The 57,394-nt window shown below is 69.9% G+C and carries 55 protein-coding genes (2 of these 55 running past the window's edge); 44 read left to right on the top strand and 11 right to left on the bottom strand.

Features of this window, described 5'->3' with window-relative positions; translation table 11 throughout:
* Positions 1–546, top strand: partial view of a threonine--tRNA ligase gene (gene thrS / locus ACI2L1_RS17510; protein ID WP_404740199.1) — the final stretch only. Its footprint begins 1,431 nt before the window's first position; only the last 546 of its 1,977 coding nucleotides appear in the window; the start codon falls outside the window, past its left edge; its stop codon occupies positions 544–546.
* Positions 547–576: 30 nt separating this feature from the next.
* Here the strand turns inward: thrS and ACI2L1_RS17505 are convergent, their stop codons facing one another.
* Positions 577–1,158, bottom strand: coding sequence for a potassium channel family protein (locus tag ACI2L1_RS17505; protein ID WP_404740226.1), 582 nt, complete (start codon positions 1,156–1,158; stop codon positions 577–579).
* A gap of 424 nt (positions 1,159–1,582) precedes the next feature.
* On the opposite strand from ACI2L1_RS17505, the gene ACI2L1_RS17500 reads away from it, so the two are divergent.
* On the top strand, positions 1,583–2,143 hold the full coding sequence (locus ACI2L1_RS17500; protein WP_404740198.1) for an HIT family protein: 561 nt from the start codon (positions 1,583–1,585) through the stop codon (positions 2,141–2,143).
* 139 nt (positions 2,144–2,282) lie between these two features.
* Here ACI2L1_RS17500 and ACI2L1_RS17495 read toward each other — a convergent pair whose 3' ends face one another.
* Both ACI2L1_RS17495 and ACI2L1_RS17490 read right to left on the bottom strand, forming a co-directional pair.
* Positions 2,283–3,944 (bottom strand): hypothetical protein, encoded by a 1,662-nt coding sequence (locus ACI2L1_RS17495; RefSeq protein ID WP_404740197.1) that lies wholly within the window; start codon positions 3,942–3,944, stop codon positions 2,283–2,285.
* Positions 3,945–4,171: 227 nt separating this feature from the next.
* Positions 4,172–6,370: an elongation factor G-like protein EF-G2 gene (locus tag ACI2L1_RS17490; RefSeq protein WP_404740196.1), complete on the bottom strand. Its 2,199-nt coding sequence runs from the start codon at positions 6,368–6,370 to the stop codon at positions 4,172–4,174.
* 272 nt (positions 6,371–6,642) lie between these two features.
* Between ACI2L1_RS17490 and pgsA the strand changes: the two genes are divergently transcribed.
* The 16 genes from pgsA to ACI2L1_RS17410 all read left to right on the top strand — a co-directional run bounded on the left by pgsA (position 6,643) and on the right by ACI2L1_RS17410 (position 22,781).
* Positions 6,643–7,347, top strand: coding sequence for a phosphatidylinositol phosphate synthase (gene pgsA / locus ACI2L1_RS17485; RefSeq protein ID WP_404740195.1), 705 nt, complete (start codon positions 6,643–6,645; stop codon positions 7,345–7,347).
* The gene (locus ACI2L1_RS17480; RefSeq protein ID WP_404740194.1) at positions 7,344–8,252 is read left to right on the top strand and encodes a phosphatidylinositol mannoside acyltransferase; all 909 of its coding nucleotides are present in this window, start codon (positions 7,344–7,346) and stop codon (positions 8,250–8,252) included. The genes pgsA and ACI2L1_RS17480 overlap by 4 nt, the downstream gene beginning before the upstream one ends.
* Positions 8,249–9,418, top strand: a complete 1,170-nt coding sequence (locus ACI2L1_RS17475; protein WP_404740193.1) for a glycosyltransferase family 4 protein — start codon at positions 8,249–8,251, stop codon at positions 9,416–9,418. The genes ACI2L1_RS17480 and ACI2L1_RS17475 overlap by 4 nt, the downstream gene beginning before the upstream one ends.
* 598 nt (positions 9,419–10,016) lie before the next feature.
* The gene (locus ACI2L1_RS17470; protein ID WP_404740192.1) at positions 10,017–10,559 is read left to right on the top strand and encodes a hypothetical protein; all 543 of its coding nucleotides are present in this window, start codon (positions 10,017–10,019) and stop codon (positions 10,557–10,559) included.
* Between the two features lie 67 nt (positions 10,560–10,626).
* A complete protein-coding gene (locus tag ACI2L1_RS17465) occupies positions 10,627–10,770 on the top strand; it encodes a DUF6210 family protein (RefSeq protein ID WP_404740191.1) in 144 nt (47 codons plus the stop codon).
* A gap of 119 nt (positions 10,771–10,889) precedes the next feature.
* Positions 10,890–11,795, top strand: a complete 906-nt coding sequence (pdxS, locus tag ACI2L1_RS17460; RefSeq protein ID WP_368399189.1) for a pyridoxal 5'-phosphate synthase lyase subunit PdxS — start codon at positions 10,890–10,892, stop codon at positions 11,793–11,795.
* Positions 11,796–11,803: 8 nt separating this feature from the next.
* A complete protein-coding gene (pdxT, locus tag ACI2L1_RS17455) occupies positions 11,804–12,415 on the top strand; it encodes a pyridoxal 5'-phosphate synthase glutaminase subunit PdxT (protein ID WP_404740190.1) in 612 nt (203 codons plus the stop codon).
* 49 nt (positions 12,416–12,464) lie between these two features.
* Positions 12,465–13,217: a YebC/PmpR family DNA-binding transcriptional regulator gene (locus ACI2L1_RS17450; RefSeq protein WP_404740189.1), complete on the top strand. Its 753-nt coding sequence runs from the start codon at positions 12,465–12,467 to the stop codon at positions 13,215–13,217.
* Positions 13,218–13,418: 201 nt separating this feature from the next.
* Positions 13,419–13,958, top strand: a complete 540-nt coding sequence (ruvC, locus tag ACI2L1_RS17445) for a crossover junction endodeoxyribonuclease RuvC (RefSeq protein ID WP_404740188.1) — start codon at positions 13,419–13,421, stop codon at positions 13,956–13,958.
* A complete protein-coding gene (gene ruvA, locus ACI2L1_RS17440; protein WP_404740187.1) occupies positions 13,955–14,560 on the top strand; it encodes a Holliday junction branch migration protein RuvA in 606 nt (201 codons plus the stop codon). Before ruvC ends, ruvA begins: the two co-directional genes overlap by 4 nt.
* Before the next feature lie 10 nt (positions 14,561–14,570).
* A complete protein-coding gene (ruvB, locus tag ACI2L1_RS17435; RefSeq protein ID WP_404740186.1) occupies positions 14,571–15,647 on the top strand; it encodes a Holliday junction branch migration DNA helicase RuvB in 1,077 nt (358 codons plus the stop codon).
* 174 nt (positions 15,648–15,821) lie between these two features.
* On the top strand, positions 15,822–16,352 hold the full coding sequence (gene yajC, locus ACI2L1_RS17430; RefSeq protein ID WP_404740185.1) for a preprotein translocase subunit YajC: 531 nt from the start codon (positions 15,822–15,824) through the stop codon (positions 16,350–16,352).
* 132 nt (positions 16,353–16,484) lie between these two features.
* Positions 16,485–18,251, top strand: coding sequence for a protein translocase subunit SecD (gene secD / locus ACI2L1_RS17425; protein WP_404740184.1), 1,767 nt, complete (start codon positions 16,485–16,487; stop codon positions 18,249–18,251).
* A 2-nt stretch (positions 18,252–18,253) separates the two neighbouring features.
* Positions 18,254–19,360 (top strand): protein translocase subunit SecF, encoded by a 1,107-nt coding sequence (gene secF, locus ACI2L1_RS17420; protein WP_404740225.1) that lies wholly within the window; start codon positions 18,254–18,256, stop codon positions 19,358–19,360.
* Entirely contained in the window at positions 19,357–19,905 is a 549-nt protein-coding gene (locus ACI2L1_RS17415; protein ID WP_404740183.1) for an adenine phosphoribosyltransferase, read from the top strand. Before secF ends, ACI2L1_RS17415 begins: the two co-directional genes overlap by 4 nt.
* A gap of 305 nt (positions 19,906–20,210) precedes the next feature.
* Positions 20,211–22,781, top strand: a complete 2,571-nt coding sequence (locus tag ACI2L1_RS17410) for a RelA/SpoT family protein (protein ID WP_404740182.1) — start codon at positions 20,211–20,213, stop codon at positions 22,779–22,781.
* A 61-nt stretch (positions 22,782–22,842) separates the two neighbouring features.
* Here the strand turns inward: ACI2L1_RS17410 and ACI2L1_RS17405 are convergent, their stop codons facing one another.
* Together ACI2L1_RS17405 and ACI2L1_RS17400 are read right to left on the bottom strand one after the other, a co-directional pair.
* Positions 22,843–24,072, bottom strand: coding sequence for a DUF349 domain-containing protein (locus tag ACI2L1_RS17405; protein ID WP_404740181.1), 1,230 nt, complete (start codon positions 24,070–24,072; stop codon positions 22,843–22,845).
* 135 nt (positions 24,073–24,207) lie between these two features.
* Entirely contained in the window at positions 24,208–25,026 is an 819-nt protein-coding gene (locus tag ACI2L1_RS17400) for a peptidylprolyl isomerase (RefSeq protein WP_404740180.1), read from the bottom strand.
* 180 nt (positions 25,027–25,206) lie between these two features.
* On the opposite strand from ACI2L1_RS17400, the gene ACI2L1_RS17395 reads away from it, so the two are divergent.
* The 4 genes from ACI2L1_RS17395 to ACI2L1_RS17380 all read left to right on the top strand — a co-directional run bounded on the left by ACI2L1_RS17395 (position 25,207) and on the right by ACI2L1_RS17380 (position 28,169).
* Positions 25,207–25,917 (top strand): MBL fold metallo-hydrolase, encoded by a 711-nt coding sequence (locus tag ACI2L1_RS17395; RefSeq protein WP_404740179.1) that lies wholly within the window; start codon positions 25,207–25,209, stop codon positions 25,915–25,917.
* 13 nt (positions 25,918–25,930) lie between these two features.
* Positions 25,931–27,193, top strand: coding sequence for a histidine--tRNA ligase (hisS, locus tag ACI2L1_RS17390; protein WP_404740178.1), 1,263 nt, complete (start codon positions 25,931–25,933; stop codon positions 27,191–27,193).
* A gap of 217 nt (positions 27,194–27,410) precedes the next feature.
* Positions 27,411–27,836, top strand: a complete 426-nt coding sequence (locus ACI2L1_RS17385) for a tetratricopeptide repeat protein (RefSeq protein ID WP_404740177.1) — start codon at positions 27,411–27,413, stop codon at positions 27,834–27,836.
* 183 nt (positions 27,837–28,019) lie between these two features.
* Complete coding sequence (locus ACI2L1_RS17380; protein ID WP_404740176.1) at positions 28,020–28,169, top strand: hypothetical protein; 150 nt, start codon at positions 28,020–28,022, stop codon at positions 28,167–28,169.
* 9 nt (positions 28,170–28,178) lie between these two features.
* Here ACI2L1_RS17380 and ACI2L1_RS17375 read toward each other — a convergent pair whose 3' ends face one another.
* The 4 genes from ACI2L1_RS17375 to ACI2L1_RS17360 are packed head-to-tail and all read right to left on the bottom strand — an operon-like array spanning position 28,179 to position 31,706.
* Positions 28,179–28,805, bottom strand: a complete 627-nt coding sequence (locus ACI2L1_RS17375; RefSeq protein ID WP_404740175.1) for a response regulator — start codon at positions 28,803–28,805, stop codon at positions 28,179–28,181.
* On the bottom strand, positions 28,802–30,001 hold the full coding sequence (locus ACI2L1_RS17370; RefSeq protein WP_404740224.1) for a sensor histidine kinase: 1,200 nt from the start codon (positions 29,999–30,001) through the stop codon (positions 28,802–28,804). Before ACI2L1_RS17370 ends, ACI2L1_RS17375 begins: the two co-directional genes overlap by 4 nt.
* On the bottom strand, positions 29,998–30,843 hold the full coding sequence (locus ACI2L1_RS17365; protein WP_404740174.1) for an ABC transporter permease: 846 nt from the start codon (positions 30,841–30,843) through the stop codon (positions 29,998–30,000). Before ACI2L1_RS17365 ends, ACI2L1_RS17370 begins: the two co-directional genes overlap by 4 nt.
* A complete protein-coding gene (locus ACI2L1_RS17360) occupies positions 30,840–31,706 on the bottom strand; it encodes an ABC transporter ATP-binding protein (protein ID WP_404740173.1) in 867 nt (288 codons plus the stop codon). Before ACI2L1_RS17360 ends, ACI2L1_RS17365 begins: the two co-directional genes overlap by 4 nt.
* A 146-nt stretch (positions 31,707–31,852) precedes the next feature.
* On the opposite strand from ACI2L1_RS17360, the gene ACI2L1_RS17355 reads away from it, so the two are divergent.
* The 3 genes from ACI2L1_RS17355 to rpsD all read left to right on the top strand — a co-directional run bounded on the left by ACI2L1_RS17355 (position 31,853) and on the right by rpsD (position 34,826).
* Positions 31,853–32,515, top strand: coding sequence for a vitamin K epoxide reductase family protein (locus ACI2L1_RS17355; RefSeq protein ID WP_404740172.1), 663 nt, complete (start codon positions 31,853–31,855; stop codon positions 32,513–32,515).
* Positions 32,516–32,561: 46 nt separating this feature from the next.
* Positions 32,562–33,917: a replication-associated recombination protein A gene (locus ACI2L1_RS17350; protein WP_404740171.1), complete on the top strand. Its 1,356-nt coding sequence runs from the start codon at positions 32,562–32,564 to the stop codon at positions 33,915–33,917.
* A gap of 294 nt (positions 33,918–34,211) precedes the next feature.
* Complete coding sequence (gene rpsD / locus ACI2L1_RS17345; protein ID WP_404740170.1) at positions 34,212–34,826, top strand: 30S ribosomal protein S4; 615 nt, start codon at positions 34,212–34,214, stop codon at positions 34,824–34,826.
* Between the two features lie 31 nt (positions 34,827–34,857).
* Here the strand turns inward: rpsD and ACI2L1_RS17340 are convergent, their stop codons facing one another.
* Positions 34,858–37,065, bottom strand: a complete 2,208-nt coding sequence (locus tag ACI2L1_RS17340; RefSeq protein ID WP_404740169.1) for an ATP-binding protein — start codon at positions 37,063–37,065, stop codon at positions 34,858–34,860.
* Between the two features lie 151 nt (positions 37,066–37,216).
* On the opposite strand from ACI2L1_RS17340, the gene ACI2L1_RS17335 reads away from it, so the two are divergent.
* The 13 genes from ACI2L1_RS17335 to nusB all read left to right on the top strand — a co-directional run bounded on the left by ACI2L1_RS17335 (position 37,217) and on the right by nusB (position 50,325).
* Entirely contained in the window at positions 37,217–37,642 is a 426-nt protein-coding gene (locus tag ACI2L1_RS17335) for a DUF948 domain-containing protein (RefSeq protein ID WP_404740168.1), read from the top strand.
* Between the two features lie 10 nt (positions 37,643–37,652).
* Positions 37,653–37,979: a hypothetical protein gene (locus ACI2L1_RS17330; RefSeq protein ID WP_404740167.1), complete on the top strand. Its 327-nt coding sequence runs from the start codon at positions 37,653–37,655 to the stop codon at positions 37,977–37,979.
* Complete coding sequence (gene alaS / locus ACI2L1_RS17325) at positions 37,979–40,651, top strand: alanine--tRNA ligase (RefSeq protein WP_404740166.1); 2,673 nt, start codon at positions 37,979–37,981, stop codon at positions 40,649–40,651. The genes ACI2L1_RS17330 and alaS overlap by 1 nt, the downstream gene beginning before the upstream one ends.
* Entirely contained in the window at positions 40,651–41,115 is a 465-nt protein-coding gene (gene ruvX / locus ACI2L1_RS17320; protein ID WP_404740165.1) for a Holliday junction resolvase RuvX, read from the top strand. Before alaS ends, ruvX begins: the two co-directional genes overlap by 1 nt.
* 122 nt (positions 41,116–41,237) lie before the next feature.
* Positions 41,238–42,995: an endolytic transglycosylase MltG gene (gene mltG, locus ACI2L1_RS17315; RefSeq protein ID WP_404740164.1), complete on the top strand. Its 1,758-nt coding sequence runs from the start codon at positions 41,238–41,240 to the stop codon at positions 42,993–42,995.
* Positions 42,976–43,815: a shikimate dehydrogenase gene (locus ACI2L1_RS17310; RefSeq protein ID WP_404740163.1), complete on the top strand. Its 840-nt coding sequence runs from the start codon at positions 42,976–42,978 to the stop codon at positions 43,813–43,815. Before mltG ends, ACI2L1_RS17310 begins: the two co-directional genes overlap by 20 nt.
* 254 nt (positions 43,816–44,069) lie before the next feature.
* Positions 44,070–45,254: a chorismate synthase gene (aroC, locus tag ACI2L1_RS17305; protein ID WP_404740162.1), complete on the top strand. Its 1,185-nt coding sequence runs from the start codon at positions 44,070–44,072 to the stop codon at positions 45,252–45,254.
* A complete protein-coding gene (locus tag ACI2L1_RS17300; RefSeq protein ID WP_404740161.1) occupies positions 45,251–45,763 on the top strand; it encodes a shikimate kinase in 513 nt (170 codons plus the stop codon). The genes aroC and ACI2L1_RS17300 overlap by 4 nt, the downstream gene beginning before the upstream one ends.
* Entirely contained in the window at positions 45,760–46,851 is a 1,092-nt protein-coding gene (gene aroB / locus ACI2L1_RS17295) for a 3-dehydroquinate synthase (protein WP_404740160.1), read from the top strand. The genes ACI2L1_RS17300 and aroB overlap by 4 nt, the downstream gene beginning before the upstream one ends.
* A 262-nt stretch (positions 46,852–47,113) precedes the next feature.
* The gene (locus tag ACI2L1_RS17290) at positions 47,114–47,992 is read left to right on the top strand and encodes a Pro-rich N-terminal domain-containing protein (protein ID WP_404740159.1); all 879 of its coding nucleotides are present in this window, start codon (positions 47,114–47,116) and stop codon (positions 47,990–47,992) included.
* A 171-nt stretch (positions 47,993–48,163) separates the two neighbouring features.
* On the top strand, positions 48,164–49,270 hold the full coding sequence (locus ACI2L1_RS17285) for an aminopeptidase P family protein (RefSeq protein WP_404740158.1): 1,107 nt from the start codon (positions 48,164–48,166) through the stop codon (positions 49,268–49,270).
* A gap of 51 nt (positions 49,271–49,321) precedes the next feature.
* Positions 49,322–49,888: an elongation factor P gene (gene efp, locus ACI2L1_RS17280; RefSeq protein WP_404740157.1), complete on the top strand. Its 567-nt coding sequence runs from the start codon at positions 49,322–49,324 to the stop codon at positions 49,886–49,888.
* Positions 49,889–49,890: 2 nt separating this feature from the next.
* Entirely contained in the window at positions 49,891–50,325 is a 435-nt protein-coding gene (nusB, locus tag ACI2L1_RS17275) for a transcription antitermination factor NusB (RefSeq protein ID WP_404740156.1), read from the top strand.
* Between the two features lie 189 nt (positions 50,326–50,514).
* Here the strand turns inward: nusB and bldD are convergent, their stop codons facing one another.
* Complete coding sequence (bldD, locus tag ACI2L1_RS17270; RefSeq protein WP_003956405.1) at positions 50,515–51,015, bottom strand: transcriptional regulator BldD; 501 nt, start codon at positions 51,013–51,015, stop codon at positions 50,515–50,517.
* A gap of 253 nt (positions 51,016–51,268) precedes the next feature.
* On the opposite strand from bldD, the gene pyrR reads away from it, so the two are divergent.
* The 6 genes from pyrR to carB all read left to right on the top strand — a co-directional run.
* Positions 51,269–51,841 carry a bifunctional pyr operon transcriptional regulator/uracil phosphoribosyltransferase PyrR gene (pyrR, locus tag ACI2L1_RS17265; RefSeq protein WP_404740155.1) on the top strand — a complete coding sequence of 191 codons (573 nt, stop codon included), beginning with the start codon at positions 51,269–51,271 and terminating at the stop codon, positions 51,839–51,841.
* A 79-nt stretch (positions 51,842–51,920) separates the two neighbouring features.
* Positions 51,921–52,916, top strand: coding sequence for an aspartate carbamoyltransferase catalytic subunit (locus ACI2L1_RS17260; protein WP_404740154.1), 996 nt, complete (start codon positions 51,921–51,923; stop codon positions 52,914–52,916).
* A 5-nt stretch (positions 52,917–52,921) separates the two neighbouring features.
* On the top strand, positions 52,922–54,208 hold the full coding sequence (locus ACI2L1_RS17255) for a dihydroorotase (protein ID WP_404740153.1): 1,287 nt from the start codon (positions 52,922–52,924) through the stop codon (positions 54,206–54,208).
* Positions 54,205–54,771 (top strand): hypothetical protein, encoded by a 567-nt coding sequence (locus ACI2L1_RS17250; RefSeq protein WP_404740152.1) that lies wholly within the window; start codon positions 54,205–54,207, stop codon positions 54,769–54,771. Before ACI2L1_RS17255 ends, ACI2L1_RS17250 begins: the two co-directional genes overlap by 4 nt.
* Positions 54,768–55,925 carry a glutamine-hydrolyzing carbamoyl-phosphate synthase small subunit gene (carA, locus tag ACI2L1_RS17245; RefSeq protein WP_404740151.1) on the top strand — a complete coding sequence of 386 codons (1,158 nt, stop codon included), beginning with the start codon at positions 54,768–54,770 and terminating at the stop codon, positions 55,923–55,925. Before ACI2L1_RS17250 ends, carA begins: the two co-directional genes overlap by 4 nt.
* A protein-coding gene (gene carB, locus ACI2L1_RS17240) for a carbamoyl-phosphate synthase large subunit (RefSeq protein WP_404740150.1) crosses the window boundary here: on the top strand, positions 55,918–57,394 show its 5' portion. 1,832 nt of this gene lie beyond the right edge of the window; only the first 1,477 of its 3,309 coding nucleotides appear in the window; the start codon lies at positions 55,918–55,920; its stop codon lies off the right edge, out of view. The genes carA and carB overlap by 8 nt, the downstream gene beginning before the upstream one ends.

Below are 57,394 nucleotides of genomic sequence, written 5' to 3'. Positions count from 1 at the left end.
GGCGCCGCCTTCTACGGCCCGAAGATCTCCGTCCAGACCAAGGACGCGATCGGTCGTACCTGGCAGATGTCGACGATCCAGCTGGACTTCAACCTGCCGGAGCGCTTCGAGCTGGAGTACACCTCGCCGGACGGCTCCAAGCAGCGTCCGGTCATGATCCACCGGGCCCTGTTCGGCTCGATCGAGCGGTTCTTCGCGGTGCTCCTGGAGCACTACGCGGGCGCCTTCCCGGCGTGGCTGGCTCCGGTCCAGGCGGTCGGCATCCCGATCGGTGACGCGCACGTCGAGTATCTGGAGAAGTTCGCGGCCGCGGCCAAGAAGCAGGGCCTGCGGGTCGAGGTCGACTCCTCGTCCGACCGTATGCAGAAGAAGATCCGCAACGCCCAGAAGCAGAAGGTGCCCTTCATGGTCATCGCGGGCGACGAGGACATGTCGGGCGGCTCGGTGTCCTTCCGCTACCGCGACGGCTCGCAGGAGAACGGCATCCCGTTCGACGAGGCCCTCGCGAAGATCCAGAAGATCGTGGAGGAGCGGGCGCAGGTCTGACGTCCGTTGTCGGTGAGGCCCTCGGGAGGCTCAGCTTCCCGGGGGCCTTTCGTCGTCCTCGCGTGTGAACGCCTGGAACAGCCAGGAGGCGAAGGTCCCGGTCACGGCACCGAGCAGGGCCAGCCCGGTCATCATCACGCCGACCGCGATCAGGCGTCCCAGTGGGGTGACCGGGGCGACGTCGCCGTAGCCGACGGTGGCGCAGGTCCACCAGACGGCGTCGCCGAAGGATTTCATGGTCGTACCGGGTGCGTTGTGTTCCTGCTGGTAGACGGCGAGGGCGCCGGTGAAGCCCAGCAGAAGGGTCGACAGACCGGTGTACGCGATCACGCGCGCGTGCAGGGCGAGCCGGGGCTTTCCGTGCCGGCGCTGCACGGCCTCGTACACCTTGACGACCCTGAGGGGTCGTAGCAGCGGCAGGGCAAGGACCACGGTGTCGAGCCAATGCGTCCGTACGAAGCGCAGTCGCTGCCCGCTGAGGCGCCAGCGCACCGTGTAGTCGACGGCGAACAGCGCCCAGGCCGCGAGCGTCACCGCCAGGCAGAGATCGCCCAGTCCGTCCGGGAGACCGCGGACCAGTACGCGAAGCGCGTACGCGGCGAGGAAAGCCAGGGACGCGACGGCGAGGGGAACCTCTGTGCGAGCCTCCCAGCGGGACTGGCGGGACTGGCGGGACTGGCGGGACTGGCGGGACTGGCGGGACTGGCGGGACTGGCGGGGGTCGCGGGTGTGATGGCTCCCGGAGTCCGTGGTGTGGGGCTCCCGGGGATCGGTGCCGTGTCGCCCCTTGGCGCCGACCCCGTGGAGCCCACGACTGTCGGAGTCGTGGGCTTTGGCGATGCCGGAATCGTGGCCGTTGTGTGCCGCGGTGCGGTAGGCGCTGCCCGTGTCGGTGCTGTCGGCCGCGTGAGCGTCGGCGTCGGTCCCGTCGGCGTGGGCGCTGTCGGGTTCGCGGCTGTCGTCGTCCACCCGCCCAGCTTGGCGCGGACTGCTTTTCCCACAACCCCACCGACACGGCGCGAACGGGCGAAGCAATATGCTGCACTGCATGACGAGTGAGCCGGAGCAGCAGTTGGGAGTGGGGACGCAGGACGCGTTCCAGCGTCTGTGGACCCCCCACCGGATGGCCTACATCCAGGGCGAGAACAAGCCGACCGGCCCGGGTGCCGACGACGGCTGCCCCTTCTGCTCCATCCCGGCCAAATCCGACGAGGACGGCCTGATCGTCCGGCGCAGCGAGCTGGTGTACGCGGTGCTCAACCTCTACCCCTACACCGGCGGCCACCTGATGGTCGTGCCCTACCGTCATGTGGCCGACTACACCGATCTCACCGAGCCGGAGACCGCCGAGCTGGCCGCGCTGACCAAGCAGGCGATGACGGCGCTGCGAACGGCGTCCGGGGCGCACGGCTTCAACATCGGCATGAACCAGGGGACGGTGGCCGGCGCCGGCATCGCCGCCCATCTCCACCAGCACATCGTCCCGCGCTGGGGCGGCGACACGAACTTCATGCCGGTCGTCGGCCACACAAAGGTGCTGCCGCAACTGCTGGGGGACACGCGGAAGATGTTGTCGGAGGCCTGGCCGACGGTTTGATCTCAGCGGGGCCGGCATCCATCAGCCCGTCCGGCGTTTGAGAAGGAGGCCGCTCAGGCCCAAGGGGGTCTGGGGGCGCAGCCTCAGGGGCCGGTACCCAGACTTACCCGCACGCCTATGCGGCCGAACCGCCGGAGGCCTACGCGTCGTACACGTCCGCCTTCCCCGGTGACACGTCCTGGACCTGCGTGCTCAGGAAACCCGCCCTCGTGCCGAACTTCTCCGTGTCCACGCCGTTCTCCCGGAGGATCCGGATCGCGGCGGAGTGCACGACCCGCAGCACCGGTGTGGCCGCGCGCAGCGCGTCGTCGGCCATGAAGCGGTGCCGCCACGGCTTGTCCGCCCAGGCGTGCCGCAGACCGAACGGCTCGGGCAGGGCGAGCGAGCCGCCGAGCCAGTTGAGCAGCGGCGGATACCAGGTCAGGGGTGCCCGGGCCGTGAGGCGGACCACCTCGTCGGCGTCGACCAGCGGAAGCTTGATCTTCTTGGTCTCCCAGAAGCGCAGCTGCTTGGCGACCTCCTTCTCCTTGGCCGCCGGCTTCGAGGTGAACAAGCCGTGCACCGGCCCCAGCGCGTGCCCGGTGACCTCGATGCGCAGCGTCTCGTGCAGCACGGTCACCGTGATCAGCATGGTGAGGACCAACTGGCCCTCCCACAGCGTCCACTGCACGCCCAGGTAGTGCCGGTCACCGCCGCCGAACTGCTGCTTGTTGCAGATGTCCTGGATCGCGTGCGTCTTGACCTGGTACGCGTCCACGTCCGTGCCCCCGGGCCGGGACACCTCCTTCGCGCCCTCCGCGATCGGTGTGACGACCCAGTGGCGTATGGAGGGCTTCGGGAAGCCGCCGGTGTTGATCGTGTTGCGTTCCAGCATGCGCAGCTGGTCGTGGATGGAGCGGACGACGTCCCAGCTGCGGAAGGGGTGGATCTCCCGGGTGGGGTCGGCGGACACCAGGTCCTCGGCCAGCTGCCAGCTGCCCCAGCGGGTGCCCATGCCGAGTATGCCCTTGGGGCCGGCGTAGAAGACCGAGTTGGACTGCTGTTCGGCGCTGAGCGTGGCCAGGGACTGGCGCAGCTGCTCGGCCGCGGTCTCGCCGGGGTTGCTCGGTACCGCCTCGGGCACCTTGGCGCCGACGCTGCTGCCGGCCAGCAGACTGGCCCAGCGCTCCCGCAGATCCTTCGCGGTGCGCTCGCAGATCTGCTTGGCCCAGAACCAGCCGACCACGGGCAGGACCACGCACGCGCGTGCGTACAGGCCCCAGAACCCGGCGAACGGCATCTTGACGAGGAAGAGCACGGCGAGCGCGCCCACCGCGACGAGGAGCGCGGTGGAGATCGCTCCGGCCTGCTTGTCCTCACGTCGGGCGACATTGGTGCGCAGCGTGAAGACCAGCAGCCAGACGAGCAGTCCGGGCAGGAACAGCACACCGCAGAGCACCATGACGGCGGTCAGCCAGTTGTCCCGGTCCCGGCGGATGTTGTTCGCCGCGAGGCAGTGCTCGACCACGACCTGCGGCTCGGCGCCGAAGGACTGGATGAGCGGCTTGCGGCCCTTGCCGAGCATGCGGGTGACCACGGCCGTGGAGAAGGCCTCGCCCAGGTTGGGGCGGAAGATCTTCGCCCACCTGCGGCCGCCCTTGACGGCCGACTCGTGCCATTCGTTGTTGGCCTTGAGTATCTCCTCCACCGGGTTGTCCCGGTAGGCCGCCGAGGCCAGGGCGAAGGTCGCCGTCTGTGCTTCGTCGCCGGTGCGCGGCACCTGTGGACCGAAGATGTCGCCGTAACCGCTGTCAACGGTCATTCCCGCCCCCGATCGCCGCCGGTCTCACCCACTGCGGCCTTCCCGACTTCCGTGCTCCGCACACCTGTTGATCAGGTCATCAGCGTATCTGTCGGCACTGACATTAGTCGGCGGACGGCCGAAGCCGTCCGCCGAATCGGAGGGGAGCGTTCCGTGCATGTCACTTGTGGGGCGCGAAACGCCACCTGCGCGCCGCCGGAAGCCACTTGTCCCTGGCCCGGCGCCAACTACGAGACGTCGCGCGCCTCTTCACGGATCCTTTCGGCGATCTGCGGCGGCATGGGCTCGTGCCGTGCGTACGAGCGGCTGAACCGCGCGGTGCCGTGCGACAGGGACCTGAGGTCCACCGCGTACCGGCCGATCTCGATCTCGGGCACCTCGGCCTTGATCAGCGTACGTCCGCCGTTGGTCTGCTCGGTGCCGAGCACCCGGCCGCGCCGCCCGGACAGGTCGCTCATCACCGCGCCCACGTAGTCGTCGCCGACCAGCACGGACACCTCGGCGACCGGCTCCAGCAGATGGATCCTCGCGTCGCCCGCCGCCTCCCTGAGGGCCAGCGCCCCGGCCGTCTGGAACGCGGCGTCGGAGGAGTCCACGGAGTGCGCCTTGCCGTCCAGCAGTGTGATCCGGACGTCGATGAGCTGATGGCCGGTGGCGACCCCCTTGGCCGCCTGCGCCCGTACGCCCTTCTCGACGGACGGAATGAACTGCCGCGGCACCGCGCCGCCGACGACCTTGTCCACGAACTCGATGCCCGAGCCGCCCGGCAGCGGTTCCACCTCGATCTCACAGATGGCGAACTGCCCGTGCCCGCCGGACTGCTTCACATGTCGCCCGCGTCCCGCCGACTTGTCGGCGAACGTCTCCCGCAGCGACACCCGGTGCGGTACGAGGTCCACCTGCACGCCGTAGCGGTTGCGCAGCCGCTCCAGCGCCACGTCGGCGTGCGCCTCGCCCAGGCACCACAGGACGACCTGGTGGGTGTCCTGGTTCTGTTCGAGCCGCATGGTCGGATCCTCGGCGACCAGCCGGGCGAGCCCCTGCGAGAGCTTGTCCTCGTCCGCCTTGCTGTGCGCCTCGATGGCGAGCGGCAGCAGCGGGTCGGGCATCTCCCAGGGCTCCATGAGCAGCGGGTCGTCCTTCGCCGAGAGCGTGTCGCCGGTCTCCGCGCGGCTGAGCTTCGCCACGCACGCGAGGTCGCCCGCGATGCAGTGTGTGAGCGTCCGCTGCTGCTTGCCGAAGGGGGCGGACAGCGCGCCGATCCGCTCGTCGACGTCGTGGTCCTCGTGCCCTCGGTCGGCGAGCCCGTGCCCGGAGACATGGACCGTCTCGTCGGGGCGCAGGGTGCCGGAGAAGACCCGCACCAGCGAGATCCGGCCGACGTACGGGTCCGACGCGGTCTTCACGACCTCCGCGACCAGCGGCCCCTCGGTGTCGCACGCCTTGATCTCGCGCGGCTTGCCGTCGATGGTCGTGACGCCCGGCGTGGGGTGCTCGTACGGCGTCGGGAAGCCGCCGGTGACCAGTTCGAGGAGTTCTACCGTGCCGATCCCCTGCCTGGCGCCCTCCGCCGCGGGAGCGGCGGCCAGGACCGGATGGAACACCCCGCGCGCGACGGCCCGCTCCAGGTCCTCCACGAGCGTCTTGAAGTCGATCTCCTCGCCGCCCAGATAGCGGTCCATGAGGGTCTCGTCCTCGCTCTCCGAGATGATCCCCTCGATCAGCCGGTTACGGGCCTCCTCGATCTCCGGCAGCAGGTCCTCGCCCGGCTCGGACTCCCTGCGCTCCCCGGACGAGTAGTCGAACAGCTTCTGCGACAGCAGCCCGGTCAGCCCGGTCACGGGCGCGTGGCCGTCGGGGGCCTGCGGGCCGTGCAGCGGCAGATAGAGCGGCAGTACGGCGTCGGGGTCGTCGCCCCCGAACGTCTGCGCGCAGATCCGCGTCATCTCGTCGAAGTCCGCCCGCGCGGCCTCCAGATGCGTGACGACGATCGCCCGGGGCATCCCGACGGCCGCGCACTCCTCCCACACCATGCGCGTGGAACCGTCCACCCCGTCCGAGGCCGAGACGACGAAAAGGGCCGCGTCCGCCGCTCGCAGACCGGCCCTGAGTTCCCCGACGAAGTCGGCGTATCCGGGGGTGTCCAGAAGATTGACCTTGTACCCGTCCCATTCGACGGGCACCAGGGAGAGCTGTACCGAGCGTTGTTGTCGGTGCTCGATCTCGTCGTAGTCGGAGACGGTTCCGCCGTCCTCCACACGGCCCGCTCGGTTCACTGCTCCCGCGGTCAGCGCGAGAGCTTCCACCAATGTCGTCTTGCCCGAACCGGAGTGGCCGACCAGCACCACATTCCGTACGGACGCGGGGTGGTCGGCCGCTGTTGCCCTGCCGGCGGCTCCGGGGTGTGCGTTTGCCTTGTCGCCCATGGCCTTGCCTCCCGTGCACGGTGAGGTCACTGTGGGCGCGGACATGCGGACCCGCGTGCGGTGCGGCTCCGGTGGCGCCCGCGGTTCTTCGAGCTTTCCACTCCCGTCACGGTGCGTCCATACGACGGACGCGATAGCGCCGTGCCCCCGATGCCGCGGGCCCGTGACACGGGTCCGGGTGCCCGGCCGTCGCTCACGCGCGCGCGTGGCTACGATGGGCCAGCCGGTGGCCAGCAGGGGCCGAGCCGGCCACACCGACCGTCGGGAAGGCCATGCTGAACAAGTACGCGCGTGCATTTTTCACGCGTGTCCTCACCCCGTTCGCCTCATTTCTGATCAGAAGGGGCGTCAGCCCCGACACGGTCACCCTCCTCGGCACCGCCGGAGTGGTCGCGGGCGCGCTGGTCTTCTACCCCATGGGCGAGTTCTTCTGGGGCACCGTCGTGATCACGCTCTTCGTGTTCTCCGACCTCGTCGACGGCAACATGGCCCGCCAGCTCGGCCGCTCCAGCCGCTGGGGCGCCTTCCTGGACTCCACGCTCGACCGGGTCGCCGACGGCGCGATCTTCGGCGGCTTTGCCCTCTGGTACGCCGGTGGCGGCGACGACATCGCCCTGTGCGCGGTCTCCATCTTCTGCCTGGCCAGCGGCCAGGTGGTGTCGTACACCAAGGCCCGTGGCGAGTCGATCGGGCTGCCGGTCGCCGTCAACGGCCTCGTCGAGCGCGCCGAGCGCCTGGTGATCTCGCTGGTCGCGGCCGGGCTCGCGGGCCTGCACAAGTTCGGTGTGCCCGGCATCCAGTACCTGCTGCCGGTCGCTCTGTGGATCGTCGCCGTGGGCAGCCTGGTCACCCTGATCCAGCGGGTCGTCACGGTCCGCCGCGAGTCGGCCGAGGCCGAGGCGGCCGCTGAGTCGTCCGCTGATTCGGCCGCCGCCGAGGAGAAGCCCCAGCAGCAGGGGAGCGAGGCCGCCAAGTGAGCGCCCAGGAGCGCCTGACGGACTCGCTGTACGGCCTCGGCTGGGGCGTGGTCAAGAAGCTCCCCGAGCCGGTCGCCGTGCGCCTCGGCCGGAGCATCGCCGACCTGGCGTGGAAGAAGCGCGGCAAGGGCGTCCTGCGCCTTGAGAGCAACTACGCGCGCGTGGTGCCCGACGCGAGCCCCGAGCGCCTCGCCGAGCTCTCGCGCGCGGGCATGCGGTCGTACCTGCGCTACTGGATGGAGTCCTTCCGGCTGCCCACGTGGAGCAAGGAGCGCATCAAGGGCGGCTTCCAGCCCAAGGACCTGCACCATCTCACCGACGGGCTCGCCGCCGGCAAGGGCGTCATCCTCGCGCTGCCGCACATGGCCAACTGGGACCTCGCCGGCGCCTGGGTCACCACCAAGCTGGAGACACCGTTCACCACGGTCGCCGAACGGCTCAGGCCGGAGACGCTCTACGACCGTTTCGTCGCCTATCGCGAGGGCCTCGGCATGGAGGTCCTCCCGCACAGCGGGGGTACCGCCTTCGGCACGCTCGCCCGGCGACTGCGCGACGGCGGGCTGGTCTGCCTGGTCGCCGAGCGCGATCTGTCGTCCTCCGGAGTCGAGGTCCGGTTCTTCGGCGAGGCGACCCGCATTCCCGCAGGCCCGGCCCTGCTGGCCCAGCAGACGGGCGCGCTGCTGCTGCCGGTGACACTCTGGTACGACGACTCGCCCGTCATGCAGGGAAGGGTCCATCCACCGGTCGAGGTGCCCGAGACAGGTACGCGGGCCGAAAAGACGTCTGTCATGGCACAGGCGCTGGCCGATGCCTTCGCCACCGGGATCGCCGACCATCCGGAGGACTGGCACATGCTCCAGCGCTTGTGGCTGAAGGACCTTGATCCCACGAAGGGAACCCCGTGAGGATCGGCATCGTCTGCCCGTACTCCTGGGACGTGCCCGGCGGCGTCCAGTTCCACATCCGCGATCTCGCCGAGTACTTCATCCGCCTCGGCCACGAGGTGTCCGTCCTCGCCCCGGCCGACGACGACACCCCGCTGCCCCCGTACGTCGTCTCGGCGGGCCGCGCGGTCCCGGTGCCGTACAACGGCTCGGTGGCCCGGCTCAACTTCGGCTTCCTGAGCGCCGCGCGCGTGCGGCGCTGGCTGCATGACGGCGAGTTCGACGTCGTCCACATCCACGAGCCGTCCTCGCCGTCCCTCGGCCTGCTGACCTGCTGGATCGCCCAGGGCCCGATCGTCGCCACGTTCCACACCTCCAACCCGCGCTCGCGCGCGATGATCGCCGCGTACTCGATCCTCCAGGCCGCTCTGGAGAAGATCAGCGCCCGGATCGCCGTGAGCGAGTACGCCCGCCGGACGCTCGTCGAGCACCTGGGCGGTGACGCGGTGGTGATTCCCAATGGGGTGGACGTCGACTTCTTCGCCCAGGCCAGGCCGAAGCCCGAGTGGCAGGGGGACACGATCGGCTTCATGGGGCGCATCGACGAGCCCCGCAAGGGTCTGCCGGTGCTGATGAGGGCCTTGCCCAGGATCCTCGCCGAGCGCCCGCAGACCCGGCTGCTGGTGGCCGGCCGCGGCGACGAGGAGGAGGCGGTGGAGTCGCTCCCCGAGGAGCTACGCGCGCGCGTGGAGTTCCTCGGCATGGTCAGCGACGAGGACAAGGCCCGCTTCCTGCGCAGCGTCGACCTGTACGTCGCTCCCAACACCGGCGGTGAGAGCTTCGGGATCATCCTGGTCGAGGCCATGTCGGCGGGGGCCGCGGTGCTCGCCTCCGACCTTGACGCCTTCGCCCAGGTCCTCGACCACGGTGCGGCGGGCGAGCTCTTCGCCAACGAGGACGCGGACGCGCTCGCCCAGGCCGCCGTACGACTGCTCGGCGACCCGAAGAGGCTCACCGAACTGCGGGAGCGCGGCAGCGTGCACGTACGGCGCTTCGACTGGTCGACGGTCGGCGCGGACATCCTGTCGGTGTACGAGACGGTGACGGCGGGCGCGGCGGCGGTGGCAGCGGCGGAGGACGACCGGGGTACCGGGCTGCGGGCACGGCTGGGGCTGGCTCGGGACTGAGCGCGGGCGGGACCGGACGGAGGAGCCTGCGTGTGCGGTTCGGTCCGGCCGGGGGCGTGAGCGCGGCGCGAGCGGACGGTGCCGGCGGGCTCGGTGGGGTAGCGCGGGACGGAGAGGCGTCGGTGCCGTCGGCACGGCTGGGGCGGCGTGGACCGAAGCGGTCGGGGTCGGCGTGGGACCGCCCATCGCCTTGCCGACGACCTGGCCACGGGGATGCGGGCGCGGCCGGGGGCCGGCCCGCGGGAACCGAAGTGACGATGGCTCGGCGAGGCTGCGGATCGGCACAGCGGCGATGAGGCTGCGGGCGGCACGGGGCGGTCGGGAACTCACCCGTCGCCTAGGAGTTCGTGCCACCCCGGAAGTCGCTCGCCGCCGAGGAGTTCGTGCCGTGCCGGGACAGTCCGTCGGCCGCGACTGTCGTATCGGGCCATGGCCCATCCCGTCAGCCACGACCCTAGTGTCGAGCCGTGCCCCATCCCACCGACCACGATCCCGTCCCGCTGAGGCACACACTCCGAGGTGCCCTCTGACCGGCCGCACTCGCAGCCCCCGTGCCTGACCGCCCCCGCCCCGAGCCGCCCCGATAGCCTTGCTGCCCGTGACTCCCACCCTCATCTGGATCATCGTCGCGCTCGTCGCGATCGGCCTCTATCTGAGCTGGACCGCGGGCCGCCTCGACCGGCTCCACTCCAGGATCGACGCCACGCGCGCGGCCCTGGACGCACAGTTGCTCCGCCGGGCCTCCGTGACCCAGGAACTGGCCACCTCCGGCGTGCTCGACCCGGCCGCGTCGATCGTCCTGTACGAGGCCGCGCACGCCGCCCGGCAGGCCGAGGAGGAGCAGCGGGAGGTCGCCGAGAGCGAGCTGAGCCAGGCGCTTCGGGCCGTGTTCGCGGAGACGGCCCAGGTGGAGGCGGTCCGCGAGGCACCCGGCGGAGAGGCGGCGGCCCACGAGCTCACCGAGGCCGTACGACGCGTTCCGATGGCCCGCCGCTTCCACAACGACGCCGTCGGCGCGGCCCGTCGGCTGCGTGAGCACCGCAAGGTCCGCTGGTTCCGCCTGGCCGGCCACGCCCCCTTCCCGATGGCCTTCGAGATGGACGACGAGCCGCCTGCGGCACTGGTCGACCGGGCCGCGTAGGGCCGACGCGCGACGCCGGGTCTTCCTCGACCTGGAGGGCAACGAGAGCGGCGCGGTCTTCGTCGTCGTGGCGGCACCGAGCGGCGTGGTCCACGAGGCGCAGGGCGGCGGCCACGGCTGCGTCCGCCACGAGCAGGAGGGCTGTCTGCTCCCCGTGCCCGGACGAGCCCTCGACGGTCCCGGTGTGCTGACCTGGGAGAACTTCGACTGACACGGCCCCTGGGAGAGCAAAACGATCCACCGGGTCCCCATTGGCCCTTGCTGTGGCCTGGTCCCGTGGCGTTTCCTCGGTGCTGCAGTAATCCCCTTTCACTTCAGCGAGGTCAACCCGTGTCCAGCATTGAGAACCAGGCTCCCGAGACCGGCACCGCGCGCGTGAAGCGCGGAATGGCGGAGCAGCTCAAGGGCGGCGTGATCATGGACGTCGTCACGCCGGAGCAGGCGAAGATCGCGGAGGACGCGGGCGCCGTCGCCGTCATGGCGCTGGAGCGGGTCCCGGCCGACATCCGCAAGGACGGCGGCGTGGCCCGGATGTCCGACCCGGACATGATCGAGGGCATCATCGAGGCCGTCTCGATCCCGGTCATGGCGAAGTCCCGTATCGGCCACTTCGTCGAGGCCCAGGTCCTGCAGTCCCTCGGCGTCGACTACATCGACGAGTCCGAGGTCCTCACCCCGGCCGATGAGGTCAACCACAGCGACAAGTTCGCCTTCACGACCCCGTTCGTCTGCGGTGCCACCAACCTGGGCGAGGCCCTGCGCCGTATCGCCGAGGGCGCGGCCATGATCCGCTCCAAGGGCGAGGCCGGCACCGGCAACGTCGTCGAGGCCGTCCGCCACCTGCGCCAGATCAAGAACGAGATCGCCCGCCTGCGCGGCTACGACAACAACGAGCTGTACGCCGCCGCCAAGGACCTGCGCGCCCCGTACGAGCTCGTCAAGGAGGTCGCCGAGCTCGGCAAGCTGCCGGTCGTGCTGTTCTCCGCCGGCGGCGTCGCCACCCCCGCCGACGCCGCCCTGATGCGCCAGCTCGGCGCCGAGGGCGTCTTCGTCGGCTCCGGCATCTTCAAGTCCGGCGACCCGGCCAAGCGCGCCGCCGCCATCGTGAAGGCCACCACCTTCTACGACGACCCGAAGATCATCGCGGACGCGTCCCGCAACCTCGGAGAGGCCATGGTCGGCATCAACTGCGACACCCTCCCCGAGACCGAGCGCTACGCCAACCGCGGCTGGTAATCGCACCCATGAGCACTGAAGTCCCCGTCATAGGCGTCCTGGCCCTCCAGGGCGACGTCCGGGAGCACCTCGTCGCCCTGGCCGCGGCCGACGCCGTGGCCAGGCCGGTGCGGCGCCCGGAGGAACTCGCCGAGGTGGACGGCCTGGTCATCCCCGGCGGCGAGTCCACCACCATCTCCAAGCTGGCCGTCCTGTTCGGCGTGATGGAACCCCTACGCGCGCGTGTGCGTGACGGCATGCCCGTCTACGGCACCTGTGCCGGCCTGATCATGCTCGCCGACAAGATCCTCGACCCGCGCTCGGGCCAGGAGACGATCGGCGGCATCGACATGATCGTGCGCCGCAACGCCTTCGGACGTCAGAACGAGTCCTTCGAGGCGGCGGTCGACGTGCAGGGCGTCGAGGGCGATCCCGTGGAAGGCGTCTTCATCCGCGCCCCCTGGGTCGAGTCCGTCGGTGCCGAGGCCGAGGTGCTCGCCGAGCACGACGGTCACATCGTCGCGGTCCGCCAGGGCAACGCGCTCGCCACGTCGTTCCACCCGGAACTGACCGGCGACCACCGTGTGCACGCTCTGTTTGTCGACATGGTGCGCGCCAACCGGACGCGGGAGTCCTTGTAGGATCTCAGGCGTTGGTTGCAGGGATGGGTTACGCGAAGGAGACAGGCAGATGTCCGGCCACTCTAAATGGGCTACGACGAAGCACAAGAAGGCCGTGATCGACGCCAAGCGCGGCAAGCTCTTCGCGAAGCTGATCAAGAACATTGAGGTGGCGGCCCGTATGGGCGGCGTCGACATCGAGGGCAACCCGACCCTCTACGACGCCATCCAGAAGGCCAAGAAGCAGTCGGTCCCGAACAAGAACATCGACTCCGCGGTCAAGCGCGGCGGCGGTCTCGAAGCCGGTGGCGCCGACTACGAGACGATCATGTACGAGGGCTACGGCCCGAACGGCGTCGCGGTGCTCATCGAGTGCCTCACCGACAACCGCAACCGTGCAGCCTCCGACGTCCGCGTCGCCATGACCCGCAACGGCGGCAACATGGCCGACCCCGGCTCGGTGTCGTACCTCTTCAACCGCAAGGGCGTCGTCATCGTCCCCAAGGGCGAGCTGGCCGAGGACGACGTCCTCGGCGCCGTCCTTGACGCGGGTGCCGAGGAGGTCAACGACCTGGGCGAGTCCTTCGAGGTGCTCAGCGAGGCCACCGACCTGGTCGCCGTCCGCACCGCCCTCCAGGACGCCGGGATCGACTACGACTCCGCCGAGGCCAACTTCGTCCCGACCATGCAGGTCGAGCTGGACGAGGAGGGCGCCAAGAAGATCTTCAAGCTGATCGACGCCCTTGAGGACAGCGACGACGTCCAGAACGTCTTCGCCAACTTCGACGTGAGCGACGAGGTCATGGAGAAGGTCGACGCGTAACGCTGTCGCGAGGTGAGCCGTTTCGGCGGGCCGGTTGGGACACGTCCCACCGGCCCGCCGCCGTTGTCGGTGGCAGCGGATAGCCTGACGAAAGTGAAAGATCGCCGCCACGGGCCGCAACCATCAATTGAGGAACCCCGACGGTGCTCAGCCAGGTCCGCGAGAGCGGCGGCGGTTCAGCCGCAAGGAGGGGAGGGGCGCGTGCGCGTACTCGGGGTGGACCCCGGTCTCACGCGATGCGGTGTCGGGGTGGTCGAGGGTGTCGCCGGGCGGCCGCTCACGATGCTCGGCGTCGGTGTCGTACGCACGCCCGCGGACGCCGAGTTGGGGCAGCGGCTCGTCGCCGTCGAGCAGGGCATCGAGCAGTGGCTGGACGAGCACCGGCCCGAATTCGTCGCCGTGGAGCGGGTGTTCAGCCAGCACAACGTCCGTACGGTGATGGGCACCGCCCAGGCCAGTGCCGTCGCGATGCTGTGCGCCGCCCGCCGCGGCATCCCCGTCGCGCTGCACACCCCGAGCGAGGTCAAGGCCGCCGTCACCGGCAGCGGCCGCGCCGACAAGGCCCAGATCGGTGCCATGGTCACCCGACTGCTACGGCTCGACGCACCGCCCAAACCGGCCGACGCCGCCGACGCCCTAGCGCTCGCCATCTGCCACATCTGGCGTGCCCCCGCCCAGAACCGACTTCAGCAGGCCGTCGCCCTGCACACAGCCACAGCACGGAAAGGCCGTACGGCATGATCGCCTTTGTGAGCGGCACGGTCGCCGCACTCGCTCCCGACACCGCCGTGGTCGAGGTCGGCGGTGTCGGCATGGCGGTGCAATGCACACCGAACACGCTGTCGACCCTCCGCCTCGGCAAGTCGGCCAAGCTCGCCACCTCCTTGGTCGTGCGGGAGGACTCGCTCACCCTCTACGGCTTTGTCGACGACGACGAGCGCCAGATCTTCGAGCTGCTGCAGACCGCCAGCGGAGTCGGCCCGCGGCTGGCCCAGTCGATGCTGGCGGTGCACTCCCCGGACGCCCTGCGCAGGGCCGTCGCCACGGGTGACGAGAAGGCGCTCATCGCGGTGCCGGGCATCGGCAAGAAGGGCGCGCAGAAGCTGTTGCTGGAGCTCAAGGACCGGCTCGGCGAACCCATCGGCGCCCCGGCGATCGGCGCCCCGGTCACCCAGGGCTGGCGCGACCAGCTGCACGCCGCCCTGATCGGCCTCGGCTACGCCACGCGCGAGGCCGACGAGGCCGTCACCGCCGTAGCACCGCAGGCAGAGGCGGCCGAGGGCACGCCTGAGGTCGGCCGGCTGCTGAAGGCCGCCCTGCAAACCCTGAACCGCGCCCGCTAGGAGAACGTCAGTGAACTGGGACGACACGACCGACGAGACCGCCCCCGCCGCGGAGCGGCTGGTGGGCTCTGTCGCCGACCGTGAGGACCAGGCCGTAGAGGCCGCCCTGCGCCCCAAGGACCTGGACGAGTTCATCGGCCAGGAGAAGGTCCGCGAACAGCTCGACCTGGTGCTGCGGGCCGCACGCGCGCGGGGCGCCACCGCCGACCATGTGCTGCTCTCCGGGGCCCCCGGCCTCGGCAAGACCACCCTGTCGATGATCATCGCGGCCGAGATGGGTGCCCCCATCCGCATCACCTCCGGCCCCGCCATCCAGCACGCCGGCGACCTCGCGGCGATCCTCTCCTCCCTCCAGGAGGGCGAGGTCCTCTTCCTCGACGAGATCCACCGCATGTCGCGCCCCGCCGAGGAGATGCTCTACATGGCGATGGAGGACTTCCGCGTCGACGTCATCGTCGGCAAGGGCCCCGGCGCCACCGCCATCCCGCTGGAGCTGCCCCCCTTCACCCTGGTGGGCGCCACCACGCGCGCGGGCCTGCTGCCGCCCCCGCTGCGCGACCGCTTCGGCTTCACCGCGCACATGGAGTTCTACGAGCCCGCCGAACTGGAACGGGTCATCCACCGCTCGGCCCACCTGCTCGACGTCGAGATCGGCTCGGAGGGCGCCGCCGAGATCGCGGGCCGTTCCCGGGGCACGCCCCGTATCGCCAACCGTCTGCTGCGCCGGGTGCGCGACTACGCCCAGGTCAAGGCCGACGGCATCATCACGCGCGACATCGCGGCCGCCGCGCTCAAGGTCTACGAGGTCGACGCCCGCGGCCTCGACCGGCTGGACCGAGGGGTCCTGGAGGCCCTGCTCAAGCTGTTCGGCGGCGGCCCGGTCGGACTGTCCACGCTCGCGGTCGCGGTGGGGGAGGAGCGTGAGACCGTCGAGGAGGTCGCCGAGCCCTTCCTGGTGCGGGAGGGCCTGCTCGCCCGCACCCCGCGCGGACGGGTCGCCACCCCTGCCGCATGGGCACATCTCGGCCTCACCCCGCCCCGCTCGGCGTCCACAGGAAACGGACAACAAGACCTGTTCGGGGCGTGACGGCATCGTGACGGCCAGGGCATTGGCCGGGTGAGGAACCCAGGTGCGATGCTGAGCGTTGTTCCATGCGCGCGGACTCGCTTAGACTCCGCCGATGCCGCCTTTGTCGACGGCGTACATACCCCCAACCATCAGGCCGCTCACCTCGCGGTCGCGTGAAGGAAGTTCCGACCCGTGAGTCTCGTGACCCTCCTCCCGTTCATCGTGCTCATCGGGGCCATGTTCCTGATGACCCGGTCTGCCAAGAAGAAGCAGCAGGCCGCCGCCAACATGCGGAACGACATGCAGCCCGGCAGCGGCGTCCGCACGATCGGGGGTATGTACGCCACGGTCAAGGAAGTGGGCGACGACACCGTCCTCCTTGACGCGGGCCCGGGTGTGGATCTGCTCTTCGCGAAGAACTCCATCGGTGCGGTCCTGACCGACGACGAGTACAACCGCATCGTGCACGGCATCGAGCACGACCTGAAGTCCGACTCCGACGTCGTCCCGGACGACACCTCCTCCCTCACCGACTCCGACGAGTCCGCCGACGAAGCTGCCGCCGCCTCGGATGAGAAGTCCGTCGACCTCGGTAAGAAGGACACGGCCGAGGAGCCCGCCGTCGACGCGCCCGCCAAGGCCGACGCCGAGACCGCCGAGCCTGCCGAGGCGAAGTCGGACGACGAGCCGAAGAAGACCGACGGCGACTCCGAGGCGAAGTAGTCGCACTCCGGGGCGCACGGACCAGCTCCGCACGCCCCGGAACCTGCGCAGCTCGCACGGGATCCCGAACCATGTCATGGCCGCCCGTACGCCGATCCGGCGCGAGAGCGGCCCGAGAGGGAGTACGAGAAGGTGGCAGCACCTAAAAGGGGCCGGAGCGCGAGTGCCCAGACCAAGCCAGGGCGCGCGCTGGCCCTGATCCTGATCGCCATGGTGGCGCTGACCGGGGGAATGTTCCTCTCCGGGCACACCACCCCCCGTCTCGGCATCGACCTTGCCGGCGGTACCAGCATCACGCTGGAGGCGAAGGCCGACCAGGGGTCGGCGATCAACAAGGCCAACATGGACACCGCGGTCGACATCATGAACCGCCGTGTCAACGGCCTGGGCGTCTCCGAGGCGGAGGTGCAGACCCAGGGTGATCGCAACATCATCGTGAACATCCCCAAGGGCACCAACTCCAAGGAGGCCCGCGACCAGGTCGGCACCACCGCCAAGCTGTACTTCCGCCCGGTCCTGGCCCAGGAGGCCACCGGCAGCGCCGCGGCCACCACCTCGCCGAGCCCGTCCGCCAGCGGCTCCTCGACCGCCTCGCCGAGCCCGTCCGCGAGCCAGTCCGGCACGGGGGAGAAGGCGACCTCGTCCTCCTCCCCGTCGGCCACCGCCACCTCGCAGGGCCGCGCGGTCACCGACGCGCTGAAGGCCGACTCCACGCCGTCGGCGTCCGCGAGCGCGTCGAGCTCCGCCTCCCCGTCGGCCTCCGCGAGCAGCAGCGCCACCCCCTCCGCCGCCGATGCCAAGCTCCAGGCCGAGTACGCCGCCCTGGACTGCTCCAAGAAGGCGCAGCGCACCACCGCGGGCGACGGCGCCAAGCCGACCGAGACCACCTTGGGCTGCGGTGAGATCTCCGGCGTCTGGTACAAGTACGTGCTCGGCCCGGCCGCCGTCGACGGCACCGAGGTCAAGGAGGCCAAGGCCGTCTTCGACACGCAGACCGCCGCCGGCTGGCAGGTCACCATGACCTTCACCAGCAAGGGCGCCGGCAAGTTCGCCGACATCACGGGCCAGCTCGCGAAGAACACCCAGCCGCAGAACGAGTTCGGTATCGTCCTCGACGGCGAGGTCGTCTCCAGCCCCTACGTCAGCTCCTCGATCACCGGCGGCAACGCCCAGATCTCCGGCAGCTTCACGCAGGAAGAGGCCCAGAGCCTCGCCAACATGCTGTCGTACGGCGCCCTCCCGCTCTCCTTCCAGGAGCAGAGCGTGACCACGGTGACCGCGGCGCTCGGCGGTGAGCAGCTGCACGCCGGGCTCCTCGCCGGTGCGATCGGCCTTCTGCTGGTCGTCATCTACCTGGTGGCCTACTACCGCGGTCTGTCGATCGTCGCGATGGCCTCGCTGCTGGTCTCCGCGATCCTCACCTACGTGATCATGGCCCTGCTCGGCCCGACGATCGGCTTCGCGCTGAACCTGCCGGCCGTGTGCGGAGCCATCGTCGCCATCGGTATCACCGCGGACTCGTTCATCGTGTACTTCGAACGCATCCGGGACGAGATCCGCGAGGGCCGCACTCTGCGCCCCGCAGTGGAGCGGGCCTGGCCGCGTGCCCGGCGCACCATCCTGGTCTCCGACTTCGTGTCGTTCCTCGCCGCGGCCGTCCTGTTCATCGTGACCGTCGGCAAGGTGCAGGGCTTCGCGTTCACGCTGGGTCTGACCACCGTGCTCGACGTCGTCGTGGTCTTCTTCTTCACCAAGCCTCTGATGACGCTCCTCGCCCGCCGGAAGTTCTTCGCGAGCGGCCACAAGTGGTCCGGCCTCGACCCGAAGAGCCTGGGCGCGCAGCCGCCGCTGCGGCGAACCCGCCGTCCCGCCGCCCCCGTTGAGACGAAGGAGGCGTGACCATGTCGAAACTCGGCAATCTCGGCGCCCGACTGCACCGTGGCGAGATCAGCTACGACTTCATCGGTCACCGCAAGCTCTGGTACAGCATCTCGATCCTGATCACCATCACGGCGATCGTGGGCCTCGCGGTACGCGGCCTCAACATGGGCATCGACTTCCAGGGCGGTGCCGTCTTCACCACCCCGAAGACCAGCGTCTCCGTCTCCCAGGCCGAGGACTACGCGAAGGAGGCCTCCGGCCACGACGCGGTCGTCCAGAAGCTCGGCAACGACACGCTGCGCATCCAGATCGCCGGCATGGACACCAATCAGTCCGACCAGATCAAGACGGACCTGGCCAAGGACTTCAAGGTCGACCCCGAGAAGATCGCCGCCGACCTCGTCGGGCCCAGCTGGGGCGACCAGATCGCCAACAAGGCCTGGCAGGGTCTGGCGATCTTCATGGTCCTCGTCGTGATCTATCTGGCGATCGCCTTCGAGTGGCGCATGGCCATCGCGGCGCTCGTCGCCCTGATCCACGACATCACCATCACCGTCGGCATCTACGCCCTCGTCGGCTTCGAGGTCACGCCGGGCACGGTGATCGGTCTGCTGACCATCCTCGGTTACTCGCTCTACGACACGGTGGTCGTCTTCGACTCCCTCAAGGAGCAGACGAAGGACATCACCAAGCAGAACCGCTGGACCTACAGCGACATCGCCAACCGCTCGATCAACGGCACCCTGGTCCGCTCGATCAACACCACGGTGGTCGCGCTGCTGCCGGTGGCGGGCCTGCTGTTCATCGGTGGCGGCTTCCTCGGCGCGGGCACCCTCAACGACATCTCGCTGTCGCTGTTCGTCGGCCTCGCCGCCGGTGCGTACTCCTCGATCTTCATCGCCACGCCGCTCGTCGCCGACCTCAAGGAGCGCGAGCCGGCGATGAGGGCCCTCAAGAAGCGGGTCCTGGCCAAGCGGGCGCAGGCGGCCGCCGAGGAGGAGCTCGCGGACGCGCGTCCGGTCTCGGACGAAGCGGACGACGACGCCGCCCATGCCGTGGTGGGTCCGCGCAGCCAGCCCGCGTCCCGCAGCCGGGGTCGTGGCCGTCCTTCGGGGAAGCGCCGATGACCGGACTCGTAGACGTCACGGCGTTGCTGCTCAGCCGTATCCGTGATGTGGCCGACTACCCGGAGCCGGGTGTGATGTTCAAGGACATCACCCCGCTCCTGGCGGACCCGGCGGCGTTCGCCGCGCTGACGGACGCGCTGGCGGGGATCGCCACGGCCACCGGTGCCACGAAGGTCGTCGGCCTGGAGGCCAGGGGCTTCATCCTCGGCGCCCCGGTCGCGGTCCGCGCGGGCCTCGGCTTCATCCCCGTACGCAAGGCGGGCAAGCTCCCCGGAGCCACCCTCAGCCAGGCGTACGACCTGGAATACGGCTCGGCGGAGATCGAGGTCCACGCGGAGGACCTGTCCGCCGGTGACCGCGTTCTGATCGTCGACGACGTCCTGGCCACGGGCGGTACCGCGGAGGCGTCCATCGAGCTGATCCGCCGCGCGGGCGCGGAGGTGTCGGGCCTCGCGGTGCTCATGGAGCTGGGCTTCTTGGGCGGGCGGGCCCGTCTCGCGGCCGCTCTGGGCGGCGCCCCACTGGAGGCACTGCTCGTGGTCTGACCCCGCAATGCGGTTCGAAAACGGCCGTCCCGGCACATCCCGGGGCGGCCGTTTCGCGGCTGCGGCGCCGTCGTGGCTGGTCGCGCAGTTCCCCGCGTCCCTCTGGGGCGCGTCCGCTCCCCGGCGCCTTACAGGAACGCCCAGGGCACCTCGCAGACACCCTCCGGAATGCCTGCGGTCGCCCCTCGTGTTTCATCGGTAGACGTCCCTCACATCGGACTGAAGACGATCCCGGGGCGCAGGATCGCTACCATGGGGTCTCCGGAGCCTGACCTGGGGACCCGGATCGCGCACGAGGAGTCCTCTTGCCAGACGAGGCCCAGCCACTGACCGCCGCCAAGCCCGAGCCCGGCTCGGCGCCCACGGCAAAGCCCGCGCCGGACGCGAAGAACGCGACGAACGACGCCCGCGGGCCGGTCGAGCACGCCCAGTCCGCGCCAGTCGACAAGCCGGCCGAGTCGACCAGGCCCAAGCCCTCCTCCACGCTCGACTCCGCTGGAGCGGGCGGACCCGGGGCGCCCGAGCGCTCCACGACGGAGACCCCGGCGGTCCGTCCGAACACGGGCCAGCCTGCCCGCACCGGCTCCTCCAACCGCGTCCGCGCCCGCCTCGCCCGTCTCGGCGTCCAGCGCTCCAACCCGTACAACCCGGTCCTGGAGCCCCTGCTGCGGATAGTGCGCAGCAACGACCCGAAGATCGAGACCGCGACGCTGCGCCAGATCGAGAAGGCCTACCAGGTCGCCGAGCGCTGGCACCGCGGCCAGAAGCGCAAGAGCGGTGACCCGTACATCACGCACCCGCTCGCGGTGACCACCATCCTCGCCGAGCTCGGCATGGACCCGGCCACCCTCATGGCGGGCCTGCTGCACGACACCGTCGAGGACACCGAGTACGGCCTCGACCAGCTCCGCCGCGACTTCGGCGACTCGGTCGCGCTGCTCGTCGACGGCGTCACCAAGCTGGACAAGGTCAAGTTCGGCGAGGCCGCGCAGGCCGAGACCGTGCGCAAGATGGTCGTAGCGATGGCGAAGGACCCGCGCGTCCTGGTCATCAAGCTCGCCGACCGCCTGCACAACATGCGCACCATGCGCTATCTCAAGCGCGAGAAGCAGGAGAAGAAGGCGCGCGAGACGCTGGAGATCTACGCTCCGCTCGCCCACCGCCTCGGCATGAACACCATCAAGTGGGAGCTGGAGGACCTCGCCTTCGCGATCCTCTACCCCAAGATGTACGACGAGATCGTACGGCTGGTGGCCGAGCGGGCGCCCAAGCGTGACGAGTACCTGGCCATAGTGACCGACGAGGTGCAGTCCGACCTGCGCGCGGCCCGGATCAAGGCGACCGTCACCGGGCGCCCGAAGCACTACTACAGCGTCTACCAGAAGATGATCGTCCGCGGCCGCGACTTCGCGGAGATCTACGACCTGGTCGGCATCCGAGTCCTCGTGGACACCGTCCGTGACTGCTACGCGGCGCTGGGCACGGTCCACGCCCGTTGGAACCCGGTTCCGGGGCGGTTCAAGGACTACATCGCGATGCCCAAGTTCAACATGTACCAGTCGCTGCACACCACGGTCATCGGCCCGAACGGCAAGCCGGTCGAACTCCAGATCCGTACGTTCGACATGCACCGCCGCGCCGAGTACGGCATCGCCGCGCACTGGAAGTACAAGCAGGAGGCCGTCGCCGGTACCTCCAAGGTGCGCTCGGACCAGCCGCGGACCACCGGCAAGGACGACCACCTCAACGACATGGCGTGGCTGCGCCAGCTCCTCGACTGGCAGAAGGAGACGGAGGACCCCGGGGAGTTCCTGGAGTCCCTGCGCTTCGACCTCTCGCGCAACGAGGTCTTCGTCTTCACGCCCAAGGGCGATGTCATAGCGCTGCCGGCCGGCGCCACACCCGTGGACTTCTCGTACGCGGTGCACACCGAGGTGGGCCACCGCACCATAGGAGCCCGCGTCAACGGCCGTCTCGTACCGCTGGAGTCGACCCTCGACAACGGCGACCTGGTCGAGGTCTTCACGTCCAAGGCGCCCGGGGCCGGTCCGTCCCGGGACTGGCTGAACTTCGTGAAGTCGCCGCGCGCCCGCAACAAGATCCGGGCCTGGTTCTCCAAGGAGCGCCGCGACGAGGCGATCGAGCAGGGCAAGGACGCCATCGTCCGAGCGATGCGCAAGCAGAACCTGCCGATCCAGCGCATCCTCACCGGCGACTCCCTCGTCACGCTCGCGCACGAGATGCGGTACTCCGACATCTCCGCCCTGTACGCGGCGATCGGCGAAGGCCATGTCTCCGCGCAGAACATCGTGCAGAAACTGGTCCAGGCGCTCGGCGGCGAGGAGGCGGCCACCGAGGAGATCGACGAGTCGGTCCCGCCGGCCCGAGGCCGCGGCCGCAAGCGGCGCTCCAGCGCCGACCCGGGCGTCGTCGTCAAGGGCGTCGAGGACGTGTGGGTCAAACTGGCCCGCTGCTGCACACCCGTCCCGGGCGACCCCATCATCGGCTTCGTCACCCGCGGTAGTGGCGTATCGGTTCACCGCAGCGACTGTGTGAACGTGGAGTCACTGTCCCGCGAGCCCGAGCGCATCCTGGAAGTCGAGTGGGCGCCCACCCAGTCCTCCGTCTTCCTGGTCGCCATCCAGGTCGAGGCCCTGGACCGCTCCCGGCTCCTGTCGGACGTCACCCGCGTCCTGTCCGACCAGCACGTCAACATCCTCTCCGCGGCCGTCCAGACCTCCCGCGACCGCGTCGCCACCTCCCGCTTCACCTTCGAGATGGGCGACCCGAAGCACCTCGGCCACGTCCTGAAGGCGGTCAGGGGCGTCGAGGGCGTGTACGACGTGTACCGGGTGACGTCGGCCCGCAGGTCGTAGGGCATACGACGAGAAGGGCCCCGTACGCGACGTACGGGGCCCTTCTCGTCGTACGGGCTGATCAGCCGCCGAACTCCTGCAGACCCTTCAGGGCCTGGTCCAGGAGTGCCTGGCGGCCCTCCAGCTCGCGCTCCAGCTTGTCGGCCCTGGCGTTGTTGCCCTGGGCGCGGGCCTGGTCGATCTGGCCCCGGAGCTTGTCCACGGCGGCCTGGAGCTGGCCGGTCAGACCCGCGGCACGCGCGCGTGCCTCCGGGTTGGTGCGGCGCCACTCGCTTTCCTCGGCCTCCTGGAGAGCGCGCTCCACGGCGTGCATCCGGCCCTCGACCTTCGGCCGGGCGTCCCGCGGGACGTGGCCGATGGCCTCCCAGCGCTCGTTGATCGTGCGGAAGGCGGCGCGGGCGCTCTTCAGGTCGCCGATCGGCAGGAGCTTCTCGGCCTCCTCGGCCAGCTCCTCCTTCAGCTTGAGGTTCTCGGTCTGCTCGGCGTCCCGCTCGGCGAAGACCGAGCTGCGGGCGGCGAAGAAGACATCCTGGGCGCCGCGGAAGCGGTTCCACAGATCGTCCTCGTGCTCGCGCTGGGCGCGGCCCGCGGCCTTCCACTCCGCCATCAGCTCGCGGTAGCGCGCGGCCGTCGGACCCCAGTCCGTCGACCCGGACAGCGCCTCGGCCTCCCCGACCAGCCGCTCCTTGGTCTTGCGGGCCTCCTCGCGCTGCGCGTCCAGCGAGGCGAAGTGGGCCTTGCGGCGCTTGGAGAACGCCGAGCGGGCGTGCGAGAAGCGGTGCCACAACTCGTCGTCCGACTTGCGGTCCAGACGCGGCAGACCCTTCCAGGTGTCCACCAGGGCGCGCAGCCGCTCACCGGCCGCCCGCCACTGGTCGGACTGGGCCAGCTCCTCCGCCTCGACGACCAGCGCCTCCTTGGCGTGCCGGGCCTCGTCGGACTGCTTCGCGCGCTGCTGCTTGCGCTCCTCACGGCGCTTGTCGACCGTCTCCACGAGCTTGTCGAGACGCACCTTGAGCGCGTCCAGGTCGCCGACCGCGTGATGCGCGTCGACCTGCTCGCGGATGTGATCGATCGCGGTCTGCGCGTCCTTCGCGGACAGGTCGGTGGTCTTCACTCGCTTCTCGAGGAGGCCGATCTCGACAACCAGGCCCTCGTACTTGCGCTCGAAGTAGGCCAGGGCTTCCTCGGGGGAGCCCGCCTGCCAGGAACCGACGACCTGCTCGCCGTCGGCCGTACGCACGTACACGGTCCCCGTCTCGTCGACGCGGCCCCACGGGTCGCTGCTCACAGCGCCTCCTCCACATGATGCCTGCTGAAGGCTTCAGCGCCCCCGGGCATCGTCCACAGTTTCGTCACGGCCAACATAGGCGACCGGCGGGTGGCCTGTCCGCATCCCGCGCGACCGAAATTACGCAGTTGGCGGTCAGGATTTGGTGACGGTCGCCTTGTTGATCACGACGGTCGCGTTCGGCGCGCCGTCGCCCGCTCCGGTGCTCTCACCGGCCGCGGCGATCTTCTTCAGGACCTTCATACCGGATTCCGAGATGGTGCCGAACGGGGTGTAGCTGGGAGGCAACGAGCTGTCCTGGTACACGAGGAAGAACTGGCTGCCGCCGGTGTGCGCCTGCCCGGTGTTCGCCATTGCGACCGTGCCCGCCGGGTAGACGTTGCTCTTGAGGCTCTTGTCCTTCAGGTTTTCGTCCGGGATGGTGTAGCCCGGTCCGCCGCTGCCGGAGCCCGTCGGGTCGCCGCACTGCAGGACGTAGATGCCGTTGGTGGTGAGCCGGTGGCACTTGGTGTGGTCGAAGAAGCCCTTGCCCGCGAGGAAGTCGAACGAGTTGACGGTGTGCGGGGCCGCCGACGCCTTCAGCGCGATGCCGATCTCACCGCAGGTCGTGGCGAGGTTCAGGGTGTACTTCGCCGACTTGTCGATGGACATCGCCGGCTCCTTCTTCCAGGTCTGCGTCTCGACCTTGCCGGCGGCCGCCTTCTCGCACGGGTCCGGCGCCTTGCTGGTCGCCGCCGCGCTGGGGCTGGTCTCCGCGCTCGCGCTGGCCTTGTCGTCGTCCTTGAGGACGCCGGTCGTGTAGAGCGCCAGGCTGCCCACCAGGATCACGCCGAGCACCGACGCGATCACAGAGTTGCGTACACGGGCCTTACGGCGCGCGGCCGTGCGCCGCTGCTGCTGCCGCAAGAACTTCTCCCGCGCGAGCTGCCGCTTCCGCTGTTCCTGGGTGACCACGGGGTTCTCTCCTCATGCGTCTCGTCCGCCGACCGTTACGCGTGCGTCCTATGAGCCGACCGCCTGCGTGTGCCCCGTACCGTATATGGGTTCGCTGAGGAATCGGCAGCGCCGGTAGGCTCTGACCACTGGGGCAGCCGCCCGGAAGACCACCCGTACCGACACAAAACGAGGACGATCGTGCTCATTGCCGGGTTCCCCGCCGGGGCCTGGGGGACGAACTGTTATCTCGTCGCCCCCGCCGCCGGTGAGGAGTGCGTGATCATCGACCCGGGCCACCAGGCCGCCGAAGGTGTCGAGGAAACGCTCAAGAAGCATCGGCTCAAGCCCGTCGCCGTCGTCCTCACGCACGGCCACATCGATCACGTGGCCTCGGTCGTCCCCGTGTGCGGAGCGCACGGCGTACCGGCGTGGATCCACCCCGAGGACCGCTACATGATGAAGGACCCGTCGATGGGTCTCGGGCGTTCCATCGGGATGCCCCTCATGGGCGAGATCACCGTGGGGGAGCCCGACGACGTCAAGGAGCTGACCGACGGCGCGAAGCTGGAGCTGGCCGGCCTTGAACTGACCGTCGCGCACGCGCCGGGCCATACCAAGGGGTCGGTGACCTTCCGGATGCCCGAGACCACGGACATCCCGTCCGTGTTCTTCTCCGGGGATCTGCTCTTCGCCGGCTCCATCGGACGCACCGACCTGCCCGGCGGTGACATGGCCGAGATGCTCGACTCGCTGGCCCGTGTGTGCCTGCCGCTCGACGACTCGACCGTGGTGCTGTCCGGCCACGGCCCCCAGACGACCATCGGCCAGGAGCGTGCCACCAACCCGTATCTGCGGGACGTGGCCGCAGGCCCGGGAGCTGACGTAGACGCTCCCCGACGAGGAATGTGACGAGAGACCTCCCGTGAGCACCTTTCAGGCCCCCAAGGGCACGTACGACCTGATCCCGCCGGACAGCGCCAAGTTCCTGGCCGTCCGCGAGGCGATCGCCGCGCCCCTGCGCAACTCCGGCTACGGCTACATCGAGACACCCGGCTTCGAGAGCGTGGAGCTGTTCGCCCGCGGTGTCGGTGAGTCCACCGACATCGTCACCAAGGAGATGTACGCCTTCGAGACCAAGGGCGGCGACAAGCTGGCCCTGCGCCCCGAGGGCACGGCGTCCGTGCTGCGCGCGGCGCTGGAGGCGAACCTGCACAAGCTCGGCAACCTCCCCGTCAAGCTCTGGTACTCCGGCTCGTACTACCGCTACGAGCGCCCCCAGAAGGGCCGTTACCGGCACTTCTCCCAGGTCGGCGCCGAGGCGATCGGCGCGGAGGACCCTGCCCTTGACGCCGAGCTGATCATCCTCGCCGACCAGGCGTACCGCACGCTGGGCCTGAGGAACTTCCGGATCCTGCTCAACAGCCTGGGCGACAAGGAGTGCCGTCCGGTGTACCGGGAGGCGCTGCAGAACTTCCTGAGAGGCCTCGACCTCGACGAGGAGACCCTGCGGCGCGCGGAGATCAACCCTCTCCGCGTCCTCGACGACAAGCGTCCGGAGGTCCAGAAGCAGCTCGGGGACGCCCCGCTGCTGCGCGACTACCTCTGCGACGCCTGCAAGGCGTACCACGAGGAGGTCCGTGAGCTGATCACCGCGGCGGGCGTGGCCTTCGAGGACGACCCGAAGCTGGTGCGCGGCCTCGACTACTACACCCGTACGACCTTCGAGTTCGTCCACGACGGTCTGGGCTCCCAGTCCGCGGTGGGCGGCGGCGGCCGCTACGACGGGCTGTCGGAGATGATCGGCGGCCCCGCGCTCCCGTCCGTCGGCTGGGCCCTCGGCGTCGACCGCACGGTCCTCGCCCTGGAGGCGGAGGGCGTCGAGCTCGAACTCCCCTCCACGACCAGTGTGTTCGCGGTGCCGCTGGGGGAGGAGGCCCGCCGGATCCTCTTCGGCAAGGTCACCGAGCTCCGCAAGGTCGGCATCGCGGCGGACTTCTCCTACGGCGCCAAGGGACTCAAGGGCGCCATGAAGAGCGCCAACCGCAGCGGCGCCCGCTACACGATCGTCGCCGGTGAACGCGACCTCGCCGAGGGCGTCGTACAGCTGAAGGACATGCAGTCCGGGGAGCAGTCGGCGATCGGGGTCAACGAGATTGTCGCGGAGCTGGAGTCGAGGCTGGGCTAGGGGCCGGTCCGGCGGATCATGCCGGCGTCGCGGGGTCTACGAGGCGCCGTTGCTCGAAGCCGGCCTGATCCGCCGGACGGACCCCAGCGGGGCCGGGCGGCCGGGTAAACGCTTCGCGATGATCTCGAACGGGCGTGCGTCGAGTTCGTAGGCTCCGGGCATGAGACTCTTCCGGTCGCGGGGCCGAGACGGCGAAGTGAGCACGGTGAGGCCTGCCTTGGCCCCGGTTGTGGCCCTGCTGCAAGCAGGGCGTTATGCCGAGGCGGAGGCCAAGGCCCGTGCCGTGGCCGCGGACCGGCCCGACGAAGCACCACTGGCGCTCGCCGTCGCCGCGCTGGCGACGGGCGCCCAGGGCCGCCATGCCGAGGCACTCGCCGAGTACGACGCGCTGCTGCCGGCGTACGGCAGGGCTTTCGGCGCCGAACACCCACGGACCCTGATGTTGCGCTCGAACCGTGCCCAGACGCTGATCGCGCTCGGCAGGCACGCCGAGTGCGAGGCGGAGTGCGCGGCCGTGGCCCGGGCCGCGGTCCGGGTCAGGGGGCCGGAGCGGCCGCGTATGGAGGCGGCCGCCCGCAACGGACAGATCTATGCCGTCAACGCGCAGGGCCGCCACCCGGAGGCCGAGCGGCTCGCCCGTTAGGCCCTCGCCGCTCATTCCACCGCGGACCGGTTCGCCCTGACCCTGCGGCTGGGCCTGGCGCGCAGTCTCAACGGGCAGGCCCGTCACGAGGAAGCGCTCGCCGAGGCGAAGCGCGCCGAGAAGCTGAGTCGGCGCCTGCCGGAGGAACAGCGCCACCCGGAGACCGGTGCCGTCGAACTGGCCATGGCAGGCGCCCTCCTGGGGCTGGGCCGCGGTTCCGAGGCCCGCTCCCGGGCCGCTGTCGCCCACGACGCCTGCGTGGCCGCCTTCGGCCCCGAGCACTACCGCACCGCCGAGGCCCGAGCCCTGCTCGACCGCATCGACGGCACCTGATCGGCGGCTTCACTGGTCGAGCAGCCCGTACCGCATGGCACTGGTGACGGCGGCGGTCCGGTCGGCCACCCCCAACTTGCCGAAGGCGCGCAGGAGATGGGTCTTCACCGTCGACTCGCCTATGTACAGACGCCGTCCGATCTCCGCGTTGGTGCAGCCCTCCGCCACCAGTCGTAGCACCGCGGTCTCCCGCTCCGACAGGCGGGGCCGCTCCGGCCTGGTGCGTAGTTGGTCGACCAGGCGGGCGGCCACCGTCGGAGCCAGGACCGTCTCGCCGCGGGCGGCGGCCCTCACGGAATCCGCCAGTTCGGCCCGGGGAAGGTCCTTGAGGAGGTAACCCGCCGCTCCCGCCTCCACGGCCCGCAGGATGTCCCGGTCCGTCTCGTACGTGGTCAGCACGATCACCCGGCAGGGCAGCCCTGCCTCGGTCATCCGTACGATCGACTCCACACCCGAGCCGCCCGGCATCCGCAGGTCCATCAGCACGATGTCGGGCCGGAGTTCCGCCGCCAGCGCCTCCGCCTGCGGCCCACTGGACGCGTCGGCGACCACCTCCAGGTCCGGCTCCGCGGTCAGCATCGCCCGCAGGCCCTCCCGTACGACGGGATGGTCGTCGGCCAGGATGATGCGGATCATGGACAGCTCCTCGGGGACGGCACGGGCAGATGGACGGTGACCGTGGTGCCGCCGCCCGGCGCGCTGTGCACCCGGACCGTCCCGCCGACCTCGGTGGCGCGGGCCCGGAGCCCCGCGAGGCCGTAGCCGTCACGGGCGGCCTTCGGGTCGAAGCCGTGGCCGTCGTCCCGCACGGACAGGGTGAGGCTTTCGTCGGAGTAGCCGAGGTCGACGGTCACCTTCGCCGAACTTCCCGCGTGCTTACGGCAGTTGGTGAGCGCCTCCTGACAGGCGCGCAGGGCGACGACCTCGGAGCCGGCCGGCAGCGGACGGACCCGGCCGGTCACGTCGAGCCTCGCGGAGTGCCGGGCCGACAGTCGGCACAGCGCGTCCGGCAGCGTCGCGCCGTCCAGGTCGGCGGGGGTGCCGTCGGTCACCAGGGCCCGCGCCTCGGCGAGGTTCAGCCGGGCCGTCTCGTCCATCAGGGCCAGATGACGGCGGGCCTGCGGTAGGTCGTGGTCGAGCTCCGCCTCCACGGCCTGGACCAGCATCAGCAGACTGGTGAAGCCCTGCGCGAGGGTGTCGTGGATCTCCCGGGCCATCCGCTGCCGCTCGGCCAGCGCCCCGTGCGCCGCCGACAGCCGCGAGACCTCGTGCCGGCTCGCGTCCAGCTCGGCGATCAGGGCCGCCCGCTCCTGGCTTTGGTCGATGATCCGGATCACCCAACTGCCCACGGCCACCGAGAAGACGAGGGTGACCACGGCGAACAGCCCGTTGAAGAAGACGTCCTGGTCGCTCGGCCACCACAGCAGCGCCCAACCCACCACCGGGGCCAGGTTGATCAGGGCCACCATGGTGATCGCCCACCGCATCCGCAGCGTCATGAAGCACTGGGGGACGAGCGCGAAGGTCATCAGCCGGGTCTCGCCCACCAGGATCGCCGAGGGCAGGAACAGGGCCGTCATCGCGACGAGGTAGCCGAGGGCCTGGCGCTCGGGCGGCGGGTCGCCCTTCAGCAACGGACGGCCCGTCCACACGAACAGCGGGACCAGCGGCACCAGCAGCGCCGCCGCGGTGACGCGGACCGGCCACCCCGGGTGCTGTGTGCCGAGCACGAACGCCAGGGTGGCCAGCCAGATGAGGGCGAAGTAGGTGTCCCACAGCCGGAACGAGCGGTCCCAGCTGTAGGCGCCGGCGGCCCCCGCCGAGTCCTTCATCCGTCGCGCCGGTTCTTCCACCGGAAGGTCAGCAGACACAGCAGCAATCCTCCGACGCACCACGCCCCCAGCACCAGGGCGATACGCCCGAACTCCCAGCCGCCGGCCTGCTCCAGGACCTGCGCCGAGTCCGGCAGGAACACCCCGCGCAGCCCCTGGCACATCCACTTCAGCGGGAACAGCGCACCGATGTTCAGCATCCAGCCCGGGATCGTGTCGATCGCGATGTACACCCCGGAGATGAACTGCAGGACCAGGAAGGGCAGCACGACCACGGAGCTCGCGCTCTTGCTGGAGTTGGGCACCGAACTGATCGCGATGCCGAGCAGCGCGCACGCCGTCAGACCGAGCACGAAGATCCAGGCGAAGGTGAACCACCTGCCGGCGTCCGAGGGCAGATCGACGTCGTACAGCGTGGTGCCGACGAGCAGCAGGATCGCCGTCTCCATGAGACCGGTGACCAGAACCAGCCAGATCTTGCCTAGGAAGTACGCCGCCGGCGGCATCGGAGTGCCGCGCAGCCGGCGCAGCACCTTCTCGTCCCGCTCGATGGCGATCGAGATGCCGAGTGACTGGAAGCTCGTCGACATGATGCCCGCGGCCATCATCGCCGGGACGTACAGCTGCGAGGCGGTGATGCCCGCCCCCTCCACGTCGTCGCTGAAGATCGACGCGAACAGGAACAGGAAGACCACCGGGAAGGCGAAGGTGAACACCACCTGGTCGCGCTGGCGGAAGAACTGCCTGATCTCCAGGGCACCCCGCCGAAGTCCCAGCCCCCAGGCGCCGGGCAGCCCGACGGAGTGGGCATCGGTCCGAAACCGTACGGCGGTCGTGGTCATCGCGCGTCCTCCTGTCCGGTCAGCCGGAGGTAGACGTCCTCCAGCGTGGGTCGGCTCACCTTGAGCCCAGGGATCTCGCCGTCGAAGCGGTGCGTCAGTTCGGCGACCGTCCTGGTCGGGGTGTCGGTGTGCTCGGTGCGCGGCGCGCCGTCCGGTTCGGTCCACTCGACGGTGGCGCCGGTGCCGAACCGCTCGCGCAGGGCGGCCGGTTCGTCCTCGGCGACGACCTTCCCCCGGGAGATCACGGCCAGCCGGTCGGCGAGCGCCTCGGCCTCCTCCAGGTAGTGCGTGGTGAGCAGGATCGTGGTGCCCTCGTCGGACAGCAGCCGGATGAGGTCCCAGAACTGGCGCCGGGCCGCCGGGTCGAAGCCGGTCGTCGGCTCGTCCAGGAGCAGCAGCTCGGGGCCGCCGATCACGCCGAGTGCCACGTCCAGGCGCCGCCGCTGACCGCCCGACAGCGCCTTGATCCGGCTGCCCGCCTTGGCCTCAAGACCCACCAGGCCGATGACCTCCTCCGGGTCCCGCGGCCTCGGGTAATAGCGGGCGAAGTGCCGGACGGTCTCGCCGACCGTCAACTCGGCGGGCGCGGATTCGTCCTGCCAGACGATTCCTACACGGGACCGCCACGCGCGTGTGCCCTGTGCCGGGTCGGCGCCGAGCACCGAGACGTCGCCCGCGTCCCGGTTCCGGTTGCCCTGGAGGATCTCCACCGTGGTGCTCTTGCCCGCGCCATTGGGTCCGAGCAGGCCGAAGACCTCACCCCTGCGGATGCCGAGATCGATTCCGTCGACCGCGGTCACGTCGCCGTACTGCTTGCGCAGCCCCCGAACGTCCACCGCGAGTTCGTTCGCGTGTGTGGTCATGCCTGAGAGCCTCGGCCGGAACCGAACGCTCAGCAACGACCGTGCGTACTTCCTTATGTCCACCGAACGGTGGACAGGCCTACGGGTGCGGCACAATGGCCATCTGCCCGAAGAAGGTCCAACTCTCAAGCAGACGGATCGGCGTGATGAGCAAGACCACAGTGAAAGACGTCTCCACGGAGCCCGAGCCCTCGTCGGCGGCCGCCGACGCAGCGCCCCGGACGGTGGGGGGCAGCCGTGCCTTCGCCCTGCTGCTGGTGATCACCGGCGCCGCCGGACTGCTCGCCGCCTGGGTCATCACGATCGACAAGTTCAAGATCCTTGAGGGCAAGGTCAGCGGCAAGACGTTCACACCGAGCTGCTCCCTCAACCCGATCGTCTCCTGCGGCAGCGTGATGGAGAGCAAGCAGGCCGCCGCCTTCGGGTTCCCCAACCCGGTGCTCGGCCTCGTCTGCTACGGCATCGTCATCTGCGTCGGCATGAGCCTGCTGACCCGTGTGAGTTTCCCGCGCTGGTACTGGCTCACCTTCAACTTCGGCACGCTCTTCGGCGTGGCCTTCTGCACCTGGCTGCAGTTCCAGTCGCTGTACAAGATCAACGCGCTGTGCCTGTGGTGCTCGCTGGCCTGGGTCGCGACGATCACGATGTTCTGGTACGTGACCTCGTTCAACATCCGCAACGACCTGCTGCCGTCCCCGGGCTGGCTCAAGCGCTTCCTCTCCGAGTTCACCTGGGTCCTGCCGGTCACGCACTGCGGCGTCATCGCCATGCTGATCCTGACCCGTTGGGGCAGCAGCCTCTGGGCCTGACCGACGGCCCACGGCGTTGTCAGTGCGGTGACATAGGGTTTTGAACGTGGAGCCCGATCTGTTCACCGCCGCGGCGGAAGAGCGCCAGGAGAAGGATCCGGCCGGCAGTCCCCTGGCGGTCCGGATGCGCCCGCGCACCCTCGACGAGGTGGTGGGCCAGCAACACCTGCTGAAGCCGGGTTCGCCGCTGCGCCGACTGGTCGGCGAGGGCAGCGGCGGCCCCGCCGGGCCCTCCTCCGTGATCCTCTGGGGCCCGCCGGGCACCGGCAAGACGACCCTGGCGTACGTCGTCTCGAAGGCGACGAACAAGCGTTTCGTGGAGCTCTCCGCGATCACCGCCGGCGTCAAGGAGGTCCGCGCGGTCATCGACGGAGCACGCCGCGCCACCGGCGGCTTCGGCAAGGAGACCGTTCTCTTCCTCGACGAGATCCACCGCTTCAGCAAGGCCCAGCAGGACTCCCTGTTGCCCGCGGTCGAGAACCGCTGGGTGACCCTGATCGCGGCGACCACCGAGAACCCGTACTTCTCGGTGATCTCGCCGCTGCTGTCCCGGTCCCTGCTGCTGACCCTCGAACCCCTCACCGACGACGACCTCAGAGGGCTCCTGAAGCGGGCGCTGAGCGACGAGCGGGGTCTGAAGGACGCCGTGGCCCTCCCCGAGGACACCGAGGACCACCTCCTGCGGATCGCCGGCGGAGACGCCCGCCGCGCCCTGACCGCCCTGGAGGCCGCTGCCGGGGCCGCGCTCGACAAGGGCGAGCCGGAGATCTCCCTCACCACCCTGGAGGAGACGGTGGACCGCGCGGCCGTGAAGTACGACCGCGACGGCGACCAGCACTACGACGTGGCCAGCGCCCTCATCAAGTCCATCAGGGGCTCCGACGTCGACGCGGCCCTGCACTACCTGGCCCGCATGATCGAAGCCGGCGAGGACCCCCGCTTCATCGCCCGCCGCCTGATGATCTCGGCCAGCGAGGACATCGGTCTCGCGGATCCCCACGCGCTCCCCATAGCCGTGGCCGCCGCCCAGGCCGTAGCCATGATCGGCTTCCCCGAGGCCGCGCTGACGTTGAGCCACGCCACCATCGCCCTCGCCCTCGCCCCCAAGTCCAACGCGGCGACCACAGCGATCGGCGCCGCCATGGAGGACGTACGCAAGGGGCATGCGGGGCCCGTGCCCATGCACCTGAGGGACGGGCACTACAAGGGCGCCGCCAAGCTCGGCCACGCCCAGGGCTATGTCTATCCGCACGACCTGCCCGAAGGCATCGCCGCCCAGCAGTACGCCCCGGAGGAGCTCAAGGACCGGGAGTACTACACACCCACCCGGCACGGCGCCGAGGCCCGCTACGCGGACGCGGTGGAGTGGACCCGCCGGAACCTCGGTCGCAAGCGGTCCTGAGCACCCTGTAGAATCCCTCGAAGTGCTGTGTCCCGTGCAGTCAGAACGGGACGGTCAGCCGGAACCCCCAGTGGGTTCCCGGAGCGTCGCGCACCGTTCGATCGGTGTCGCGGGCAGCCCACCACCACTCACCCCCAGGGGGAGACCGGTCGGTGGGCCACTCGCGTGCTGCACGTATGTGCCCAGACCAGGGGAGCGGCTGCCCATCACGTCCACCAGGCGCGAAGGGTTTCCCCGGCTGCGGATGCGACCTCCCTCAACCCTGACAAGCCGGAAACCGAGAAAAGAGAAACTGTGGCGAACCAGTCCCGCCCCAAGGTCAAGAAGTCGCGTGCCCTCGGCATCGCGCTGACCCCGAAGGCCGTCAAGTACTTCGAGGCCCGTCCCTACCCGCCGGGTGAGCACGGTCGTGGCCGCAAGCAGAACTCGGACTACAAGGTCCGTCTGCTGGAGAAGCAGCGTCTGCGCGCGCAGTACGACGTGTCCGAGCGTCAGCTCGTCCGCGCCTACGAGCGTGCCTCCAAGGTTCAGGGCAAGACCGGTGAGGCCCTGATCATCGAGCTCGAGCGCCGTCTCGACGCGCTGGTCCTGCGTTCGGGCATCGCCCGCACGATCTACCAGGCCCGCCAGATGGTCGTCCACGGCCACATCGAGGTCAACGGCCAGAAGGTCGACAAGCCGTCCTTCCGCGTCAAGCCCGACGACGTCGTGATGGTCCGTGAGCGCAGCCGCGAGAAGACCCTCTTCTCCGTCGCCCGTGAGGGCGGCTTCGCCCCCGACGGTGAGACCCCGCGCTACCTCCAGGTGAACCTCCGCGCCCTGGCCTTCCGCCTGGACCGTGAGCCGAACCGCAAGGAGATCCCGGTGATCTGCGACGAGCAGCTCGTCGTCGAGTACTACGCCCGCTGATCACCAGCAGGCGCTAGCACCACGCATCACCTCAGCCCGCCGTCTCCCCGCCCTTCCGGGTGGGCGAGGCGGCGGGTTCCTGCGTCTTCGAGGCGGCCGGTGTGTGCCGTACCGGCCCGCGCGGTGCCGGCAGCGCTTCCAGCTCCGGCTCCCGCCCGCCCCGCCGCAGGGCCCGGGCCACCGCCTCCTCCCGGTCGAGCCGGGCCCCCTGCCGTACGCACGCCTCGTACCGCTCGCCGCCCAGTCGCTCCCGGGCAGTCGCCTCGCACAGCTCGTGCGGGCCGTTGTAGTAGGCCGAGCCGAACAGCGGAAGGCCCACCGACGGCCACAGGGCGGCCGCCGCGCCCTGCAGCACGGCGGCCTCGGCCGCGTCGCCCTGGGTCACCGTGACCAGCGCGAGCAGCTCGATGGACAGGACCGAGCCGAGCAGGTCGTGGAAGGCGTGCGCACAGGTCAGACAGCAGGTGAGCAGCTCACGCGCGCGCGCCGGATCGCCCTCGCTCCAGGCCGCGTACGCCAGGACGTACAGCGCATACGAACGCGCCCAGCGCTCGCCGTGGTCCTCGCACACCCGGCGCACGTCCTCGCACAGCCGCACCGCGTCCGGCAGGTCTCCCAGGAAGGCGCGGGCCATGGCCGGCTCGACCTGGCCCATCAGCACATTGCTGTTGAGCTCGCCGATCTCCCGGTAACGCTCCAGCGACGAGCGCAGCAGCGTCTCCGCGCGGGGCATGTCGTCCGAGACGAGAGCCAGACAGCCGGTGCGGTGCTCGGCGTAGGCCATGGCCGCCGGGTTCGCGGACCGTTCCGCCCCCTCTCGGCACTCCTGCAGCGCAGCCAGCGCGGGCACCGTGTCGCCCTGCAGGATCCCCACATGGCCGAGGACCCAGAGGGCCTTCAGCCGGGAGTGCTCGTCCCCGGGCCCCGGATCACGGCCCGGCTCCAAGGCTCCGGGCGGCTCCAGGTCGACGGTGCGCTCCAGCCAGTGTCGCCCTTCCGAGAGACGCCCGCAGCCGACCCAGCAGAACCAGAGGGAGCCCGCGAGCAGCAGGCCCAGCTCCACTCCGTCGGGCTCGGAGAGGCAGTACTCCAGGGCACAGCGCAGGTTCGGCAGCTCGGCCTCGATCCGGGCGACCACCTCGTTCTGCCGCGGGGAGAACCAGTCCAGCTCGCACCAGGTCGCCAGGCCGACGTACCAGTCGCGATGCCGCCTGCGCAGCCGGACGGCGTCGCCGGTCGCCTCCAGCCACTCGACGCCATAGGCACGGACGGTGTCGAGCATCCCGTAGCGCACGCCCGTCGCGGTCTCCTCGCGGGTCACCACGGACTGGGTGACCAGCGCGGACAGCACGTCGAGGACGTCGTCGGAGTGCAGACCGCCGCCGCTGCACACGTACTCCGCGGCCTCCAGGTCGAACTGCCCGGCGAACACCGACAGCCGTGACCACAGCAACCGCTCCTCGGGCGTGCACAGTTCATGGCTCCAGCCGCTCGCCGTGCGCAGTGTGCGATGTCGGGCGAGGGTGTCGCGGCCGCCGCCCGTCAGCAGCCGGAAGCGGTCGTCGAGCCGCTCCAGAAGCTGACCGGGGGACAGTGCGCCCAGTCGTCCCGCGGCCAGCTCGATCGCCAGCGGGATGCCGTCCAGACGTAGGCACAGCTCCCGCACGTGCGGATCGTCCCCGGCCCTCACCCCCTGCCGCCCGGCCCGCTCGGCGAACAGTTCCACGGACTCGTCCTCGCTCAGCGGCCCCAGCGCGAACACCTGCTCGCCGGACACGGACAGCGGTCTGCGCCCGACGGCCAGGACGGCCAGCCCCGGAACCCGTCCCAGCAGGTCCACGACCAGGTCCGCGCACGCGTCCACCAGATGTTCGAAACCGTCCAGGACCAGCAGGAGTCGGCGCCCGGCGAGGTGCGCGAGAAGCGTCTCGCGCGGCAGTCGGGTGGTGTGATCCGTGAGTGCCAGCGTCTCCACGACCGCGTAGTCGACGAACTCCGGATCGCGTACGGCGGCCAGCTCGACCCGCCACACCCCGTCGGGCGGCGCGCACCGGCCGTCGGCCACCCGCGCCGCGAGCCTCGACTTGCCGATACCGCCCGGACCCGTCACGGTCACCAGCCGGGACGCGTCGAGCGCCCGCGCCAGTCCGGAGAGTTCGGCATCGCGGCCCACGAACCCGTCGAGCTCCAGGGGGAGATTGCCGTTCGCCTCGGTGCCGCCGGGCTGATGACTGCGCATGGAAGACGGAGCGTACTGAAGCGTGTTCACTCCGTACAGTCGTCGCGGGCGACTCCCGCGCGGGCAGGGGGTAATCCGGTGCGGAGCGCCGTCCCCGGCGCGATAGGCTCGGCACCGTTGTCCACAGGTGTTCATGAGAGCAGGTGCCAGAGTGTCCGGTGGAGAGGTTGCCGGGATCCTGGTGGCCGTCTTCTGGGCGATCCTGGTCTCCTTCCTCGCCGTAGCCCTGGCGAGGCTGGCCCAGACGCTCAGGGCGACCACCAAACTCGTGGCGGACGTGACCGACCAGGCCGTGCCGCTGTTGGCCGACGCCGCCGGAGCGGTGCGCTCGGCGCAGACCCAGATCGACCGGGTCGATGCGATCGCCTCGGACGTCCAGGAGGTCACGTCGAACGCCTCCGCGCTGTCCACCACCGTCGCCTCCACCTTCGGCGGCCCCCTGGTCAAGGTCGCGGCCTTCGGCTACGGCGTGCGCCGCGCGATCGGCGGCCGCAAGGACGAGGCGCCCGCGAAGGCATCCCGGCGTACCGTGATCGTGGGCCGGGCCGTCTCCCGGGGCCGCGGGAAGAGGGACTGAGGCTCAAGAGATGTTCCGCCGTACTTTCTGGTTCTCCACCGGCGTGGCCGCCGGTGTCTGGGCCACCACCAAGGTGAATCGCAAGCTGAGGCAGCTGACCCCCGAGAGCCTCGCCGCCACGGCGGCCAACAAGGCGATCGAGACGGGCGCCCGCATCAAGGACCGCGCGGTCGGCTTCGCGGTCGACGTCCGCGACAACATGGCCCAGCGGGAGGCCGAGCTGACGGACGCCCTCGGTATCCGAGAAGATCCCGAACTGCCGGCGCCCAGGCGCATCGCCGCCATCGAGAACACGACGTACACCACGCATTCGTACAACCGGAATGAGGACCACTGATGGAGTCGGCTGAAATCCGCCGCCGCTGGTTGAGCTTCTACGAGGAGCGCGGTCACACCGTCGTTCCTTCGGCGTCGCTCATCGCGGACGACCCGACTCTGCTCCTCGTCCCCGCCGGCATGGTCCCCTTCAAGCCGTACTTCCTCGGTGAGGTCAAGCCCCCGTGGGCGCGCGCCACCAGCGTGCAGAAGTGCGTGCGCACCCCCGACATCGAAGAGGTCGGCAAGACCACCCGCCACGGCACGTTCTTCCAGATGTGCGGCAACTTCTCCTTCGGCGACTACTTCAAGGAAGGCGCCATTCAGTACGCCTGGGAGCTGCTCACCAGCCCCCAGGACAAGGGTGGTTACGGACTGGAGCCGGAGAAGCTCTGGATCACCGTCTACAAGGACGACGACGAGGCCGAGCGCATCTGGCACGAGATCATCGGCGTGCCCAAGGAGCGCATCCAGCGCCTCGGCATGAAGGACAACTACTGGTCCATGGGCGTCCCCGGACCCTGCGGCCCGTGTTCCGAGATCAACTACGACCGCGGCCCCGAGTTCGGCGTCGAGGGCGGCCCCGCCGTCAACGACGAGCGGTACGTGGAGATCTGGAACCTCGTCTTCATGCAGTACGAGCGCGGCGAGGGCATCGGCAAGGACAACTTCGAGATCCTCGGCGAGCTCCCCAGCAAGAACATCGACACCGGCCTCGGACTTGAGCGCCTCGCCATGATTCTGCAGGGCGTGCAGAACATGTACGAGATCGACACCTCCATGGCCGTCATCAAGAAGGCCACCGAGCTGACCGGCGTGGCCTACGGCGACGCCCACGACTCGGACGTCTCCCTGCGCGTGGTCACCGACCATATGCGTACGTCCGTCATGCTCATCGGAGACGGTGTCACCCCCGGCAACGAGGGCCGCGGTTACGTCCTGCGCCGCATCATGCGCCGCGCCATCCGCAACATGCGTCTGCTCGGTGCCTCCGGTCCTGTCGTGCTCGACCTGGTCGACACCGTGATCGCCATGATGGGCCAGCAGTACCCGGAGCTCGTCACCGACCGCGAGCGCATCGAGAAGGTCGCCGTCGCCGAGGAGAACGCCTTCCTCAAGACGCTCAAGGCCGGCACCAACATCCTCGACACCGCCGTCACCGAGACCAAGCAGTCCGGTGGCACGGTCCTCGCCGGCGACAAGGCGTTCCTGCTCCACGACACCTGGGGCTTCCCGATCGACCTCACCCTGGAGATGGCCGCCGAGCAGGGCCTCTCCGTGGACGAGGACGGCTTCCGCCGCCTGATGAAGGAGCAGCGGGAGCGCGCCAAGGCCGACGCCCAGGCCAAGAAGACCGGCCACGCCGGTGCCGGCGCCTATCGGGAGATCGCCGACAAGGTCGGTGAGACCGACTTCATCGGCTACAGCGACACAGAGGGCGAGTCCACCGTCGTCGGCATCCTGGTCGACGGCGCCTCCTCGCCGGCCGCCACCGAGGGCGACGAGGTCGAGATCGTCCTCGACCGTACGCCCTTCTACGCCGAGGGCGGCGGCCAGATCGGCGACACCGGCAAGATCAAGGTCGACTCCGGTGCCGTCATCGAGATCCGCGACTGCCAGAAGCCGGTCCCGGGCGTCTACGTCCACAAGGGCGTCGTTCAGTTCGGTGAGGTGACCGTCGGCGCCAAGGCCCACGCCTCGATCGACGGCCGTCGTCGTACGGCCATCGCCCGTGCCCACTCGGCCACCCACCTCACCCACCAGGCCCTGCGTGACGCGCTCGGCCCGACGGCCGCCCAGGCCGGTTCCGAGAACCAGCCCGGCCGCTTCCGCTTCGACTTCGGCTCCCCGGCCGCCGTTCCGACGGCCGTGATGACCGACGTCGAGCAGAAGATCAACGAGGTGCTCGCCCGCGACCTCGACGTCCGCGCCGACGTCATGGGCATCGACGAGGCCAAGAAGCAGGGCGCCATCGCCGAGTTCGGCGAGAAGTACGGCGAGCGCGTCCGGGTCGTCACCATCGGCGACTTCTCCAAGGAGCTGTGCGGCGGCACCCACGTGCACAACACCTCGCAGCTCGGCCTGGTCAAGCTGCTCGGCGAGTCGTCGATCGGCTCCGGTGTCCGCCGTATCGAGGCGCTCGTCGGTGTCGACGCGTACAACTTCCTGGCCCGTGAGCACACGGTCGTCGCCCAGCTTCAGGAGCTGATCAAGGGCCGTCCTGAGGAGCTCCCGGAGAAGGTCTCCGCCATGCTCGGCAAACTGAAGGACGCCGAGAAGGAGATCGAGAAGTTCCGCGCCGAGAAGGTCCTGCAGGCCGCGGCCGGTCTCGCCGAGTCCGCGAAGGACATCCGCGGGATCGCGGTCGTCACCGGCCAGGTGCCGGACGGCACGACCCCCGACGACCTGCGCAGGCTGGTCCTCGACGTGCGCGGCCGCATCCAGGGCGGGCGGGCCGCCGTGGTCGCCCTGTTCACGGTCAACAACGGCAAGCCGCTCACGGTCATCGCCACCAACGAGGCCGCCCGCGAGCGCGGTCTCAAGGCCGGTGACCTGGTCCGCGCCGCCGCCAAGACCCTCGGCGGCGGCGGTGGCGGCAAGCCGGACGTCGCCCAGGGCGGCGGCCAGAACCCGGCGGCCGTCGGCGAGGCCGTGGACGCCGTGGAGCGCCTGGTCGGGGAGACGGCCAAGTAATGCGCAGGGGCCGTCGACTCGCGATCGATGTCGGGGACGCCCGCATCGGGGTCGCCTCGTGCGACCCCGACGGGATCCTCGCCACTCCGGTGGAGACGGTCCCCGGCCGGGACGTCCCGGCAGCTCAGCGTCGGCTGAAGCAGCTGGTCGAGGAGTACGAACCGATCGAGGTCGTGGTCGGACTGCCTCGCTCCCTCAAGGGGGGCGAGGGCCCGGCCGCGGTGAAGGTCCGTGGCTTCGTCCAGGAGTTCGCCCGCGGAATCGCGCCCGTTCCGGTGCGGCTCGTCGACGAGCGGATGACCACGGTGACGGCCAGTCAGGGACTGCGCGCATCCGGAGTGAAATCCAAAAAGGGCAGATCGGTCATTGACCAGGCAGCGGCCGTGATCATCCTTCAACAGGCACTCGAATCCGAGCGGGCGTCAGGTAAAGCCCCCGGCGAGGGCGTCGAAGTGGTCATCTGATCGCGATACGGTAACGTTCCGCGCGATGCGGCGACATTCGAACAGTCACCGCACAGAAAGAGGCGGAGCGGTAGCCGGATCGTGAAAGCAGGTGACCGCCGCCTCGCGGCTCTAGGGGATCGATGACTGAGTATGGCCGGGGCGAAGGCTCCGAACCGTGGCATCCGGAGGACCCGTTGTACGGGGATGACGGATGGGGTGGACAGCAGGCCCACGCGGGCCAGCAGTCCCCCTACGGCGGCCAGCCGCAGCACTATCCGCAACAGCCGCAGCAGCCGCAGTACGACAACGGTGGCTGGGGCGACGGCCAGCAGGGCGCATACGGTCAGGCGCAGCAGCAGTACCCGCAGCACGACGGCCAGTACGACCAGCACCAGCAGTACAACCACCAGCACCAGCAGTACAACCACCAGTACGACCAGCAGCATCAGCAGTACGACCAGCAGCAGTACGACCAGCAGGCCTATCAGGGCCAGTCGCAGCAGTCGTACGACAACACCGGCTGGGCGGCCGGTGCGCAGGGGCAGGCCCCGTACCCCGCCGACCCGTCGGATCCGTACGGCCAGCAGGCCGCCGCGTACGGCGCTGAGCAGCAGGACTACTACGGCAGCCCGGACGCCTACCCGCCACCGGAGCCGCCGAGCCGTCGGCGTGCCGAATCGGAGCCGCAGACCGACTGGGATCCCGGCCCGGACCAGGGCGAACACGCTTTCTTCGCCGGCGGTGACGACGAGGACGACTCGGACGAGCCGTCGGGCGATCATGGCGACCGGCGGAGCCGCGGCGGCAAAGGCGCCAAGAAGCGCAAGAGCGGCTGCGCCTGTCTGGTGGTCCTGCTGGTGTTCGGCGGCGGGATCGGCGGCGTCGGATACTTCGGCTACCAGTTCTACCAAAATCGTTTCGCCGCGGCCCCGGACTACGCAGGGGACGGCACGGCCCAGATGGTCAACGTCCAGATCCCCAAGGGAGCGGGCGGTTACGAGATCGGCCGACTGCTCAAGGAGGCGGGTGTCGTCAAGAGCGTCGACGCCTTCGTGACCGCCCAGGAGCAGAACCCCAAGGGGAAGTCGATCCAGGCCGGCGCCTATCTGCTGAAGAAGGAGATGTCCGCCGAGAGCGCCGTTGTGATGATGCTCGACCCGAAGAGCCAGAACAACGTCCTGGTTGCTCCGGGGGCACGGAACATCAGTGTCTACAAGCTGATCGACGAGAAACTCGATCTTGATTCCGGCACCACGCGAAAGACCGCCAAAGAAAAGTACAAGAGCCTCGGGCTGCCGAGCTGGGCGAACGACAATGAGGAAATCAAGGACCCGCTGGAGGGCTTCCTCTATCCGGGCACCTATCCCGCCGCGAAGGGCATGAAGCCCGAGACGGTACTGAAGGACATGGTCACCCAGGCCGCCCAGACATACGGCAAGTACGACCTGGAGGCGAAGGCCAAGGCGCTCAAGCTCGACAGTCCGCTGCAGGTCATCACGGTCGCGAGCCTCGTCCAGGCGGAGGGCAAGACCGAGGACGACTACCGCAAGATGGCGGAAGTGGTCTACAACCGGCTCAACCTCGCGAACCCCGAGACCTACGGTCTGCTGCAGTTCGACTCGACCTTCAATTACCTGAAGGGCCAGAGCAACATCAACATCTCCGAGTCGGAGATCAAGAGCAACAAGGACCCGTACAACACGTACACGACCAAGGGTCTGCCACCCGGACCGATCGACAATCCTGGCGTCACCGCACTGAAGGCGGCACTCGATCCGACGGACGACGGCTGGTACTACTTCGTCGCGACCGACGGCGTGAACAAGACCGAATTCGCCAAGACCCACGACGAATTCCTGAAGCTCAAGGACAAGTTCAATGAGGCCACGGGCAGCTGACGCCCGACGGGCAGCCGTCCTCGGCAAGCCCATCGCCCACTCCCTCTCCCCGGTGCTGCACCGCGCCGCCTACGAGGAGCTGGGGCTCACGGGCTGGTCGTACGACCGGTTCGAGCTCGACGAGGCCGCCCTGCCCGGGTTCGTCGAGCAGCTCGGTACGGAGTGGGCCGGGCTGTCGCTGACCATGCCGCTCAAGCGGGCGGTCATCCCCCTGCTCGACGAGATCAGCGAGACCGCCGCCTCGGTGGAGGCGGTCAACACGGTCGTGTTCGGGGCCGACGGCCGCCGTTTCGGCGACAACACCGACATCCCGGGAATGGTCGCCGCCCTCGGGGAACGGGGCATCGAACAGGTCGACTCGGCGGCGATCCTGGGCGCCGGCGCCACCGCCTCCTCCGCGCTCGCCGCGCTCGCCCGGATCTGCACCGGCGAGGTCGTCGCCTACGTACGCAGCGAGGGCCGGGCCGCCGAGATGCGGCAGTGGGGCGAACGCCTCGGCATCGACGTGCGTACGGCGGACTGGGATGCCGCGGCCGACGCCCTGCGCGCGCCCCTGGTGATCGCGACCACCCCCGCCGGGGCGACGGACGCGCTCGCCCATGCCGTACCGGAGCGGCCCGCGGCCCTCTTCGACGTGCTCTACGACCCGTGGCCGACCGAGCTCGCCGCCCGCTGGTCGATGATCGGCGGGGCCGTGGTCAGCGGTCTCGATCTGCTGGTGCACCAGGCCGTGCTCCAGGTCGAACAGATGACGGGCCTGAAGCCGGCGCCCGTGGAGGCCATGCGCAAGGCGGGCGAGCACGCGCTGGCGGCCCGCTGAGCGCCTTCGGCGAAGCCGTCCGGTGATGCCGGCGGGCCGTCGTCGCCCAGGCGGCCGTCGCGACGTCCGCCTGGGGTCTGAGAGCCCGGTACGTGTGTCCACGTCCGTCTGCTGGACCTGTGACCGGTTCCCCGCGCCGAACGTGGGAGGATCGGAGGTGGCGGGCCGGGGCCGCGCACCTGGTCGCGCCGTTGCCGTACGCGAGGACGCGCGTAAGCAGGGCAGTACCAGGGCGCGAGCACTGAGGAGCACCGTTGAGCAGGTTGCGCTGGCTGACCGCGGGGGAGTCCCACGGTCCCGCACTCGTGGCGACGCTGGAGGGTCTTCCCGCCGGCGTGCCGATCACCACGGAGATGGTGGCGGACCACTTGGCGAGGCGGCGTCTTGGCTATGGCCGCGGTGCCCGCATGAAGTTCGAGCGTGACGAGGTCACCTTCCTGGGCGGGGTCCGGCACGGTCTGTCGCTGGGTTCCCCGGTGGCGATCATGGTGGGCAACACCGAGTGGCCGAAGTGGGAGCAGGTCATGTCGGCCGATCCCATCGACCCCGAGATCCTGGCGGGGCTGGCGCGCAACGCGCCGCTGACCCGGCCGCGGCCCGGTCACGCCGACCTGGCGGGCATGCAGAAGTACGGCTTCGACGAGGCCCGGCCGATCCTGGAGCGTGCTTCGGCGCGGGAGACGGCGGCCCGGGTGGCGCTGGGCGCGGTGGCCCGCTCCTATCTGAAGGAGACGGCCGGCATCGAGATCGTCAGCCATGTCGTGGAGCTGTGCTCGGTGAAGGCCCCGGCCGGGGTGTACCCGACCCCGGCCGATGTGGAGAAGCTGGACGCCGACCCGCTGCGCTGCCTGGACGCGGACGCGTCGAAGGCGATGGTCGCCGAGGTCGATCAGGCCCACAAGGACGGCGACACCCTCGGTGGCGTGGTCGAGATCCTGGCCTACGGCGTCCCGGTCGGTCTGGGCTCGCATGTGCACTGGGACCGCAAGTTGGACGCCCGCCTCGCCGGTGCGCTGATGGGCATCCAGGCGATCAAGGGCGTCGAGCTCGGTGACGGCTTCGAGCTGGCGCGGGTGCCCGGCTCCAAGGCCCACGACGAGATCGTGAACACCTCCGAGGGCATCCGCCGGGTGTCGGGCCGCGCCGGCGGCACCGAGGGCGGGCTGTCCACGGGTGAGCTGCTGCGGGTCCGGGCCGCCATGAAGCCGATCGCGACCGTGCCGCGGGCCCTGCAGACCGTGGATGTGACCACCGGAGAGGCGACGCAGGCCCACCACCAGCGCTCCGACGTCTCCGCGGTGCCGGCCGCCGGGATCGTGGCCGAGGCGATGGTCGCGCTGGTGCTGGCGGACGCGGTGGCGGAGAAGTTCGGCGGCGACAATGTCGTGGAGACCCGCCGCAACGTGCGGTCCTACCTCGACAACCTGGCGATCCGATGAGCCCTGTGGTGGTCCTCGTCGGGCCGATGGGCGTGGGCAAGTCCACCGTCGGGCAGCTGCTCGCCGGGCGGCTCGGCGTGGGCTACCGGGACACCGACGACGACATCGTCACCGAGCAGGGCCGCACCATCGCGGAGATCTTCGTCGACGAGGGCGAGCCGGTGTTCCGGACGATCGAGAAGGCCGCGGTGGAGCGGGCGCTTGCGGGGCATGACGGTGTCCTGTCGCTGGGCGGCGGCTCGATCCTGGACGAGGACACCCGCGCCCTGCTGGCCGGGCAGCGGGTGCTGTACCTGTCGATGGACGTAGAGGAAGCGGTCAAACGCACCGGTCTGAACGCCGCGCGTCCACTGCTCGCGGTCAACCCGCGCAAGCAGTGGCGCGAGCTGATGGAGGCCCGCCGGCACCTGTACGAGTCGATCGCCACGGCGGTCGTGGTCACCGACGGCCGTACACCCGAAGAAGTCACCGACATCGCGCTGGACGCACTGGAGTTGAAAGAAGCATGAGCGAGGCAGTGACGCGCATCCAGGTCGGCGGCACCGCGGGCAGCGATCCGTACGAGGTCCTGGTGGGACGTCAACTCCTGGGTGAGCTCGGCGCGTTGGTCGGGGAGAAGGCCCAGCGGGTCGCCGTCATCCATCCCGAGGCGCTCGCCGACACCGGGGACGCGCTGCGCGCCGACCTCGCCGCGCAGGGCTTCGAGGCCGTCGCCATCCAGGTCCCGAACGCGGAGGAGGCCAAGACCGCCGAGGTCGCCGCCTACTGCTGGAAGGCGCTCGGCCAGTCCGGCTTCACCCGCTCCGACGTCGTGGTCGGCGTGGGCGGCGGCGCGACCACCGACCTCGCCGGGTTCGTGGCCGCGACCTGGCTGCGCGGGGTGCGCTGGATCGCCATCCCGACCACCGTGCTCGCCATGGTCGACGCTGCCGTCGGCGGCAAGACCGGCATCAACACCGCCGAGGGCAAGAACCTCGTCGGTGCCTTCCACCCGCCGGCCGGTGTCCTGTGCGACCTGGCCGCGCTGGACTCCCTGGCGGTCAACGACTACGTCTCCGGGCTCGCCGAGATCATCAAGGCCGGCTTCATCGCCGACCCGGTGATCCTGGAGCTCATCGAGTCCGACCCGCAGGCCGCGCGCACTCCGGCCGGCCCGCACACCGCCGAGCTCATCGAGCGCTCGATCCGGGTCAAGGCCGAGGTCGTCTCCTCCGACCTCAAGGAGTCGGGCCTCAGGGAGATCCTCAACTACGGCCACACGCTGGCCCATGCCATCGAGAAGAACGAGCGGTACAAGTGGCGGCACGGCGCCGCGGTGGCCGTAGGAATGCACTTCGCCGCCGAACTGGGCCGTCTGGCGGGCCGGTTGGACGACGCCACCGCCGACCGCCACCGCACTGTCCTGGAGTCGGTCGGCCTGCCGCTGCACTACCGCTACGACCAGTGGCCCAAGCTCCTTGAGACCATGAAGGTCGACAAGAAGTCCCGCGGCAATCTGCTGCGGTTCATCGTCCTCGACGGACTGGGCAAGCCCACCGTCCTGGAGGGACCGGACCCGGCCGTGCTGCTCGCCGCGTACGGCGAGGTCGGCCAGTAAGTCCCGCGACGGGCGTTCCGCCTGATTCGCCTTGCGGGGAGGGCACTTCGGGCCGCCCCCGGCCGTTCACCAAACGACGGCCGGGGGCGGTACCGTTCGGTGGCGAGGGGGTATATGCCCCCAGCCAGCGCCAATCAGCCTGCCGCGAGTGAGCCGGAGTGGCGCGTCGTGGACGGGAGGCCGAGCGCGCTCGGGCTCACGGCACCGACGTGAGCGCCCCGGAGGCGAACGAGCCGAAGAAGACGAGACGGAGTGGCACCGGATGCAGGACGCAGTGGGTTCTCCGCTGCCGCCGCCCCATCAGCCGGGGCACGGACCGGCCACCGGCTGGTCGCCGGCCGCACACCATCCGGGACCGCATCACCCGGGTGCGCACCAGGGCTCCACCCCGGTGCCCCCACCGCCCCCGGCACCGGGCTTCGCCCCGCCCCCGGTCCCGCCCGCGCCCCAGCACTCCCCGGTCCCGCCTGCCCCGCAGCACTCCCCGGCGCCGGTGCCGGACACCACCGGCCATGTGCCGCTGCCGCCCGGTGCCCCCGTGGGCGCACCCAGCGCACCGCCCGCCGCCGCGTCCGATCCCGCCGGCACCACCCTCGCCGTGCTGCTGATCGGCCCGGCCGGGGCCGGCAAGACCAGCGTCGCCAAGTACTGGGCCGACCACCGCCGGGTCCCCACCGCGCACATCAGCCTCGACGACGTACGCGAATGGGTCCGCTCAGGTTTCGCCGACCCCCAGTCCGGCTGGAACGACCACTCCGAGGCCCAGTACCGCCTCGCCCGCCGCACCTGCGGCTTCGCCGCGCGCAACTTCCTCGCCAACGGCATCTCCTGCATCCTCGACGACGCGGTGTTCCCGGACCGGCCGGTGGTCGGCCTCGGCGGCTGGAAGCGGCATGTGGGCCCCGGTCTGCTGCCCGTGGTCCTGCTGCCGGGCCTGGAGATCGTCCTGGAGCGCAACGCCGAACGCTCGGGCAATCGCCGCCTGACCGACGAAGAGGTCGCCCGGATCCACGGTCGGATGGCGGGGTGGTACGGCTCGGGACTCCCGATCATCGACAACTCCCAGATGGACGTACCGCAGACGGCGAAGGTGCTGGACGACGTTTTGGCGAGGTCGATCGCGAGTCCGCCGAGCTGGTAGAGCCCTATCAGGGGAGGGCTGACCGGACCCACCAAGGGGCGCGGGGCTGTGTCGATATGCGGCTCCGCCGCGTGGGCGCGACCAGCCCCCACCGGGTCCACGCAAGACGATCGACCCCCACTCGGCCTTCCTCGAACGGCGCCGAACCCGCAACGCTCCTACGCTCAACTCATGTCAGAGGTGTACGCCACCCGTAGAGCCCGCCTACGCGACCGCTGCCGAGCCGGCGGCAGTCAAGCCGCGCTGATCTCCCGCCCGGCCAACGTCCGCTACCTCGCGGGCGCGGCCCCGCAGGGCAGCGCCCTGCTCCTCGGCAACACCGAGGATCTACTGGTGTGCACCGGCCCACCGGACGACCGTCCCGGCATCGGCCGCCCCGACGGGGCCCTGCGCATCCACACCCTGCCCGGTGCCGGAGGTGACCCCGCCGTGGCCGCGGCAGACCTCGCCACAGGACAGGGCGCGGACTCGCTCGCCGTGGAGGAACAGCACCTCACGGTCGCGCGGTACCGAGCGATCCGCTCGGTCGTCCCGCGCCTGCGCCTCGCGGATCTCGCCGGTGCCGTGGAACAGCTCCGCATCATCAAGGACGAGGAGGAGATCTCCTGCCTCCGCATCGGCGCCGAGATCGCCGACCAGGCGTTGGGCGAACTCCTGGAGTCCATCCTCGTCGGCCGCACCGAGCGGCATCTCGCCCTCGAACTGGATCGCCGACTCGTCGACCACGGCGCCGACGGGCCGGCCTTCGTCACATCCGTCGGCACCGGTCCGAACTCCGGCCGTCGGGCCCACCGCCCCAGCGACCGCCGGGTCGAGGAGGGTGACTTCCTCTCCGTCTGTCTGGGTGCGAACTACCGCGGCTACCGCTGCGAGATCGGCCGTACCTTCGTCATCGGTACGTCCCCCGCGGACTGGCAGATCGAGCTGTACGACCTCGTCTTCGCCGCTCAGCGGGCCGGACGCGAGGTGCTGGCACCCGGTGTGGCCTACCGTGACGTGGACCGGGCGGCACGTCAGGTACTGGAGTCCGCGGGGCACCACGAGGGCCTCCCGTCGCTCACCGGACACGGTGTGGGACTCGAAATCGACGAGGACCCGCAGCTGGCCCCCGCGGCCATGGGTAAACTGGACGCTTGCGTGCCGGTCACCGTCGAACCGGGGGTCCACCTCCCGGGACGGGGCGGCGTCCGGATCGATGACACGCTCGTCGTACGCCCCGAGGCGGACGGCGGACCCGAGCTACTCACCATCACGACCAAGGAGCTGCTCGCCCTCTAGGCAGAGGCGTGCGCCGGGGTCGTCCACGTCAGTCCAGGAGATTCCGCAACCGTGGCTTCCACGAACGACCTCAAGAACGGCCTGGTGCTCAAGCTCGAAGGCGGCCAGCTGTGGTCCGTCGTCGAGTTCCAGCACGTCAAGCCCGGCAAGGGCCCGGCATTCGTGCGCACCAAGCTCAAGAACGTGCTGTCCGGCAAGGTCGTCGACAAGACGTTCAACGCCGGCGTCAAGGTCGAGACGGCCACTGTCGACAAGCGCGACATGCAGTTCTCGTACATGGACGGCGAGTACTTCGTCTTCATGGACATGGAGACCTACGACCAGCTGATGATCGACCGCAAGACGGTCGCCGACGCCGCGAACTTCCTGATCGAGGGCTTCACGGCCACCGTCGCGCAGCACGAGGGCGAGGTGCTCTTCGTCGAGCTGCCGGCCGCCGTCGAGCTCGTCATCCAGGAGACCGAGCCGGGCGTCCAGGGCGACCGCTCCACCGGTGGCACCAAGCCCGCCATCCTGGAGACAGGTCACCAGATCCAGGTCCCGCTCTTCATCACCACCGGTGAGAAGATCAAGGTCGACACCCGCACGAGCGACTACCTCGGCCGGGTGAACAGCTAACCGTGGCTGCCCGCAACACGGCCCGCAAGCGCGCCTTCCAGATCCTCTTCGAGGGCGACCAGCGCGACGCCGATGTCCTGACGGTCCTCGCGGACTGGATCCGGCTCTCCCGGGGAGACACCCGGCAGCCGCCGGTGAGCGAGTACACGATGCAGCTGGTCGAGGGCTACGCGGCGCACGCGAAGCGTATCGACGAGCTCATCGCGCAGTACTCGGTCGGCTGGACGCTGGACCGGATGCCGGTCGTCGACCGCAACATCCTGCGTCTCGGCGCCTACGAGCTGATCTGGGCCGACGAGACCCCGGACGCCGTGGTGCTCGACGAGATGGTGCAGCTGGCCAAGGAGTTCTCCACGGACGAGTCGCCCTCGTTCGTGAACGGCCTGCTGGGCCGACTCAAGGACCTGAAGCCTTCGCTGCGCCGCGACGAGGCGTAGGACTGCGCCGTGCGCCGACGAGGCGCAAGAGACGCGGAACGCCTGAGGGCCCGCAGCGAGACCGCTGCGGGCCCTCAGGCGTTCCCGTACGGCTGAGACCCACAGCGCCCGCAGAAAGCCGCCGGGGTGGCCGGAACAGTGAAGTTACGGCCACCCCGGCGGCACGTTTCTGCTGAGGCTGGGAGCGGCTCAGCTCTCTTCGTGGGACACCGCGCGACGGGCGTCCGCGTCCAATACACCCCAGCTGATCAGCTGCTCGGTGAGGACCGAGGGCGACTGGTCGTAGATGACGGCGAGTGTGCGCAGGTCGTCCTGGCGGATCGAGAGCACCTTGCCGTTGTAGTCACCGCGCTGGGACTGGATCGTCGCCGCGTAGCGCTGGAGGGGGCCCGCCTTCTCGGCCGGTACATGGGCCAGTCGCTCCAGGTCGAGGACCAGCTTCGGCGGCGGCTCGGCTGCCCCGCCCGGAGTGGTGCCCGGCAGCAGTTCCTGCACCGGCACGCCGTAGAAATCCGCCAACTCGGCAAGGCGCTGCACGGTCACCGCGCGGTCGCCACGCTCGTACGAACCGACCACGACCGCTTTCCAGCGTCCCTGGGACTTCTCCTCGACACCGTGGAGGGAAAGGCCCTGCTGGGTGCGGATGGCCCGGAGCTTGGCCCCGAGCTGTTTGGCGTATTCGCTGGACATATAGCTCCCCGGACACTGGATCGACGCGGCTGCAGTGGTCCCGAGCCGCGCGTCTGGTAACTCACTGTGAGGTTACGCAGCGTGACTCTTCTGCGTCAAGCCGAATGGTCCACACCGACTCTTCCGCGGGAGATGTGACCGATTGGGCCAAGGGGGTGATCAGGGACGTCGTTTCGGCCTGCTACCGTGGATGGCGCAAATCCGACGTCCTTTAAGGTCCGTCCCGTGAGGCGGAGAAGGAGGTCCGTTTCGTATGGACAGCCAGCAGGAATCGCAAGCCGCCGCCGATGCCCGACCCGTTCTCGAGGGCCCCGACATCGCGCGCGTGCTGACCCGTATCGCCCACGAGATCGTCGAACGCGCCAAGGGCGCCGACGACGTGGTGCTCCTCGGCATTCCCACCCGAGGCGTCTTTCTCGCCCAGCGGCTCGCCGTCAAGCTGGAGGAGATCACCGACCGCAAGATCCCGGTCGGTTCGCTCGACATCACCATGTACCGCGACGATCTGCGCATGCATCCGCCGCGTGCGCTGGCCCGCACCGAGATCCCCGGTGACGGCATCGACGGCCGGCTGGTCGTCCTCGTCGACGACGTGCTCTTCTCCGGCCGCACCATCCGCGCCGCCCTGGACGCCCTGAACGACATCGGGCGCCCGCGCGCGGTGCAGCTCGCGGTCCTCGTCGACAGAGGCCACCGCGAGCTGCCCATCCGCGCCGACTACGTCGGCAAGAACCTCCCCACGTCGTTGCGGGAGACGGTCAAGGTCCAGCTCACCGAGGAGGACGGTCGCGACACCGTGCTGCTCGGTGTGAAGCAGACCCAGTAGCGGGCCGCTCCGGCACACCGGTGCTCGGCGTGCCCTCGCTTGCCCGTAATCTCCCGAACTTCCTTACGGAGCCTGACAGATGCAGCGTCATCTCATCTCGGCCGCCGACCTCACCCGCGACGACGCCGTCCTGATCCTCGACACCGCCGAGGAGATGGCCCGGGTCGCCGACCGGCCGATCAAGAAACTGCCGACCCTGCGCGGCCGTACGATCGTCAACCTCTTCTTCGAGGACTCCACGCGCACGCGTATCTCCTTCGAAGCCGCCGAGAAGCGCCTCTCGGCGGACGTCATCAACTTCACCGCCAAGGGGTCGAGCGTGTCCAAGGGCGAGTCCCTGAAGGACACCGCCCAGACCCTGGAGGCCATGGGTGTCGACGCCGTGGTCATCCGCCACGGTGCCTCCGGAGCGCCGTACCGCCTGGCCAACTCCGGCTGGATCGATGCCGCCGTCATCAACGCCGGCGACGGGACGCACCAGCACCCGACCCAGGCCCTGCTGGACGCGTTCACCATGCGCCGCCGGCTCGTCGGGCGGGACGCCGGGCTCGGCCAGGACCTGGCCGGCAAGCGCATCACGCTCGTCGGGGACGTGCTCCACAGCCGGGTCGCCCGCTCCAACGTCGCCCTGCTGCACACCCTCGGCGCCGAGGTCACCCTCGTCGCGCCGCCCACCCTGGTGCCGGTCGGCGTCGAGACCTGGCCGTGCGAGGTGTCGTACGACCTGGACAGCACGCTCGCCAAGTCCGACGCGGTGATGATGCTCCGCGTGCAGCGGGAGCGCATGAACGCCGCGTTCTTCCCGACCGAGCGCGAGTACTCCCGGCGCTACGGCCTGGACGGCGACCGCATGGCGCGGATGCCGGAACACGCCATCGTGATGCACCCCGGACCGATGGTCCGCGGCATGGAGATCACCGCCGAGGTGGCCGACTCCGACCGCTGCACCGTCGTCGAGCAGGTCGCCAACGGAGTGTCCATCCGGATGGCCGTTCTGTACCTGCTGCTCGGTGGCGCTGTGGTCGATTCGAAGAACGTGCCCGCCGTGTCCCCCACCCGTATCGAGGAGAAGTAAGACACATGAGCAAGATCCTGATCCGTGGTGCGAAGGTGCTCGGCGGCGAGCCGCAGGACGTGCTGATCGACGGCGCCGTGATCGAGGCCGTCGGAGCCGGGCTCTCCGACGCGGGCGCCGAGGTCGTCGAGGCCGCAGGCAAGGTGCTTCTTCCGGGCCTCGTCGACCTGCACACCCATCTGCGTGAGCCGGGCCGCGAGGACTCCGAGACCGTGCTGACCGGCACGCGCGCGGCGGCCTCCGGCGGCTACACCGCCGTGTTCGCCATGGCCAACACCTTCCCGGTCGCCGACACCGCCGGTGTGGTCGAGCAGGTCTACCGGCTCGGGCAGGAGCACGGCTACTGCGACGTGCAGCCTATCGGGGCCGTCACGGTCGGCCTGGAGGGCCGCAAGCTCGCCGAGCTCGGGGCCATGTACGAGTCGGCCGCCGGTGTGACCGTCTTCTCCGACGACGGCAAGTGCGTCGACGACGCTGTGATCATGCGCCGCGCCCTGGAGTACGTGAAGGCCTTCGGCGGGGTCGTCGCCCAGCACGCGCAGGAGCCGCGGCTGACCGAGGGCGCCCAGATGAACGAGGGCATCGTCTCCGCCGAACTGGGACTCGGGGGCTGGCCCGCGGTGGCCGAGGAATCGATCATCGCCCGGGACGTCCTGCTCGCCGAGCACGTCGGCTCCCGCGTCCATATCTGCCACCTGTCGACCGCCGGGTCCGTCGAGATCGTCCGCTGGGCCAAGTCCCGCGGCATCGACGTCACCGCCGAGGTCACCCCGCACCACCTGCTCCTCACCGACGAGCTGGTGCGGACGTACAACCCCGTCTACAAGGTGAACCCGCCGCTCCGCACCGAGCAGGACGTGCTCGCGCTGCGAGAGGCGCTCGCCGACGGCACGATCGACATCGTCGCCACCGACCACGCCCCGCACCCGCACGAGGACAAGGACTGCGAGTGGGCCGCGGCCGCCATGGGGATGGTGGGCCTGGAGACCGCGTTGTCAGTGGTGCAGGAGACCATGGTGGACACCGGGCTCCTCACCTGGGCCGGGGTCGCCGAGCGCATGTCCGTCAAGCCCGCCGAGATCGGGCGGGCGGCGGGCCACGGCCGTCCCGTCTCGGCTGGTGAGCCCGCCAACCTCACGCTCGTCGACACGGAATACCGTGGGTCCGTGGACCCCGCGGGCTTCGCCTCGCGCAGCCGCAACACTCCGTACGAGGGGCGTGAGCTGCCGGGCCGTGTCACGCACACGTGGCTCCGGGGCAAGGCCACGCTCGTCGACGGGAAGCTCACGTGACACCTGTAATCCTGCTCGCAGCCGAGAAGAAGTCGGCCGAGGTCACCGACTGGGCGGCCCGCGTCGGCTGGCTGGTCGGCCTCGCCCTGTTCGTCGCGCTCGTCTACTGGCTGATGCGCGAGGGCTGGAAGTGGCGCGGCACGCTCCAGGGCGACCTGCCCGAGCTGCACACCTCGCCGGACGACCTCGGCGCGGCGAAACTGAGCATGAGCGGCCGCTACCACGGCTCCACCACCGCGGGTCAGTGGCTCGACCGGATCGTGGCGCACGGCCTCGGCACCCGCAGCCGGGTCGAGCTCACGCTGACGGACGCGGGACTGGACGTCGTGCGCCCCGGCGCGACGGACTTCTTCATCCCCGCCGACGCCCTGCGCGAAGCCGTGCTCGGCAAGGGCATCGCAGGCAAGGTCCTGACCGAGGGCGGGCTCCTGGTCGTGACCTGGGCCCACGGCGAGCGGCTGATCGACTCGGGGTTCCGCTCGGACCGCGCGGCCGAGCACACCGAGTGGGTCGGCGCCATTAACTCCATGATCAACAAGACGGAAACGGAAGGCGCACGATGACGACCTCCACAAGGGGGGCCACGAAGGCCCCCGCGGTACTCGTCCTGGAGGACGGCCGGATCTTCCGCGGCCGTGCCTACGGGGCCGTGGGGGAGACCTTCGGCGAGGCCGTGTTCTCCACCGGCATGACCGGCTACCAGGAGACCCTGACCGACCCGTCGTACGACCGTCAGATCGTCGTCGCGACCGCCCCGCAGATCGGCAACACCGGCTGGAACGACGAGGACGACGAGTCGAGCCGCATCTGGGTCTCCGGCTACGTCGTGCGCGACCCCGCGCGCGTGCCGTCCAACTGGCGTGCCAAGCGCTCCCTTGACGACGAGCTGGTCGCGCAGGACATCGTCGGCATCAGCGGCATCGACACCCGCGCGCTCACCCGCCACCTGCGCGAGCGCGGCTCCATGCGGTCGGGGATCTTCTCCGGTGAGGCGATCGCCCCCGAGTCCGAGCTGGTCGCGCGTGTGCAGGCCCAGCCGCACATGAAGGGCGCCTCGCTCTACGAAGAGGTCGCCACCAAGGAGGCGTACGTCGTCCCCGCGATCGGCGAGAAGAAGTTCACCGTCGCCGCCATCGACCTCGGCATCAAGGGCATGACCCCGCACCGCATGGCCGAGCGCGGCATCGAGGTGCACGTGCTGCCGGCGACGGCCACCGCGGACGACGTCTACGCGGTCGCCCCCGACGGAGTCTTCTTCTCCAACGGACCCGGCGACCCGGCCACCGCCGAGGGCCCGGTCGCGCTGATGACCGCCGTCCTGGAGCGCAGGACGCCCCTGTTCGGCATCTGCTTCGGCAACCAGATCCTCGGCCGCGCGCTCGGCTTCGGCACCTACAAGCTGAAGTACGGCCACCGCGGCATCAACCAGCCCGTGCAGGACCGTACGACCGGCAAGGTCGAGGTCACCGCGCACAACCACGGGTTCGCCGTGGACGCGCCGCTCGACAAGGTCAGCGAGACCAGGTTCGGGCGCGTCGAGGTCTCGCACGTCTGCCTGAACGACAACGTCGTGGAAGGGCTCCAGCTGCTCGACCAGCCGGCCTTCTCCGTCCAGTACCACCCCGAGGCGGCAGCGGGCCCGCACGACGCCGCCTACCTGTTCGACCGCTTCACGTCTTTGATGAGCACAGTTCTGATGGAGGGCCAGCGTGCCTAAGCGCACCGATATCCAGTCCGTCCTGGTCATCGGCTCCGGCCCGATCGTCATCGGCCAGGCCGCCGAGTTCGACTACTCCGGCACACAGGCGTGCCGCGTCCTCAAGGCCGAAGGCCTGCGCGTCATCCTGGTCAACTCCAACCCGGCGACGATCATGACCGACCCGGAGATCGCCGACGCCACCTACGTCGAGCCGATCACCCCGGAGTTCGTCGAGAAGATCATCGCCAAGGAGCGTCCCGACGCCCTACTGCCCACCCTGGGCGGTCAGACGGCCCTCAACACGGCGATCTCGCTGCACGAGGCCGGCACCCTCGACAAGTACGGCGTCGAGCTGATCGGCGCCAACGTCGAGGCGATCAACAAGGGCGAGGACCGCGACCTGTTCAAGGACGTCGTGGAGGAGGTCCGCAAGAAGATCGGGCACGGCGAGTCCGCCCGCTCGGTCATCTGCCACTCCATGGACGACGTCCTCCAGGGTGTCGAGACGCTGGGCGGCTACCCGGTCGTCGTCCGTCCCTCCTTCACCATGGGCGGCGCCGGCTCCGGCTTCGCGCACGACGAGGAGGAGCTGCGCCGCATCGCCGGTCAGGGCCTCACGCTCTCCCCGACCACCGAGGTGCTCCTGGAGGAGTCCATCCTCGGCTGGAAGGAGTACGAACTGGAGCTGATGCGCGACAAGCACGACAACGTCGTGGTCGTCTGCTCCATCGAGAACTTCGACCCCATGGGCGTGCACACCGGTGACTCCATCACCGTCGCGCCCGCGATGACGCTGACCGACCGCGAGTACCAGCGGCTCCGAGACGTCGGTATCGCGATCATCCGTGAAGTCGGCGTCGACACCGGCGGCTGCAACATCCAGTTCGCGATCGACCCGGTCGACGGCCGTGTCATCGTCATCGAGATGAACCCGCGCGTGTCGCGTTCCTCGGCGCTCGCCTCCAAGGCAACCGGGTTCCCCATCGCCAAGATCGCGGCGAAGCTCGCCGTCGGCTACACGCTGGACGAGATCCCCAACGACATCACCGAGAAGACCCCGGCCTCCTTCGAGCCGACACTCGACTACGTGGTCGTGAAGGCGCCCCGCTTCGCCTTCGAGAAGTTCCCGTCCGCGGACTCGACGCTGACGACCACCATGAAGTCGGTCGGCGAGGCCATGGCCATCGGCCGCAACTTCACCGAGGCCTTCCAGAAGGCGCTGCGCTCGCTGGAGAAGAAGGGCAGCCAGTTCACCTTCGTCGGCGAGCCCGGTGACAAGACGGCTCTCCTGGAGGAGTCCGTACGGCCCACCGACGGTCGCATCAACGTGGTCATGCAGGCCATCCGCGCGGGCGCCACGCCCGAGGAGGTCTTCGAGTACACCAAGATCGACCCCTGGTTCGTCGACCAGCTCTTCCTGATCAAGGAGACCGCGGACGAGCTGGCCTCCGCCGAGCGCTTGGACGCCGATCTCCTCGCCGAGGCCA

The organism is Streptomyces sp. NPDC019531, from assembly GCF_044903305.1.
Taxonomy (GTDB): Bacteria; Actinomycetota; Actinomycetes; order Streptomycetales; family Streptomycetaceae; genus Streptomyces.
Note: the sequence above shows the minus strand (reverse complement) of the source record. Positions and strands in the feature narration are given on the sequence as shown.

Coding starts and splice junctions, on each gene's coding strand:
- ACI2L1_RS17500 (WP_404740198.1), top strand. CDS start 1,583: ATGCTGCACTGCATGACGAGTGAGCCGGAGCAGCAGTTGGGAGTGGGG.
- ACI2L1_RS17495 (WP_404740197.1), bottom strand. CDS start 3,944: ATGACCGTTGACAGCGGTTACGGCGACATCTTCGGTCCACAGGTGCCG.
- ACI2L1_RS17490 (WP_404740196.1), bottom strand. CDS start 6,370: ATGGGCGACAAGGCAAACGCACACCCCGGAGCCGCCGGCAGGGCAACA.
- pgsA (WP_404740195.1), top strand. CDS start 6,643: ATGCTGAACAAGTACGCGCGTGCATTTTTCACGCGTGTCCTCACCCCG.
- pdxT (WP_404740190.1), top strand. CDS start 11,804: ATGAGCACTGAAGTCCCCGTCATAGGCGTCCTGGCCCTCCAGGGCGAC.
- ACI2L1_RS17450 (WP_404740189.1), top strand. CDS start 12,465: ATGTCCGGCCACTCTAAATGGGCTACGACGAAGCACAAGAAGGCCGTG.
- ruvA (WP_404740187.1), top strand. CDS start 13,955: ATGATCGCCTTTGTGAGCGGCACGGTCGCCGCACTCGCTCCCGACACC.
- secF (WP_404740225.1), top strand. CDS start 18,254: ATGTCGAAACTCGGCAATCTCGGCGCCCGACTGCACCGTGGCGAGATC.
- ACI2L1_RS17415 (WP_404740183.1), top strand. CDS start 19,357: ATGACCGGACTCGTAGACGTCACGGCGTTGCTGCTCAGCCGTATCCGT.
- ACI2L1_RS17380 (WP_404740176.1), top strand. CDS start 28,020: ATGGCAGGCGCCCTCCTGGGGCTGGGCCGCGGTTCCGAGGCCCGCTCC.
- ACI2L1_RS17375 (WP_404740175.1), bottom strand. CDS start 28,805: ATGATCCGCATCATCCTGGCCGACGACCATCCCGTCGTACGGGAGGGC.
- ACI2L1_RS17370 (WP_404740224.1), bottom strand. CDS start 30,001: ATGAAGGACTCGGCGGGGGCCGCCGGCGCCTACAGCTGGGACCGCTCG.
- ACI2L1_RS17365 (WP_404740174.1), bottom strand. CDS start 30,843: ATGACCACGACCGCCGTACGGTTTCGGACCGATGCCCACTCCGTCGGG.
- ACI2L1_RS17360 (WP_404740173.1), bottom strand. CDS start 31,706: ATGACCACACACGCGAACGAACTCGCGGTGGACGTTCGGGGGCTGCGC.
- ACI2L1_RS17355 (WP_404740172.1), top strand. CDS start 31,853: ATGAGCAAGACCACAGTGAAAGACGTCTCCACGGAGCCCGAGCCCTCG.
- ACI2L1_RS17340 (WP_404740169.1), bottom strand. CDS start 37,065: ATGCGCAGTCATCAGCCCGGCGGCACCGAGGCGAACGGCAATCTCCCC.
- ACI2L1_RS17330 (WP_404740167.1), top strand. CDS start 37,653: ATGTTCCGCCGTACTTTCTGGTTCTCCACCGGCGTGGCCGCCGGTGTC.
- alaS (WP_404740166.1), top strand. CDS start 37,979: ATGGAGTCGGCTGAAATCCGCCGCCGCTGGTTGAGCTTCTACGAGGAG.
- ruvX (WP_404740165.1), top strand. CDS start 40,651: ATGCGCAGGGGCCGTCGACTCGCGATCGATGTCGGGGACGCCCGCATC.
- mltG (WP_404740164.1), top strand. CDS start 41,238: ATGACTGAGTATGGCCGGGGCGAAGGCTCCGAACCGTGGCATCCGGAG.
- ACI2L1_RS17310 (WP_404740163.1), top strand. CDS start 42,976: ATGAGGCCACGGGCAGCTGACGCCCGACGGGCAGCCGTCCTCGGCAAG.
- ACI2L1_RS17300 (WP_404740161.1), top strand. CDS start 45,251: ATGAGCCCTGTGGTGGTCCTCGTCGGGCCGATGGGCGTGGGCAAGTCC.
- aroB (WP_404740160.1), top strand. CDS start 45,760: ATGAGCGAGGCAGTGACGCGCATCCAGGTCGGCGGCACCGCGGGCAGC.
- ACI2L1_RS17290 (WP_404740159.1), top strand. CDS start 47,114: ATGCAGGACGCAGTGGGTTCTCCGCTGCCGCCGCCCCATCAGCCGGGG.
- ACI2L1_RS17285 (WP_404740158.1), top strand. CDS start 48,164: ATGTCAGAGGTGTACGCCACCCGTAGAGCCCGCCTACGCGACCGCTGC.
- bldD (WP_003956405.1), bottom strand. CDS start 51,015: ATGTCCAGCGAATACGCCAAACAGCTCGGGGCCAAGCTCCGGGCCATC.
- pyrR (WP_404740155.1), top strand. CDS start 51,269: ATGGACAGCCAGCAGGAATCGCAAGCCGCCGCCGATGCCCGACCCGTT.
- ACI2L1_RS17260 (WP_404740154.1), top strand. CDS start 51,921: ATGCAGCGTCATCTCATCTCGGCCGCCGACCTCACCCGCGACGACGCC.
- ACI2L1_RS17255 (WP_404740153.1), top strand. CDS start 52,922: ATGAGCAAGATCCTGATCCGTGGTGCGAAGGTGCTCGGCGGCGAGCCG.
- carA (WP_404740151.1), top strand. CDS start 54,768: ATGACGACCTCCACAAGGGGGGCCACGAAGGCCCCCGCGGTACTCGTC.